Source organism: Mesorhizobium sp. M0514 (genome assembly GCF_040321145.1).
Lineage (GTDB): Bacteria > Pseudomonadota > Alphaproteobacteria > Rhizobiales > Rhizobiaceae > Mesorhizobium.
On record NZ_JAMYQZ010000053.1, the window covers coordinates 1 to 43,717 of the forward strand.

The following is a 43,717-nucleotide window of genomic DNA, read 5'->3' on the forward strand; positions in this document are numbered from 1 at the left end:
GCGCCGAGCCAGATGAGGGGTGCCCGCCGGTTGAGGCTGTCCGGCGCTCCGCTCAGGCGGTGCGGCGAAGGTCGTCGGACGTAGGCCCGGGTTCCAAAGCCCCGGCGGTGACCAGCCGGTTGCGGCCGCTCTTTTTGCCGATGTACATCAGTCGGTCGGCGAGCGTTATCAGCGCCTCCGAATCGGACGCTTCCGCCGGGTAGATGGCGACGCCATCGGTGCAACCAACATGGATGGCACCATTCGGCGTCGGCACCTTGATCCGCAGCTTTTCCAGGATACGTTCGGCGACGCCCACGGCCTTCTGTCGGGCCCGGCTAGCCTCTCCTGAAAACAGGAATGCGAACTCGTCTCCACCGAGCCGCGCCACGAAATCAGCGCTGCGCAGGATGGTGCGAAGCTGACCCGCCACCTCCTGCAGCAGCGCGTCGCCGGCCTCGTGGCCGAGCGTGTCGTTGACCTTCTTGAACCTATCGAGGTCGATGAACAGCAGGCCGGCCGCCTGGCCGGTGCTGTCGCAGCGGTCGATCACCGACCTCAGCTCGTTGTGAAAGGCGCGCCGGTTGGGCAGGCCGGTCAATGCATCGTGGTTGGCCGAGTGGTCGCTGTGCTGCTTGGCCAGCTCGATCTCGCGCTTTTGTACGGAGAGTTCCTCATTGGCGGCCTTGAGTTCGAGCAGCAGCTCGGCGTTGAGATCCTCGACGACCTTGCGGTCGCTGATGTCGACGACGAAACCTTCGAGGAATTCGAGTTCGCCTGCCTCGTCCCAGACGCCGCCGCCGATCTCGCGGACCCAGAGCGGCTCGCCGACCTGCGGCACGATGCGGTAGTCGACGTTCCAGTTGCAGCGCGCCTCGAGCGCGGTATCGACGGCGGCATAGACGGCAGCGAGATCATCCGGGTGGATGGCCGAGACATAGTCGCGCACGGCATTTTGAATGAAGTCGCTCGGCCGATAACCGCTGACGGTGAAAATGCCGTCGCTGATGTAGAGCATGGTGTAGGACGCATCGTTGCGGCAACGGTAGAGATAACCGTCCATGCGGCCGGTGATGCTGAGCAGCGCATCCAGGCGCTCGTCGTGATAGACCCCCTGGCCGACCACAGATGCCGTGTCATGCTTCATGGCCGCACCCCCGTTTTGGCGGTCTGAGCGCGCCGCCAATGCCATAAGGCCATAGGGGGCGAGAACGTTCCCTATAGCAGCCGAATATTATCAATCTCTTATGGGTTGGCTATTTTGCCGCCAATCAGGCTCCCGCGCTATAGGCCGCGATCGCAGCCATGTTGACGATGTCCGAATCCTTGGCGTTGAGCGAGACGATCTGGACCGGTTTGTTCAAGCCGACCAGCAGCGGGCCGATGACGGTGGAGCCGCCGAGTTCCTGCAGCATCTTGGTCGAGATCGAGGCCGAGTGGAACGCCGGCATGATCAGCACATTGGCAGGGCCGGTCAGCCGGATGAACGGATATTGCGCCATGGCGCGGGCATTGAGCGCGACGTCGGCGGCCATTTCGCCGTCATATTCGAAATCGACCCGGCGTTTGTCCAGGATACGCACCGCTTCCTGCACCCGCTCGGAACGTTCGCCCTGCGGGTGGCCGAAGGTCGAATAGGCAAGCATGGCGAGCCGCGGCTCGTAGCCCATGCGGCGGGCGAAGCCCGCGGCCTCCTCGGCGATATCGGCGATCTGCTCGGCATTGGGCATGTCGTGCACGGCGGTATCGGCGACGAGGACTGTTTTGCCCCGCGCGAGCACGATGGAGACGCCGATGACGCGGTGTCCGGGCTTGGCGTCGATGACGCGGCGGATATCGTCGAGCGCCGTGGAATAGTTGCGGGTGACGCCGGTGACGATGCCGTCGGCATCGCCCAGCGCCACCATGCAGGCGGCGAAATGGTTGCGGTCGTTGTTGATCAGCCGCTGGCAGTCGCGGAACAGGAAGCCTTTGCGCTGCATGCGCTCGTAGAGATAATCGGTATAGATGCCGTTGCGGCGCGACAGCCTGGCATTGATGATCTCGATGCCTTGCTTGTTGAGGTCGATGCCGGCGTGCCTGGCGTTTTCCTTGATGACATCGTCGCGGCCGAGCAGGATCGCGGTGCCGAGCTTCTGGTTCACATAGGAGACGGCGGCGCGCATCACCTGTTCTTCCTCGCCCTCGGCAAAGACGATGCGCTTGGGCTGGCGGCGGACGCGGTCGTAGATGCGCTGCAAGGTCGAGGCGATCGGGTCGCGGCGGGCCGACAGTTCCTGCGCGTAGCGGTCGAGGTCGAGGATCGGCTTGCGGGCGACGCCTGACTCCATCGCCGCCTTGGCCACAGCGAGCGGGATGGCCGAGATCAGGCGCGGATCGAACGGCACCGGGATGATGTAGTTCGGGCCGAATTTCGGCCGGTTGCCCTGATAGGCGGCGGCGACATCGTCGGGCACGTCCTTGCGCGCCAGGTCGGCCAGCGCTCTCGCTGCGGCGATCTTCATGTCGTCATTGATGGTGGTGGCCCTGACATCCAGCGCACCGCGGAAGATGTAGGGGAAGCCTAGCACATTGTTGACCTGGTTGGGGTAGTCGGAACGCCCGGTGGCCATGATGGCGTCGGTGCGGATTTCGGCCACTTCCTCCGGCGTGATCTCCGGGTCGGGATTGGCCATGGCGAAGATGATCGGGTTCTTGGTCATCGATTGCACCATCTTGGTGGTCAATGCGCCCTTGGCCGACAGGCCGAGGAAGACGTCGGCGCCATCCAGCGCCTCGGCCAGGCTGCGCGTGGCGGTCTTGACCGCATGCGCCGACTTCCACTGGTTCATGCCTTCGGTGCGGCCCTGGTAGACGACACCCTTGGTGTCGCACAAGATGATGTTTTCCGGGGCGAAACCCATGGCCTTCATCAGTTCGATGCAGGCAATGCCGGCGGCGCCGGCGCCGTTGCAGACCATTTTCGTGGTCTTCATGTCGCGGCCGGTGATCTCCAGCGCGTTGATCAGCCCGGCGGCCGAGATGATGGCGGTGCCGTGCTGGTCGTCATGGAAGACCGGGATGTCCATCAGTTCGCGCAGCCGCTGCTCGATGATGAAGCATTCCGGCGCCTTGATGTCTTCCAGGTTGATGCCGCCGAAGGACGGCCCGAGAAAGCGCACGCAGTTGATGAATTCGTCGGCATCCTCGGTGTCGACCTCGAGGTCGATGGAATCGACATCGGCGAAGCGCTTGAACAGCACCGCCTTGCCTTCCATCACCGGCTTGGAGGCCAACGCGCCGAGATTGCCGAGACCGAGAATGGCGGTGCCGTTGGAGATGACGGCGACCATGTTGCCGCGCGTCGTGTAGTCGAAAGCGCGGCTGGGGTCTTCGGCAATGGCCAGCACAGGAACCGCGACACCCGGCGAATAGGCGAGGCTCAGATCGCGCTGCGTCGCCATCGGCTTGGTGGCGACGATCTCCAGCTTGCCGGGGCGGCCCATGGCGTGGAATTCCAGCGCCTCCTCGGCGCTGACGGAGGGGCCGCTATTTTCGGTTTTCTTGGCCATGATGCTTTTGATTTCCTCGCCGGTGTCGCCCCCTTAAGACGGGTGCGTGTTTTTGAAACTTCTGGATCAAGGCTACACGCCACCGCTGTAAGTCGCCAAGCGATCTTCACGCCCGCAGCGAATCTCCCGAAGTCGAACGGCGTCACGTCGGCTCTGGCTCGCTGACGAAAGCAGCGATTTCGCGCACCGTTCCCCGCCGCATCATGCCGTCTGTGCCGGGGAAAGGCCACGTCTCGATGGGTGGCGCACGGCTTCCCTTGCGCTGCAGCAATGCAGTCAGGAACGCCATGAGTTCGATGCGCTGGGCGTGAACCTTCTCCAGCGTGCGGCGGCGGATGTGCTGACGCGGTATGGCACGATCTCGCAGCGTCTCGACGGCGCGGCGAATGGCAGCCGGTTCCGGATCGGCGACGATGCAATAATCCGGATCGAAATAGACGTCGCGACCGCCAAGGCTCGGCGTACTGACGATCGGCAGGCCGGCCATCAGATATTCCATCGAGGAGTACATCGCTCCTTCCACGGCCGACAGGCACAGCCCGACGGCGGCCTGGTTGTAGACGTGGTTGACCTGTTGCGCCGTCAGCTTGCCCGGCCAGCCGTCGACGAGCGGATTGGCGATCTGGTGGAGCGGCGAACGCGCCTGCAGTCGCCGAACAAAGGCGCGGGCGGCAACCGGCGGCAATTCGCCGATCGAATAGGTGATGTGGGCCAGCCGCTCTATGTCGAAGGCCAGGTGATGGCGTTTGATCGGCGAGATGCGGCCATTGTAGACCGCGTCGAATTCGACCGGCACGTCCGGCAGCTGCCGGAATATATCCTCCGACACCATCAGATTGTGGTTGGAGAAGATGGCATTGCCGCCCGCAGCCGCGACGAGACGGCGCTCTTCCTCGGTGTTGCACAGGAAGATGATTTCGTGCAGCGGAAACCGGCCGGCATACCAGGCGAGATCGCGACCCATCCGGGCGATGACAGCCGGCCGCTCCATGGTCCAGGTCTGCATCGTCAGGAAGGTGACGCGCCGTCCCGCCAGGCGCCGGCCAAGGGCCGCCAGCGGATAGAGCGGACGGGCTCCGCCAATCGGGACATAGAGCACCAGCGGGTCGCGGCTGAGCACATGCAGCGACATCTCGATGCCGCTATCGAGATCGGACAGCGGTCCCCGTGTCGGCAGGAGGAAGGGGACGCGCTTGCGCACTGTCCCCCTAAGCTTGCTTTTGGTGCGGTGGACGCGCCGCGCCGCCAACAGCAGCAGGCGCTCAAGCGCCGATCCAGCCGGACCGACCAGCTCTTCGAACGCCTCCTGTTTGTCCTGATCCATGCCGCTTATCCCCGCCATGGCGATCATAGGGTCTGGTTGGCGCCCGAAGCAACCAACGGCTTCACCCGGCGTAGAGGGAGCACAAGCCGCCGTCGAGGCCGGTCGTCCCCTGCTTTTCGGGCCGCCGGCATTAAACCCCGCACCCACATCTGCTAGCGTGCGGGCATGAACATGCACACTTCAGCAGAAACCGACGCCCCCGAGGTGACACCGCCTGCGCCCGTCGGCAGCGTCACGCCGATGATGGAGCAATATATCGAGATCAAGGCGGCGAACCCGGATTCTCTGCTGTTCTACCGCATGGGCGATTTCTACGAGCTGTTCTTCGACGACGCCGAAAAGGCGAGCAAGGCGCTGGGCATCGTCCTGACCAAGCGCGGCAAGCACCAGGGTAACGACATTCCGATGTGCGGCGTGCCGGTGCATGCGGCCGACGACTATCTGCAAAAGCTGATCGGCCAAGGTTTTCGCGTTGCCGTCTGCGAGCAGATCGAGGACCCGGCGGAAGCCAGGAAGCGCGGCGGCAAATCGGTCGTACGCCGTGACGTGGTGCGCCTGGTGACGCCAGGCACCATCACCGAGGATAAATTGCTGGCGCCGTCGGAATCGAGCTTCCTGATGGCGCTAGGGCGGGTGAAGGGCGGCAACAGCGGTGACGCCTTCGCCCTGGCCTGGATCGAGATCTCGACCGGCGTCTTCCGCGTCGCCGAAACCACGGCCGACCGCCTGCTGGCCGATGTCTTCCGCGTCGACCCGCGCGAGCTGATCGTCGCCGAGCCGGTGTTTTACGATCCCGAGCTGAAGCCGGCGTTCGACTTCATCGGCCGCGTCGCCAGCCCGCAGCCGCCGTCGCTTTTCGATTCGGCTTCGGCAGCGGGGCGGATCGCGCGCTTCTTCGAAGTGGCGACGCCGGACAGTTTCGGTGCCTTCTCGCGCGCCGAATTGTCGGCGATCTCGGGCGCCATCGCCTATGTCGAAAAGACGCAGAAGGCCGAGCGGCCGCCTTTGTCGCGTCCCGAACGCGAGGAGCAGGGCTCGACGCTGTTCATCGATCCTGCGACACGCGGCAATCTGGAACTGTTGCGCACGCTGTCGGGCAGCCGCGACGGCTCGCTGTTCAAGGCTATAGACCGCACGGTCACCGGCGGCGGCGCCAGGCTGCTCGCCGACCGGCTGATGGCGCCGCTAACCGATCCGGCGGCGATTGCTGCCCGGCTTGATTCGGTATCGTTCTTCCGCACCGAGACGCGGCTCTGCCAGGCTGTGCGGTCAGGCCTGAAGAGCGTCGCCGACATGCCGCGGGCGCTGTCGCGGCTGGCGCTCAACCGCGGCGGCCCGCGCGATCTCGGCGCGCTGCGTGCCGGCTTCGAAGCGGCGGCCACCATTGCCGAACTGTTCGGAACGGCCGTCCTGCCCGCGGAGCTGACAGCGGCACTTGCCGCGATAAAGGCGCTGCCGCGCGCGCTGGCCGGGCATCTGACCCAGGCTCTTGGCGAGGAACTGCCGCTGCTGAGGCGCGACGGCGGCTTCGTGCGCGGCGGCTACCATGCCGAGCTCGACGAGATGCGGGCGCTGCGCGATGAGTCTCGCAAGGTGATCGCCGGGCTGGAGCGCTCGCTGATCGAGGAGACTGGCATCCGCTCGCTGAAGATCCGCCACAACAATGTGCTGGGCTATTACATCGAGGTGACCGCCAACCATCATTCGATCATGACCGGCAGCGATGGCGCCAAGGCACGCTTCATCCACCGCCAGACCATGGCCAATGCCATGCGTTTCACCACGACGGAACTTGCCGAACTCGAGACCAAAATCGCCAATGCCGCTGACCGGGCGCTGAGCATCGAGCTTGCCGCTTTCGATACGCTGACGGCTGAGGCGGTCGGCGAGGCGCAGAAGATCCGCGCCGGCGCCGATGCGCTCGCCGTACTCGACGTGTCGGCGGCGCTCGCGCTGTTGTCGGAGAGCGAAGCCTGGTGCCGGCCGCTGGTCGATTCCAGCCTCGCCTTCGACATCTCGGGCGGACGCCATCCGGTGGTCGAACAGGCGCTTCGCCGTTCGGGCGAAGGGCCGTTCGTCGCCAATGATTGCGATCTGTCGCCGCAAGACGGTGCCAAGGCCGGCGCCATCTGGCTGCTCACCGGTCCGAATATGGGCGGTAAGTCGACCTTCCTGCGGCAAAACGCACTGATCGCCATCCTTGCCCAGACCGGCTCCTTCGTGCCGGCGACATCGGCCCATATCGGCGTCGTCGACAGGCTGTTCTCGCGCGTCGGCGCCTCGGACGATCTGGCGCGTGGCCGCTCCACCTTCATGGTCGAGATGGTAGAGACGGCCGCGATCCTCAACCAGGCCGGTGAGCGGGCGCTGGTGATCCTGGACGAAATCGGCCGCGGCACCGCCACCTTCGATGGCCTGTCGATCGCCTGGGCGGCGGTCGAGTATCTGCACGAGAAGAACCGCTGCCGGGCGATCTTCGCCACTCATTTCCACGAAATGACGGCACTCTCCGGCAAGCTGCCGCGACTGCACAATGTCACGATGCGGGTCAAGGAGTGGGAAGGCGACGTCGTCTTCCTGCACGAGGTCGGCAAGGGTGCCGCCGATCGCTCCTATGGCGTTCAGGTCGCTCGCCTTGCCGGTCTGCCGGAAGCGGTGGTCGGCCGCGCCAAAGAGGTGCTGCATCAGCTCGAGGAAGGCGATGTCTCCGGCAAGGCCAACCGACTGGTCGACGATCTGCCGCTGTTTTCGGTGGCAATGAAGCGGGAAGCGGCAAAGCCTGCGGAGAGCGACGCATTGGGCGCAGCGCTGGGTGAGATCAATCCAGACGAGATGACGCCGCGCGAGGCGCTGGAAGCGCTCTACCGGCTGAAGGGGCTGGCGGGAAAAACCTAGTCCGATTTCAGCCTTGACCAATTGTACCGATTGGTACAATGCTCGCCATCGCCTTTGCCGATGGGAGAATGACATGAGCCGTCCGCCGCTGCCGCCCTTCACCGCCGAGACCGCCGCGCAGAAGGCGCGCATGGCCGAAGACGCCTGGAACAGCCGCGATCCCGAACGGGTTTCGCTCGCCTATACGCAAGACAGCACCTGGCGCAACCGCGCCGAGTTCGTCTCGGGCAGAAATGAGATCGTCTCCTTCCTCACGCGCAAATGGGCGCGCGAGCTGGACTACCGGCTGATCAAGGAGGTCTGGACCTGGAACGACAACCGCATCGCGGTGCGCTTTGCCTATGAATGGCGCGACGACAGCGGCCACTGGTTCCGCTCCTACGGCAACGAGAATTGGGAATTTGACGCGGATGGACTGATGCGTAGGCGCGTCGCCAGCATCAACGACCTGCCGATCGCTGAGGGTGAGCGCAAATATCACTGGCCGCTCGGCCGCCGGCCGGACGACCATCCCGGCCTGTCCGAACTCGGACTTTAGAATATGATCCCTAGAGCTGTGTCGCGGTTTTCGGCAAAGATCATGCTCAAGCGGAAAAACTAGCGCATGCGCAGGGTCGCGCCCGATCGCGCCGATTTGCTCTCCATCATCGGCGAGGTTTTCCGCGAACACGGCTATGAAGGGGCGAGCCTGGCGCGGATCGGTGCGGCGACCGGCCTAGGCAAAGGCAGCCTTTACCACTTCTTCCCCGGCGGCAAGGAAGAGATGGCGGCGGCTGTCATTGCCCATATAGATGGCTGGTTCGAGGAGAATGTCTTCGTGCCGTTGCAGGACAGGGCCGACCCTCGCACGGGCATCGACCGGATGTTCGAAGCGACCGACAGCTATTTCCGCTCGGGACGCCGGGTATGCCTGATCGGCGCCTTCGCGCTGGACGAATCCCGCGACCTCTTCGCCATCGCGATCAAAAGCTACTTCGGCCGCTGGGTGGCGCATCTTGCCGAAGCGCTGACGCGCGCCGGACACGACCCGGCCAAGGCGGATGAACTCGCCGAAGAGACGGTCGGCGTCATCCAGGGCGCGCTCACGCTGGCGCGCGCCTTCGACGACACCGCAGTGTTTTCGCGCGCGTTGCGACGGGCGCGGGCGGCGCTCGGCTAGAGTGCTACAAGGGCTCGAAGCGGAAAGCCGTCTCGGTTCGAAAAACCCGGCCGACGCCGGGCGAATCAAGATGCGCGCCGGCGACGTAGCAGTCGTTGTTGGCCGCAAGCGCCAGCATTTGCAACCGGCTTGCCCTCGCCTGCTGCTGGTCTGCGTCGAATTCCCACGTGATCTCGGGTCGAGCGAATTGAAGCGACGGCACATGTACGATGTCGCCCCAGATCAACAGTGTTTCGCCTGCGCTCACAACGCGAAAGCAAGTGTGGCCGGCTTCATGGCCAGCGGAGCCGATCGTATCGATGTCAGCGCTGACGCGCTGTCCAGCATCGAGAGGCTGGGCGCGATCGTGGAAGCATTCCAGCCTCGCCACGTCGCGAAACATGCCGAGCTCAGCGCGCGGGACAAGCAGGCGAGAGAGCTGCGGGAAGCCGTCGCCACCATCGGCAAGGATGAGCCCGTGTATATGGTCGAGATGGGTGTGGGTGAAAGCAACAGTCCGAATCCGGTCGGTGGCGATCTTCGCCTCGCGCAGCGCCTCGGGCAGGTGCCCCATTGTCGGGTGCCAGGCGTTCGAAGCCCCTGTGTCGATCAGCGTGATGTCGTCGCCGTCATCGATGGCGAAGGCGTTGACCGACAGCCTGAGCGCACCGTCGACGAGCGGTACATGCGAGGGCAGGTTGTCACCGAATGTCCGGTCTCCGGGCTGGCGCAGCCGCCTGATTGGCATGTCGACGTAACCGTCGCGCAGCGACGTGACCGTCATGGCTCCGACTCTATACGCCGTATGATGATACCCGGTCGAAACCCGTTCCAATCTAGATCATCTCCAGCCCGCGCTTGCGCGTCGGCGGTGGAAAGGCGCGGTCGAGTTCGGCGAGGTCTTCGGCCGTCAGCTCGATGTCGAGCGCGGCAACATTCTGGCGGACATGCTCCTGGCTGCTCGCCTTCGGGATGGCGATGACACCGGGCTGCGCCATCACCCAGGCAAGCGCGATCTGTGCTGCCGTGGCGTTGTGGCGGGCGGCGATGGTTTCCAGCCTGGAATTGCGCGCCAGCGCGCCCTGCTCGACCGGCGAATAGGCCATCAGCGGGATGCCGCGCTGCCGGCTCCACGGTGCGAGATCGAATTCGGGGCCGCGCCGCGACAGATTGTAGAGCACCTGGTTGGTCTGGACATGATTGCCAGACGACAGGCCGGTCAGCTCCTCCATTTCGTCGGTGTCGAAATTGCTGACACCCCAGTGGCGTATCTTGCCGGCCTCCTTCAGCGCCTCGAAAGCCTCGACGGTTTCAGATAGAGGCACACTGCCCGGCCAGTGCAGGAGATAGAGATCGATGCGGTCGGTGCGCAGGCGCTTCAAGCTGTTTTCGCAGGCCCGCGCCACGCCGGCGCGCGAGGCATTGGACGGCAATACCTTGGAGACAAGAAAGAGTTCGTCGCGGCGCCCGGCAATGGCTTCCGCTACCACCTCCTCGGCGCCGCCGCTGGCATACATTTCAGCGGTGTCGATCAACGTGATGCCGAGGTCCAGCCCGAGCTTCAGGGCATTGACCTCGCCGGCGCGGCGGCGGGAATCCTCGCCCATCTTCCATGTGCCCTGTCCCAGCACCTGGACGGCCTCGCCCGAAGGCAGTGTGGTGGCTCTTATCGTCGATGGCATGTGGGCTCCTGGCGCCGTGTAATCGATGCGAATGGCATCACAAGCACGGAGAGAAATCCAGAATGAATCTCTCCGGCATGGCCGTTGCTGCCTTACTTCGCCGGATGGGCGGCGAGCCAGGCCTGCATCTTGGCGATCTCGGCTTCCTGCGCGGCGATGACATCTTCGGCCAGCTTGCGGATTTCGGGATCCTTGCCATTGGCGAGTTCCACCTTGGCCATGTCGATCGCGCCCCGATGATGCGGGATCATGCCGCGCACGAAATCGACATCGGCATTGCCGGAATATTCGATCATCATGTCGGTGTGCATCTTGTCCATCGCCGCCTTGTAGCCGTCGGTCGAAGGACCTTGCGCGCCCATCGCGCCCATGTCGTGTTTCATCTCTTCGGATTGCGCCGGGACGCTTTCGAGGAAAACGGCAAGCAGCATTCCCGCCGCCATCATCAAAAGCACGATCTTCTTAGCCAAGGTCATCCATGATCTCCTGTTGATTGATATTCGTATCTGGGGGCTTTGCTCAGAGTTTCAACGTCCGCAGCCGCAATGCGTTGGCGATGACCGAAACCGAAGACAGGCTCATGGCCGCCGCCGCCAGCATCGGCGACAAAAGCGTGCCGGTGAGCGGATAGAGCACGCCGGCGGCAACCGGCACGCCAAGCACATTGTAGAGGAAGGCGAAAAACAGATTCTGGCGGATGTTGCGGATCGTCCCCTGGGCGAGCGTTCGGGCCCTGACGATGCCGTTGAGATCGCCCTTGACCAGCGTAATGCCGGCGCTCTCGACAGCGACATCGGCGCCGGTGCCCATGGCGATGCCGACATCGGCGCTGGCCAGGGCCGGCGCATCGTTGACGCCGTCGCCGGCCATGGCTACGCCGGCACCTTTCGCACGCAACTCCTCGACAAGGGCTGCCTTTTGTTCCGGCAGCAGGCCGGCGCGCACCTCGTCAATGCCAAGGCTTTTGGCGATGGCGCGCGCCGTGCATTCATTGTCGCCGGTCGCCATGATGATCCGCAAGCCTCTGTCGTGCAGCGCCCTGATCGCCTCGGCTGTCGTTGCCTTGACCGGATCGGCGACCGCGACAATGCCGGCCAGTTTTTTGTCCACCGCAACGAACATCGCCGTCTTGCCTTCTGCCTGCAGCGCCTCGGCCCTGGCCGACAGGGAAGCGGTGTCGATGCCGACATCGGCCATCATGGCTGCGTTGCCGAGCGAAACCTTCCTGCCAGACACCGTGCCGGATACGCCCTTGCCGGTGACGGCGTCGAAGCCGCCGGCCTCAACGAGCGTCAGGCCGCGTTCGCCGGCGCCGCCGACAATGGCCTCGGCCAGCGGATGCTCCGAGCCTTTTTCCAGGCCGGCGGCGAGCGCCAGCAATTCATTCTCAGACAGGCCTTCGGCAGCGACGACATCGGTCAAGCGAGGCTTGCCTTCGGTCAAGGTGCCGGTCTTGTCGACGATCAACGTGTCGACCGAAGCGAAGCGCTCGAGCGCGGCCGCGTCCTTGATCAGCACGCCCGCGTGCGCCCCGCGCCCGGTGGCAGTCATGATCGACATCGGCGTCGCCAGGCCGAGCGCGCAGGGGCAGGCGATGATCAGCACCGAGACCGCCGAGACGATGGCAAAGATCAAGCTGGGTTCGGGACCGAAGATCGCCCAGGCGGCAAAGGCCATGAGCGCGACCAGCACGACGGCCGGCACGAAGTAGAAGGAGACGCGATCGGCTAAACCTTGAATCGGCGCGCGCGAACGCTGCGCCTTTGCGACCAGCTCGACGATGCGCGAAAGCGTCGTTTCGGAGCCGACCTTTTCGGCGCGCATGATCAGCGAACCGTTCTTGTTGAGCGTGCCGCCGGTCAAGGCATCGCCTTTCGTTTTTTCGACCGGCAGCGGCTCGCCCGAGATCATCGATTCGTCGATGGAGGAACGGCCTTCCGTTACAGTGCCGTCGACCGGCACGGCGTCGCCCGGACGGAGGCGTAGGTGGTCGCCGGTCTTGACCGCAACGAGCGGCACGTCGGTGTCGGAGCCGTCCTCCCCGATCAGCCGTGCCGTCTTCGGCGCCAGGTCGAGCAGCGCACGGATGGCCGAGCCGGTCTTTTCGCGCGCCCGCAATTCGAGCACCTGACCGAGGAATACCAGCGCGACGATGACGGCGGCTGCCTCGAAATAGACCGGCACTGTGCCGCCATGACCGCGGAACTGGTGTGGAAAAATGTCCGGGAACAGAGTGGCCGCCACGCTGTAGAGATAGGCAGCGCCGACACCGAGCGAAATCAGCGTCCACATATTGGGGCTGCGGTTGACCAGCGACTCCCAGCCTCGGTGGAAGAACGGGAAGGCCGCCCACAGCACGACGGGGCTGGCCAGCGCCAATTCCAGCCAGACCATCGTTCGCCCGTCGACAAACGCCTGGAACGTCAGGCCGAGCATCGGCGCCATGGCAACGATCAGCAGCGGCAGGGACAGCACCGCGCTGACCCAGAACCGTCTGGTGAAGTCTACCAGTTCGGGGTTCGGGCCCTCATCGCCAGTGGGAACGCCCATCGGCTCAAGCGCCATGCCGCAGATCGGGCAGGAGCCGGGCTTGTCTCTTATCACTTCGGGGTGCATCGGGCAGGTGTATTGCGTGCCTTTCGGCACTGGCGACGGCGTCGGCCTATCGCCGAGATAGTTTTGCGGCTCGGCCTCGAACTTCGCCCGGCAGCCGGCCGAGCAGAAATAGAAACCCTGGCCTTCGTGGCGGAAAAAATGCCTGGCGGTAGCGCGGTCGACACTCATGCCACAGACGGGGTCGGTGGCGGTCAGGTATTTTTCGGGCCCGGCGACGAATTTCGTACGGCAACCCTCGCTGCAGAAGTGAAAGAGACGGCCGCCATGCTCGGCCGTCGGCTTGCCCGCGGCCGGATCGACGCTCATGCCGCACACCGGATCGCGCACCACGGCTTCGGCGGCCGGCTCAGCAGCCTTTGCCGCACAACAGCTGCCATCGGCCGCGTGGTGGTGATGCTCGGAATGCGCCATCGAAAAATGCCTTATATCTGTCTGGGTGAGGAGGTAGTGCTTCCAGTAACTGGAAGGTCAAGGGGCGATTTCGACTTTTCGATCATGGCCGTCATCGCGCACATCAAAGGGAAAATCGCTTACGCGACTTTGTTCCCATGCTATGGACGCGCGTCCCACTGCATCGATCCCACCCAAATGAAATGCCTGATTATCAATCTCGATCGGTCCCGCGATCGCCTCGCCCATGTAACGGCGGAGTTCGCGCGCATCGGCACCGCCTTCGAGCGGGTCGCCGCCATCGATGCGCGAGATCGGCCGGATCTGGCCGAAATGCCGCAGGGCAAGAAGCATTTGCGTCTGGCCGACGCCGAGATTGCCTGCCTGCTCAGCCACCAACAGTGTTGGTCGATGATCGCGACAGGTGAGGATGCTTACGCGGCGATTTTCGAGGACGATGTCGTTTTCCCGGACAAAGCCGGTGCTTTGCTTGCCGATGCGGGCTGGATTCCCGCCGATGCGGACATCGTCAAGTTGGAAACGTTCTTCAACCGGACCGTAATTTCACGCAAGCAAGTCGCCTGCGGCCACGGTTTTTCTGCGAGCAGACTGCACGGGCTCCATATCGGTACGGCGGGATACATCCTGTCCAGACAGGCCGCGCAGGACCTTCTTGCGGCAACGAAGGAGATCAGCATTCCCGTCGATCACCTCATCTTCAATCCGCGTTTTGCGACCTCGTCCGACAAGGTCATTTACCAACTCGTCCCGGCATTGTGCCTGCAGGCACAATTCCTCGGCGACAGTCCGGTGAGATTGCCAAGCCTGCTGAAGCAGGAGCGAACAGAGGAATGGGTGGCAAGCGGGATAGGCAAACAGCGCCAGAAGCCAATCACCGCCAAGGTAAGGATCGAGGCCAGGCGGTTGACGCGGCAGATCGCCGATCTCTTCCGGCTCCGGCGCGAGATGATCATCCCTTTCTGGTATCGCGGCCGACGCGTCCGTCCGCCCCATACACAGCGCCGTGAAAACGCGCTATAGACGCCGCGCAAAGGCGAGGCCCACCGGCAATCCATGGCAAAAATGTCCCTCAAGCTCGACGCGCTGATCGACAGCGAGGCTTTGCGCCGCGACATGACGGCGCTGATCTCGGCGGCCAGCGGCGCCGAGCCCGGCGCGCGCGTCGGCGCGCTCCGGCTGCTGAAGGATCGGCTGACCGAGGGCCGCAAGGTTGCCGAGCGCATGCTGATGGACGATGGCAGCGGCACGGCATGCGCCGCCCGGCTGTCGCATCTGATGGACGAGATCATCCGCGCCCTCTACGAGTTCGCCGCGACCCACGTCTACCGGGTGAAAAGCCCCTCGACCGCAGAGCGCATGGCGGTCGTTGCCGTCGGCGGCTATGGCCGCGGCACGCTGGCGCCGGGCTCCGACATCGACCTGTTGTTCCTGCTGCCCTACAAGCAGACGCCGTGGGGCGAACAGATCGTCGAATGTATGCTCTATATGCTGTGGGACCTCGGGTTGAAGGTTGGCCACGCCACCCGCAACATCGACGAGTGTCTCAGGCTGTCGCGCAGCGATATCACCATCCGCACCACGATCCTGGAAGCGCGGTTCCTGTGGGGCGAACAGAAGCTCTTCGACGAATTGCTCGCTCGCTTCGACCATGAAGTGGTGCGCACCACCGGACCGGAATATGTGCAGGCCAAGCTCGCCGAACGCGACGATCGCCATGCCAAGGCCGGCGAAAGCCGCTATCTGGTCGAGCCCAACGTCAAGGACGGCAAGGGAGGCCTGCGCGATTTGCAGACGCTGTTCTGGATCGCCAAATACTTCTATCGCGTGCGCACAGGCGAGGAACTGGTCGACAAGGCTGTGTTCACCGAGGCCGAATACCGGGAATTCCTCAAGGCCGAGGATTTCCTGTGGGCGGTGCGCTGCCACATGCATTTCCTCACCGGCAAGCCAGAGGAACGGCTGCATTTCGATATCCAGCGCGAGATCGCCGAACGGCTGGGCTACACCACGCATCCCGGTCTGTCGGCGGTCGAGCGCTTCATGAAGCACTACTTCCTCGTCGCCAAGGATGTCGGCGACCTCACCCGCATCTTCTGCGCCGCGCTCGAGGAAGAGCAGGCCAAGCATGTGCCCGGCTTCAACCGCATCTTCCTCACCTTCCAGCGCCGCAAGCGCAAGCTGGCAGGCACGTCGGACTTCATTGTCGACAATCACCGCATCAACGTCGCCGACGACAGCGTGTTCGAGCGCGACCCGGTCAATCTGCTCAGGCTGTTCTGGTTCGCCGACAAGCACGGGCTGGAGTTCCATCCCGATGCGCTGAAGCTGCTCACCCGCTCGCTCGGTCTGGTCAACAAGTCGCTGCGGCGCGACGAGGAGGCCAACCGGCTGTTCCTCGACATCCTGACCTCGGACCGCAATGCCGAGCTTAATTTGCGGCGCATGAACGAGGCCGGCCTGCTCGGCAGGCTGATCCCCGATTTCGGCAGAATAGTCGCCATGATGCAGTTCTCGATGTACCACCACTATACGGTGGACGAGCACCTGATCCGCTGCATCGGCGTCTTGGCCGAGATCGAGCGCGGCGACGGCGAAAAGGTGCATCCGCTCTCGCACACGCTGATGCCGGGGCTAGAGAAGAGCCGCGAGGCACTCTATGTCGCGGTGCTGCTGCACGACATCGCCAAGGGCCGGCCGGAGGATCACTCAGAGGCCGGCGCCCGGATCGCACGCCGCATCTGCCCGCATATGGGGCTGTCGGCGGCCGACACCGAGACCGTCGCCTGGCTGGTCGAGAACCATCTGGTGATGTCGATGACGGCGCAGACGCGCGACCTCAACGACCGCAAGACGATCGAGGATTTCGCCTCGATCGTGCAATCGGTCGAGCGGCTGAAAATGCTGTTGATCCTGACCGTCTGCGACATCAGGGGTGTCGGGCCGGGCGTGTGGAACGGCTGGAAGGGCCAGCTCCTGCGCACGCTCTACTACGAGACCGAACTGCTTTTGACCGGCGGCTTCTCGGAAGTGTCGCGCGCCAAGCGGACGGCGGCGGCGCGCGAGCGGCTGGCCGAGGCGCTGGCCGATTGGCCGGACAAGGCCCGCAAGCGCTATGTCGGCCTGCATTACGAGAACTATCTGCTGACGGTCGACCTCCCCGATCAGCTGCGCCATGCCGAATTCATTCGCGAAGCCGACGCGGCAGGCAAGAAGCTCGCCACCGTGGTCAGGACCCACCAATTCGAGGCGGTGACCGAGATCACCGTGCTGGCGCAGGATCATCCGCGCCTGCTTTCGGTCATTGCCGGCGCCTGTGCCGGCGCCGGCGGCAACATCGTCGACGCGCAGATCTTCACCACGTCCGACGGCCGCGCGCTGGACATCATCCTGATCTCACGGGAATTCGACCGCGACGAGGATGAGCGCCGTCGCGCCGAGCGCGTCGGCCGGCTGATCGAGGACGTGCTGTCGGGCAAGAGCTGGTTGCCGGAGATGATCGAGAAGCGCACCCGGCCGCGGCGCGGCGCCAAGGTGTTCAAGATTCCGCCGCGCGCCGAAATCCGCAACACGCTGTCGAACCGGTTTTCGGTGATCGAGGTCGAGGGACTGGACCGGCCTGGGCTGTTGTCGGAAATCACCAGTGCGTTGTCCGATCTCTCGCTCGACATCGCCTCGGCCCACATCACCACCTTCGGCGAGAAGGTGATCGACACTTTCTATGTCACCGACCTGACGGGGCAGAAGATCGACAATCCGGCGCGCACCGCCGCCATCCACACAAGGCTGATCGCGGCACTTGAAGGCGTTGTCCCGGAGCGCGGCGGCAAGGCCAAGGCGGCGGCCGAGTGACCATCACTTTGTCCCAATCACCCCCTTTGTCCCAATCATCCCCTTTGTCCCAACCATCCAGGCAATCTCCCCGCGCATGAGCCTCGTCAAGAAATTCGCCACGGTTGCGTCCGGCACGCTGATGAGCCGCGCCCTTGGCTTTGGCCGCGAAATGCTGATGGCTGCCGCACTCGGCACCGGGCCGGTGGCGGACGCCTTCAACGCCGCCTTTCAGTTTCCCAACACGTTTCGCCGGCTGTTTGCAGAAGGCGCCTTCAACGCCGCTTTCGTGCCGCTGTTTGCCAAGGAGATCGAGACCCACGGCACCGACGGCGCCAAGCGCTTTTCGGAGGAAGTGTTCGGCGTCCTGTTCACCGCACTTCTGGCGCTGACCATCGTCATGGAATTGGCGATGCCGCTGATCGTGCGCTATCTCGTGGCGCCGGGCTTTGCCGACACGCCGGGCAAATTCGAGACGACCGTCCTGCTGGCGACGATCATGTTCCCGTATCTCATCTGCATGTCGCTCGCAGCCATGATGGCCGGCATGCTGAATTCGCTGCGCCGCTATTTCGCGGCTGCCGTGGCGCCCGCATTCCTCAACATCATCCTGATCAGCGTGCTCGGCTACGCCTGGTACCACGGCATGGATGCCCGTGAGGTTGGTTTCAGCCTGTCCTGGGGCGTGCTGGCGGCGGGGCTGGTACAGCTTGCCATTGTCTGGGTGGCGGTGCGCAATGCCGGCATCGCCATCGGTTTTCGCCGGCCGAAGATGACGCCCAACGTCAAGCGCCTGCTGATCCTGGCGCTGCCGGCGGCGATCACCGGCGGCATCACCCAGATCAACCAGCTGATCGGCACGGCGATCGCGTCGGCGCAGGACAGCGCCGTGTCGTCGCTTGCTTACGCCGACCGCATCTACCAGCTGCCGCTCGGCGTCGTCGGCGTCGCGGTGGCCATCGTGCTGTTGCCGGAGCTGTCGCGGGCGCTGAAATCGGGCAATCTGGTCGAGGCAGCCAATCTGCAGAACCGCTCGGTCGAGTTCACCCTGTTCATGACCTTGCCGGCGGCGGCGGCCCTTTGGGTAATGGCGGAGCCGATCGTGCGGCTGGTCTATGAGCGCGGCGCCTTCGCCGCCAACGGCTCGACGCCGACCGTGGCCGCGATCCTGGCGATCTTTGGCCTCGGCCTGCCGGCCTTCGTGCTGATCAAGGCCTTCACTCCCGGCTATTTCGCCCGCGAGGATACGCGCACGCCGATGATGTTCGCCGCCATTTCGGTCGGCGTGAACGTGATCACGGCACTGACGCTGTTCCCGAGCATGGGCGCGCCCGGCATTGCGGTGGCCTCGGCCGTGGCCGGCTGGGTCAACGCTGTGATGCTGCTTGCCGTGCTGATCCGACGTGGCCATTGGGGCCGCGACGCGCCGCTGCTGAAGCGCATTCCGCGCCTGGTGCTGTCGGCTGCGGTGATGGCGACAGCACTCTATTTCGCCGAGCACTGGCTGGCCGTCAGGCTCGGCCCCGGCTCCCCACTGGTGATCAAGGCCGTGACGCTTCTCTCATTGGTGGCCGGCGGGGCGCTGCTCTACTTCGTCACGGCTTTCGCCACCGGCGGCGCCGATTTCGGAATGATCCGGCGCAATGTGAAACGCGGCTCGGGCAAGGCAGCGGCGCCAGCGCCAAACGCCGATCTGGACGAATAGTCCGGGCGAGCTAACAGCAACACCGGTCTTGATCCTCTCCGCCCCTTCGTCCATAAGCGCGCCGTCGCAAGACTTTCGCCGCGCGTGGTTTCCAGCCGCGTGATTGGCTCCGAAAGGTCTGCAACTTTTCGGAAACACGCTTAATACGGCCCTCCACAAGCCATGAGGAACCCATGACCGCCTTCAAACAGCTCGTCTTTTCCGGGGTACAGCCGACCGGCAATCTGCATCTCGGCAACTATCTCGGCGCCATCAAGAAATTCGTTGCGCTTCAGGACACGTCAGACTGCATCTATTGCGTCGTCGACCTGCATTCGCTGACGGCACAACTCGTCCATGATGACCTCGCAGACCAGACCCGCTCGATCACCGCCGCCTTCCTCGCCTCGGGCATCGACCCGAAGAAGCACATCGTCTTCAACCAGTCGCGGGTGATGCAGCATGCCGAGCTTGCCTGGATCTTCAATTGCGTGGCGCGCATCGGCTGGATGAACAAGATGACGCAGTTCAAGGACAAGGCCGGCAAGGACCGCGAGAACGCCTCGCTGGGCCTGCTTGCCTATCCCTCGCTGATGGCCGCCGACATCCTGCTCTACCGCGCCACCCATGTGCCGGTGGGCGAGGACCAAAAGCAGCATCTGGAGCTGACCCGCGACATCGCGCAAAAGTTCAATAATGATTTTTCGAGCCGCATCGCCAGTCTTGGCGTCGGCGTCGAGATGCAGGTTGGCGAAGAGACGGTAAACGGGTTCTTCCCGATAACCGAACCGGTGATCGGCGGGCCGGCGGCGCGCATCATGAGCCTGCGCGACGGTTCGAAGAAAATGTCGAAGTCGGACCCGTCCGACCTGTCGCGCATCAATTTGACCGACGATGCCGACACCATCTCGAAGAAGATCCGCAAGGCCAAGACCGACCCGGAAGCGTTGCCAAGCGAAGCCGACGGCCTGGAAAGCCGCCCGGAAGCGGAAAACCTGGTCGGCATCTATGCCGGGCTGGCCGAGATGTCGAAGGCGGACGTGCTGAAGGAATTCGGCGGCCAGCAGTTTTCCGTGTTCAAGCCGGCGCTCGCCGACCTTGCCGTGGAAAAACTGGCGCCGATCGCCGGCGAGATGCGCCGTATCGAGGGAGACCGCGCCTATGTCGACGCGGTGCTGAGAGACGGCGGCGAACGCGCCGGCGCGCTGGCTGGGACCACCATGAAGACGGTACGCGACATTATCGGCCTGTTGCAGGGCTGATCCTACCGTCAGTGCACCGCACCATTCTGGCCCAAGGCCGGCGGCTTGCCGCCGGTCTGTCGCGGTGGCAGATTGCGGCCGAAACATCGAGTAGATAGACATGGTCTCCAAACGCCTCAGTCGCGAAGCCGGCCATCGCAGGAAATTCCTGACGATCATCGACGACACGCCCGAGTGCGAGCGCGCCGTCGCCTACGCCTCCAAGCGGGCGCAGAGCACCAGCGGCACGCTGGTGCTGCTCTACATCATCACACCGGACGACTTTCAGCACTGGCTGGGCGTCGAGAAGATCATGCGCGAGGAAGCCAACGCCACGGCGCGCGCGGCACTCGACGGCTACGCCAACAAGGTGCGCCAGAAGCTCGGCATCGAGCCCGAGATGGTGGTGCGCGAAGGCAAGCCGACCGAAGAGATCCACAAGCTGATCGAGGAAGACCAGGACATCGCCATCCTGGTGCTGGCGGCAGGTGCCGGCAAGGAAGGACCCGGGCCGCTGGTCGGGGCTGTTGCCGGCAAGGGCGCCGCCTTCCCTATTCCCGTCACAGTGGTGCCGCAGAACCTGTCTGACGAGGAGATTGACAGCCTCGCGTAGAGAGTGATGCGGGAAAGTGTGAAGCGGTTCGGATAACATCACGATCCTAGATTTATAGCCCGCGCGGGATTCATTCCCAGCCAGCAAAAACATTCCGCCAGCCAGCCATTTTGAGCGATGCGTTTCGCTTGAATGTACAGCCGATTGAGCCTATTTAGAACTATTCCAAACTAGCTGCCCGACTGGGGCACGGAGACGGCCATGTTCATCCAGACCGAATCGACGCCGAACCCGGCAACGCTGAAGTTCCTGCCCGGCAAGGAAGTGCTTGTCGAAGGCACCGCCGATTTCCGCGACGCCGACAGTGCAGCCAGCGCCTCGCCGCTGGCCGGCCGCCTGTTCGAGATCCCCGGCGTGAGCGGCGTCTTCTTCGGCTATGACTTCATCACCGTGACCAAGGACGGCCCGGACTGGCAGCACCTGAAGCCGGCGATCCTGGGCGCCATCATGGAGCATTTCATGTCGGGCGCGCCCGTCATGGTCAACGCCGGCCCCGCCGCCGAGACCAGCCAGACCGGCGAATTCTACGACAAGGCCGATGAGCAACTGGTCATCACCATCAAGGAATTGCTCGACACCAGGGTGCGCCCGGCGGTTGCCCAGGATGGCGGCGACATCACCTTCCGCGGCTTCGAGAACGGCACCGTGTTCCTGCACATGAAGGGCGCCTGCGCCGGCTGCCCGTCCTCGACGGCGACGCTGAAGCACGGCATCCAGAACCTGCTCCGCCACTTCGTGCCGGAAGTACAGCAGGTCGAGCAGGTCTCCTAAGACCCCTTCACGCATTCGAGCGAGCAACAAAAAACCGGGCCAGATTGCCCGGTTTTTTGTTTTGGACGTCCGTTGTTGCCTAGACGGTCCGCGTACGAAGGGTAACGCCTATCTTGACCATGATCTTCCCGAAAACCGGTTCCACTTTTCGCTTTCGTGGACCTCGGTTCCGGATCAAGGTCCTACATCACGATGACCTTGGCGCCGACCGACGTGCGGTCGTAGAGGTCGATGATGTCCTGGTTCATCAGCCGGATGCAGCCTGACGACATCGCCTTGCCGATCGAATTCCATTCCGGACTGCCGTGCAGGCGGTAGCCCATGTCGCCGCCCTTGTTGAACAGATACATGGCGCGCGCGCCGAGCGGGTTCTTCAAGCCCGGCTCCATGCCGCTCGCGAACTTCGCGAGCTCCGGCTGGCGCTGGATCATCTGCCGCGGCGGCGTCCAGGTAGGCCATTCGCGCTTCAGCGCGATATGGGCGGTCCCGTGCCATTCGAAGCCTTCGCGGCCGACGCCGATGCCGTAGCGGATCGCCCGGCCGTCGCCTTCGACGAAGTAGAGAAACTTGTTCTGAGTATCGACGACGATGGTGCCCGGCTTTTCCGAGGTGTCGTAGTTTACCTCTTGCCGGTGGTACTTCAGCGGCACCCTCTCGATCGGGATGCGCGGCAGTTGGTAGCCTGCATCGTTCACCGAACCGTAGTTGTTGGTGAACAGCTGCGAGCCGATCGTGCTGCAACCCGAGATCGCGGCCGACAACGCAAGTGCGGCGACGATTGCAAATGACTTCATGCGCATGAAATGGTCCGATGCCCCACCAAGATGTCGCGACACGTTACGGCCGCTTTTCCTGAAATCATTCATGCTGGCATTTGCTTTGCTTGCCAAGCGCGCGATGCCTATATGCAGGAGCTTACGTGCCGGTAAGCCGGCAACTATGGCATTTCGGCAACAGGACTCACGGGATTGTGAAGGAAAAACAATGGTCGGTCCTGTCGGATAGCCTAGAATCAGGGAACCACATCGAGGAATAACAATGAATGTAGGCGATGCCGCGGCGCGGTCCGGCCTGCCGGCCAAGACCATCCGCTACTATGAAGAGATCGGCCTGATCGCCCCGGGGCGCGCCGGCAATGGCTACCGCGATTATTCCAGCGACGACATCCATCGGCTAGCCTTCCTGCGCCGCGCTCGCAACCTCGGCTTTTCAATCGACGATTGCCGGCAGCTGATGGCGCTCTACCGGGACCGCAGCCGCGCCAGCCACGATGTGCGCGAGATTGCCGCCGCCCATGTGAGCGCCATCGAGGAAAAGGTGCGCGAGCTGCAGTCGATGCGCACGACCTTGCAGACGCTGATCCAGGCCTGCCATGGTGACGACCGGCCGGATTGCCCGATTTTGGATGACATTGCGGGGGCTGCGCTACTCGAGAACAGGCCGGCTTCGGCCATATAGGTAGTATCTCGACTGACTAAAATACGGGAACGTCCAAGGGACAAGAACGGAACCAAAGCGGTTACATCAGACCTTTGCGTTCACGGCGCAAGACTTTAGTCCGGCCGCCTTATAGCTAAGAACGGAAGTTGATCGGCGGACGCAGGGGCGTTCCGGAGCAATACCAGACCGCGCCGATACAGATATGGTGCGATCGCGGAAGGCGCTCGGATCAAGTCGCAGCCTCAGTTCTGTCAACCGTATAATCGCCGCCATTCCCCTACGGCTGGGTAGCGCTCGTGAGCAGTGGGTCATCTAGCTCTGCCTTTGTCTTCAGGACGGCATCAACGAGGGAACCGAACTCCTCGACGCTGAATGTGCAACTATCCTGGACCGCTCCCATATGGCTGAGGCGGAAGCGTACGAATTTCCGGTTTTCGGCTGGGATGCGCTTCACCAGAAACATGAATGAATAGGGACCCGCGATCGCTGAGTACCGGCGCAACTCTTCGGTCGCGGGGAAAAGCCGGTTGATGAATCCCAAAAACCCCATGGTGTCTCCCCTCGTGCCAAGGACCGTGCTTCTTATCATTGCGAGAGAAAATTCGCCTATGGGTTTGTCAACCATACGATCGCCATGGTCACACAGGGTTCAAACCGTGAACAAAATCTGGCATGGTTGCTGCCATGCCGATCATTTCACCGATTCCCCTCAATCCGCTGATCGATGGCCGCCAGTCGGAACGCGCCATGCTGGTGCGGCGTGGCGTGCAGAGGCTGTTGATGCAAATGGGCATGCATGTGCTGCCCGAACTGTCGCTGGCCACCGGGCGGCGCGCCGACCTTGTGGCGCTGACCAGGCAGGGCGACATCTGGATCATCGAGATCAAATCCTCGATCGAGGATTTTCGCGTCGACCGCAAATGGCCTGATTACCGGTTGCACTCCGACCGCTTCTTCTTCGCCACGCATCCCGGCGTGCCCTCGGATATTTTTCCGGAGGAATGCGGCTTCATCCTCTCCGACGGCTACGGCGCCGAGATTCTGCGCGATGCGCCCGAGCACCGGATGGCGGCGGCAACGCGCAAGGCGCTGATGCTGCGCATCGCACGGGCGGGTGCGGCGCGGCTGCTGGCGGCGGAACTGGCGGGTGTGGCGGTGCCGGCGCTGGCGGGAGAGAGCGAGTAACGAAGCTCAAGTTCCTCGCCCCGCTTTGCGGGGGCGAGGAACCCAAGAACACCTACTCCACCACCTCCTCCACCCCTGCCGCCGGCGCCATCAGCAGCACGGCGGCACCCAGCAGCGCTGCAACGAAGGACCCCGCCAGGATGCCGACCTTGACGGCGTCCTGCAGCGCCATGTCGTTGGCGAAGGCGAGCAGGCCGATGAACAGGCTCATGGTGAAGCCGATGCCGCAGAGCAGCGAAATGCCGATCATGTGCAGCCAGCCGGCATTGACCGGAAGGTCGGCGAAGCCGAGACGGATGGCAAGCGCCGACGAGCCGAAGACGCCGACCAGTTTGCCCAGCACCAGGCCTGCGGCGACTCCGAGCGTCAGCGGTTCGACCAAAGCGGCGGCGCTCAGGCCAGCCAGCGACACGCCGGCATTGGCAAAGCCGAAGATCGGGATGATGACGAAGGGCACGATCTTGTGCAGGCCGTGTTCAAGCCGGTGCAGCGGCGAATGGTCGAGATCGTGGCCGCTGCCGGGAGACACCTGGTGCGGGATGGTCAGCGCCAGCGCGACGCCGGCCAGCGTGGCATGCACGCCCGATTTCAGAACCAGCACCCACAGCATGACGCCGAGCACGAGGTAGGGCGTCAGCCTCGTCACCCGCATGCGGTTGAGCACGATGAGCACCGCGATGACGGCGAAGGCCGCACCGAGATAGGCCAGCGACAGGCCGCTTGTGTAGAAGATGGCGATGATGATGACGGCGCCGAGATCGTCGATGATGGCGAGCGCGGTGAGAAAGATCTTGAGCGACGCCGGCACGCGGTTGCCGAGCAGCGACAGTACGCCGAGCGCAAAGGCGATGTCGGTGGCGGTCGGGATCGCCCAGCCGGAGAGCGCGGCGGCGTTGTTGCGGTTGATGGCGACATAGACCAGCGCGGGAACCAGCATGCCGCCGGCGGCAGCGACGCCCGGCAGCACGCGGCGCGGCCAGGTCGAGAGCTGACCGTCGAGCATCTCGCGCTTGATCTCGAGGCCGACCAGCAGGAAGAACACCGCCATCAGCCCGTCATTGATCCAGTGCGAGAGGCTGAGCGGGCCGAGATAGGTGTGGAGAGCGGCGAAATAGGTTTCGGCCAGCGGTGAATTGGCGACGATCAGCGCAAGGGCTGCCGCAACCATCAGGATGATGCCGCCCGCCGCCTCGCCGTCGAGGAATTCGCGAAGGATGGATTTCGGCTGCTTGTCGCGCATGTGTGCTCCGTTGCCGGGTTTTCCGGCGGCGTTATTGCCGATGATGGGCAAAGCTCGATGGCACGGCAAGCGCAACTGTTTCCAGCGTTGGCGCCGCCCCAACCAATCCGCTTGGCGCTGCGGCGGACGCATAGGGGGAGAGAAGTGTCACCTATGTATCCGGTTCAAAGTGTTACCCATCTATCGGCTGGACAGCAGCTTCAGCCTCGCCGTCGTCTCCTGCAACGCCGGCGATTGGCGAAACCGGCGATGAGAGCGCCCCTCTCCCCCGTCTCTATACGGGGAGAGGATGCCGGCAGGCAGGTGGGGCAGCGCTGAGGTCGGCAATTGGCGGCCGGCGCCGCCGGCGCGTGAACCTCAGCGTGGTGCGCGCTTGGCGAGTATCCGCTGCAGCGTGCGGCGATGCATGTTGAGCCGGCGCGCGGTTTCCGACACGTTGCGGTCGCACATTTCGTAGACGCGCTGGATGTGTTCCCAGCGCACCCGGTCGGCCGACATCGGGTTTTCCGGGGGGGCGGCGCGCTCGCCGGCGGTGCGGGTGAGCGCTGCAAACACGTCGTCGGCGTCAGCCGGCTTCGACAGATAGTCGATGGCGCCGAGCTTCACCGCGGTCACCGCGGTGGCGATGTTGCCGTAGCCGGTGAGGATGACGGTGCGGGCATCGTCGCGCTTCTCGCGGATGGCGGCGACGACGTCGAGGCCGTTGCCGTCGCCAAGCCGCATGTCGACCACCGCATAGGCCGGCGGGTGGGCGCGCGCCTTGGCCACCGCCTCCTCGACGCTCTCGGCCGTCTCGACCACGAAACCCCTGGTTTCCATGGCGCGGGCCAGCCGCGTCAGGAACGGCTTGTCGTCGTCGACGATGAGCAGCGAGGTGTCCTCGCCTTCAACCATTGCGCCAATTGCTTCTTCGCCAGTCATTATCTTAAAAAATCCTGCTGCCTTAATTTTACGCAGATATAGTTCCTGAACGCCATTGTCCAATTTTGCCGCCTCCGCCAAGGCTTTTACGCGGTGTCGAACATCGAGATCCCCACCGATTCCGGGTTGAGGAAGACCGTGCGCGGCCACGATATCTGCACGATCGCGCCTTCGCCCAGTCCGCTCGAATTGCGGAAATCGAGCGTGGCGCCGGAGCGTTCGAGCAAGGTCTTGGCGATGAACAGCCCGAGACCCAGGCCACCGCCGGCCTCGTTGCCCTGGCGCGTCGACATATAGGGCTCGCCGATGCGGTCGATGATTTCGGGCGGAAAGCCCGGCCCGTCGTCGATGATCGAGAAGGTGACGTCGAGCTCGTCCCAGCTCCAGCGCACCGTCACACTGTTGCGGGCGAAGTCGACCGCGTTCTCGACGAGATTGCCGAGGCCGTAGATGACGCCGGGGTTGCGCCGTCCCACCGGTTCGGGGCCGACGCGCTCGCCCGGCCGAAGCTTGATCGAGATGCCGAAATCGCGGTGCGGCGCCGTCACCTCCTCGACCAGCGAGGTCAGCGGCAGACGCGACAGATGCGCCTCGCCCTCGGAGGACAGGCTGGTCAGCCGCTTCAGGATCTCGCGGCAGCGCTCGCTCTGCGAGCGCAACAGCTTCACATCCTCACCATATTTCGGATCGTTACCCAGCGCCTTCTCCATTTCCTTGGAGACAAGCGCGATGGTGGCGAGCGGCGTGCCGAGTTCGTGCGCGGCGGCGGCGGCGAGGCCATCGAGCGCCGACAGATGCTGCTCGCGCTGCAACACCAGTTCGGTGGCGGCAAGCGCATTGGCGAGCAGGCGGGCTTCCTCGGCAACGCGGAAGGCATAGATGGCAGTGAAGGCGATCGAGGAAAACACCGCCATCCATATGCCGGCGACATAGATGAATGGCATGGGCAGCGGCGCGCCCTCGTACCATGGCAGCGGCTGGTGGAAGAAGACCAGCAACGTGGCCGCCGCCATGACCAGCGCGCCGAGCACCGCAGTTAACCGCAGCGGCAGCGACGCCGCCGAGATGACGACGGGCACGGTCATCAGCACCGAGAACGGGTTGGTGAGACCGCCAGTCAAAAAGAGCAGGCCGGCAAGCTGCAGGCTGTCGAAGGTCAGGATGAAAAAGGCTGAGAACGGGGTCAGCCGGTGCGCTGCCGGATAGCGGAAGGTCAGCACCAGGTTAAGCCAGGCCGAGCAGGCGACCAGCGCGAAGCAGAAGCTGACCGGCAGCGGGAATTTGAGCCCATAGGCGACGACCAGCACCGCCAGGCTCTGGCCCACGATGGCCAGCCAGCGCAGCCGGATCAGCGTGTTGAGGCGCAGCCGCTGGCTTTGCTGGAAGTCTGGCGCGTGCACGATGTTGATCATGGCCAAGGATTATAGCCGGGAAAGGACGAGCGCTAGGTCCCTCGCGGTTTGGCGCGGGCGGTGGCCGCAGCGAGCAGCGGATTTTCCGGCCAGACATGGCGGGGATAGCGGCCGCGCATGTCGGTGCGCACATCGGCCCAGGAGCCGCGCCAGAAGCCGGGCAGGTCGCGCGTCGTCTGGATCGGCCGGTGCGCCGGCGACAACAGCTCGAGCGTCAGCGGCACGGTGCCGTTGGCGATTGCCGGATGGCGGTCAAGGCCGAACAGTTCCTGCACGCGGATGGCCAGCACCGGCCATTCGCCGTCATAGCGGATCGGCACATGGCTGCCGGAGGGCGCGTCGAAATAGGTCGGCGCCAGTGTGCCGACCTTGCGCTGCAAATCATGCGGCACCAGCGCCATCAGGCCTGACGACAGCACGCCGGGATCGATCGCGGCGAAGGATGCCTTGCCCGAAAGGAACGGCAGCAGCCAGTCGTCGAGGCCTTCGAGCAGGGCGGGTTCCGAAACATCGGGCCAAGGCGCGCCGAGGCCGCGATGCAGCCAGCCGAGCCGTTGGCGCAGCGTCTCGCCGTCCTTGCCCCATTCCAGCAGCGACAGGCCGTGCTCGCGCAAGGCATCTGTTATGGCGCGGTCGGCGTCTGTTCCAGTTGGTGCGGGCAGCATGCGCTCCGACAAAGTGATGGCGCCGAGCCTGGCGGTCTCGCGCACGCGCGCCGCGCGCCGCTCGCGGTCGAAGCTTGTCTCGCGGCGCGTCTCGATCCTGTCGGAGAGTGCGGCGCGGATGTCGGCCTCGTCGACGGCTGCCGCCGCCGTGATGCGGGCATTTTGCGCCTTGCCTTGCAGATCGGCGACGACCAGCCAGCTCTCGCCGGCCAGCGGATCGGCGGCGTCGAGCATGGCGCCGGAGCCGTTGGCGAGCACAAACCGCCCGCGCTCGCCGCGCGCTTTTGCGACACGGTCCGGCCAGGCGTGGATGAGGAGAAGACCGGCAGAAGCGGTTTCGGTGCTCTTGGCGCCGCCCGCCTCCTTCGCCAATCGCCCGGCAAGCTGCCTTGCCGCAACGGCGCGCGGTGACTTTTCGGTGCGGAAGCGCATCAAGCGCCGTTCGAGGTCGGCGCCGTCGCCGCCGAGACCACGCTCGGTGAGCAGGACGGCTAGCATCGCAGCCTCGAGCGCGTGGCCGCCGCCAGCGGCTTCAGCGACCATGTGTGCGAGCCGCACGGGCAGGGCCAGCTTGCGCATCGCGCCGCCCGCCTCCGTCAGCCGGCCGGCCGCATCGATGGCGTGCAGCGCCAGGAGCAGCGCCCGCGCCTCGTTGAGCGCGGGAATGGGCGGCGGATCGAGCAAGGACAGGCTTGCGGGATCGGCGACGCCGAAGGCGGCGCAATCGAGCAGTAGGCCGGACAGGTCGGCTTCGAGAATCTCGGGTGGGGTGAAGGCGGGAAGGGCCGCCGTCTGCTCGGCCCGCCACAGGCGGATGGCGACGCCTGGCTGTGTACGCCCGGCGCGGCCGGCGCGCTGGTCGGCGGACGCCCTGGAAACGCGCACCGTCTCCAGCCGGGTCAGGCCGCTCGCCGGTTCGTAGCGCGGCAGCCGCGACAGGCCGGAATCGATGACGACGCGCACGCCGTCGATGGTGATCGAGGTCTCGGCGATCGACGTCGCCAGCACCACCTTGCGGCGGCCGGGCGGCGCCGGTTTGATGGCGGCATCCTGCGCCCTGTTGTCGAGCTGGCCGTAGAGCGGCACGATGTCGGTGTCGGCGCCGAGCCGGCCCTGCAGCCGCTCGGCGGTGCGCTCGATCTCGCGCTGTCCCGGCAGGAAGGCGAGCACGCTGCCGCTCTCGCCGGCAAGAGCGGAGCGGATCGCCTTGGCCATGGCGTCTTCGATGGGAACGCCGGCTGGCCGCTCGTCGTATCTGACATCTACGGGGAACGCACGGCCTTGGCTTTCGATCACCGGGGCGCCGGACAGGAGTTTCGCGACGCGCGCGCCATCGAGCGTTGCCGACATCACCAGCAGCCGCAAATCCGGCCGCAGCGCGCCCTGCACGTCGAGCGCCAGCGCCAGGCCGAAATCGCCGTCGAGCGAGCGCTCGTGGAATTCGTCGAAAATCACCGCCGAGACGCCGGGCAGCTCGGGATCGTCTAGGATCATGCGCGCCAGGACGCCTTCGGTGACGACCAGGATTTTTGTCCGGGCCGATGTGCGGTTTTCCATGCGCATGGCATAGCCGACAGTGGCGCCGGGCTCTTCATCAAGCAATTCGGCCATGCGGCGGGCGGCGGCGCGGGCGGCGAGCCGGCGCGGTTCGAGCAGGACGATCTTGCCGGCGACCAGCCAGGGCGCATCGAGCAGCGCCAGCGGCACCAGCGTCGTCTTGCCGGCGCCGGGCGGCGCCACCAGAACGGCGCTGTTGCCGGAGCCGAGCGCCTCGCGCAGGGCCGGCAGCACGGCGGATACCGGAAGCTCCGGCAAGGATCTCGTCGTCATTGCGTCCGCATATCAGCGGTCACTATGGCCATGCAACCGGATCAAAGCCTCGTGCGCGCAAACGGGTTCCAGCGCACCGTGCCCAGCCGCACCTCCTCGCGCACCATGGTGAGCAGGCCGGACGCGCCGACGACGGCCAAGCCGACCAGCGATATCCAGTCCGGATACTCCTGGAAGAACAACGCGCCGAGGATCACCGCCCAGACGATCTGCGAATAATGCGTCGGCGCGATGCGGTTGGCCGGTGCGTATTTGGCGGCCAGCAGCTGAAGCAATTGGCCGCCGGCGGTAAAGGCGCCGCCCAGCACCAGCCACAGCAGCTGCATGGCGTTGGGGAGGGTGAACGATGTGGCGATGGTGCCGGCCCCGTTGAACAGCAGCCCGTAACCGATGAGCACGCCGAGCATGGTGGTGCGCTTTTCCTGCTGGGCGAGCGACCGCATCAGGATGACGCTGGCCGCGGCAAGGAAGGCCACCGTGAAGGCGGCAAGGTGTCCGAGATGCAACTCGCGAAAACCTGGCCTTACCACCAGCATGACACCTGCAAAGCCGGCAACCACCGCTAGCCAGCGCCATGGACCGACCTTTTCTTTCAGGATGACGGTCGAGAGAATGGTAACGCAAAGCGGCGCCAGGAAGATCAGTGCATAGGTCTCGGCCAGCGGAATGGTGGTGAAGGCGTAGACGCTGAGCACGCCCGAGGCGATGCCGGCCCAGGCGCGCGCCTGCACCGCCCATGGCCGCCCGGTGCGCCAGAAGTCGCGCCAGCGCTCATCGACTGGGCGGCTGAAAAACAGGAAGCAGCCGGCAAACAGCGTGATGAAGAAGCCGATCTCGAAGACGGTGAACTGTCCGCCAAGGCTCTTGATAACGGCATCGCTGCACGAATAGCTTGCATAGGCGATGAGGGCGAGCAGGATTCCGTTCGTCACGTTTTTCCATTTCCGGGGAGAGTGCAGTGAAGGTATTGGCGCTCGGCGCGCATCCCGACGACATCGAGATATTCATGTTCGGTACGCTGGCTGCCTATGCCACGCAAGGCGCAGAACTGACTTTTGCCGTGGCCACGGATGGCGCCAGGGGCGGCATGGGCGACCCGAGCGTTCTGGCTCGTGTCCGCCGCGACGAGGCGGCGACCGCTGCGGCGCTGCTCGGCGCAACCCTTCGCTTTCTCGACTTTCCCGACGGCGAACTGGTGGCCGATGCGGCACTGACCGCTTCGCTGAAAGCGCTGATACGCGAGACAGCGGCGAATCTGGTGATCACGCATGCCCCCAACGACTATCACGCCGACCATCGCGCTTTGTCGGACGGCGTGCGCATCGCGGCATCCTTCACCGCTCCGGTGCTGCATGCCGACACGATGGGCGGCACTGGATTCTCACCGACGCATTATGTCGACATTTCCGCCTACGCCGATATCAAGACGCGGGCGATCCGCGCGCACCAGTCGCAGTGGCCGGAGCAATATGTCGACAGAGCGCGCGTCCAGAATGAGTTTCGCGCCGGGCAATGCAACAGCGTTCCCGGCTCTCTGGCCGAGGCCTTCCGATTCGAGCCGACATTTCCCTTCGCCGACATCCGCGCACTGCTGCCGCCCGCGCCCCCTGTCCGGCCGGTGACGCCGCAGACGAAAATTATAGGCGACCCCGGCTAAGCAACTTCCGGGCGAGCCGTCCGGCAATCATTTCCCAACGATTTCAATCGCCGTTTCGCCATGTTGCGGCGCAGCGACGAATTCGCTTGCCTTGTTTAGTAAAAATTGCATCACTAAACAAATTACTAAACATCTGCGGCGCACCGCGCCGCCCTGGCGACGCATAGCGCGCCGTGTTTAGCCCCTCGGAGGAGCGAGGGTTAAGGGGTTCTTGAAACGGCCATCCGGGCGCGTTTCGCAAATGGGAGGAAGACATGAAATCGAGCTTGAAACTGGCGTTGGGGCTGGCCTCGGCGATTACCGCGTCGACAGCCGTCTCGAACGCGGCGCACGCTGAAGACCTGACGCTTTGCTGGGCCGCCTGGGATCCGGCAAACGCGCTGGTCGAACTGTCCAAGGATTTTACCAAGGAAACCGGCATCGGCATGAAATTCGAATTCGTGCCGTGGACCAACTATGCCGACCGCTTCCTCAACGAGCTCAACTCGCACGGCAAACTTTGCGACCTGATCATCGGCGACAGCCAGTGGATCGGCGGCTCGGCCGAGAACGGCCACTACGTCAAGCTGAACGACTTCTTCGACAAGGAGAAGATCAGCATGGACGACTTCGTGCCGGCAACCGTCGTCGGCTATTCCGAATGGCCGAAGAACACGCCGAACTACTGGGCGCTGCCGGCCATGGGCGACGTCGTCGGCTGGACCTACCGCAAGGACTGGTTCTCCAAGCCGGAACTGCAGAAGGAATTCAAGGAAAAGTATGGCTGGGATCTCGGCCCGCCGACCACCTTCGACCAACTGAAGCAGGTCGCCGAGTTCTTCCAGAAGCGCGAGATCGACGGCAAGACCGTCTATGGCGCTTCGATCTACACCGAGCGTGGCTCGGAAGGCATCACCATGGGCGCCATGGACGTGCTCTACAGCTACGGCTTCCAGTATGAAAACCCCAAGAAGCCCTACGAGATGGAAGGCTTCGTCAATTCGCCAGACGCGGTCAAAGGCCTGGAGTTCTACAAGTCGCTCTACGATTGCTGCACGCCTCCGGGTGCCTCGAACAGCTATATGGGCGAAGGCGTCGACGCCTTCAAATCCGGTCAGGTGGCCATGCACATGAACTTCGCCTTCACCTGGCCCGGCCTGCAGAAGGACGAGAATGTCGGCGGTGACAAGATCGGCTACTTCGTCAATCCGAAGGGTCCCGGCGGCGCCCAGTTTGCGCAGCTTGGCGGCCAGGGCATTTCGGTGGTGTCCTATTCAGACAAGCAGGAATCGGCGCTGAAATACATCAAGTGGTTCGCCAACAAGGATGTGCAGGCCAAATGGTGGTCGCTCGGCGGCTATTCCTGCCTGAACGCGGTGGTCAAGGACCCGGCCTTCCCGTCCAGCCAGCCTTATGCGCAGACCTTCCTCGACTCGATGGCGATCGTGAAGGACTTCTGGGCCGAGCCGAGCTACGCACCGCTGCTGCAGGCGTCGCAGAAGCGCTTCCACGACTATGTCGTTGCCGGCCAGGGTTCGGCCAAGGACGCGCTTGACGGCCTGGTCAAGGACTGGACGCAAGTGTTCCAGGACGACGGCAAGATGTAACCGGACCAACGGCTCCTCCCGAGCCTGACCCCAGAGGCGGATGATTTTCAGGCGGAATCGACCAGAAATCATCCGCCTCAGGGCTAGAAAGAGAGAGAGCATGATGTCGTCCGAAAGCCGCTTCACACTTTTCGGCATCATGCTCTTGGTCCCGTGCTGCCCTTGGCACGGGACGCAGTTCAGATAAATTCCAGTGTCGAGACTTGACGTGACCGAAGCAGGACTCACCATGCTCAATCGGACTGCGGAGAACGTTGCCCGGGCGACCCCGGAGCCGTTGGCCCGCAAGGTCCGGGGCATCAGCGACAAGGGCCTCGCCTGGCTGTTCATCTCGCCGACGATCCTGTTGCTCTTGGCCATCAACATCTTCCCGCTGTTCTGGGCGATCTACCTGTCCTTCACCAACTTCCGGGCGAACCGCCCGAACGAGGTGGTGAAGAACCTCGGCTTCGCCAATTACCAGCGCATCCTCGGCGACCAGGACATCTGGATCGCCATGCAGACGACGGCGCATTTCGTGTTCTGGACGATCCTGCTGCAGACGCTGATCGGCTTCACGCTGGCCTGGCTGATCGACCGCAAATTCCGCGGCCACGCCTTCTGGACGACAATCATCCTGGTGCCGATGATGCTGTCGCCGGCGGTGGTCGGCAATTTCTGGCGCTTCCTCTACGAGCCGCAGATCGGCCTGTTCGCCTATGCCATCTCGTTCGTCACCCGGATACCACCGACCGACATCCAGATGCTGTCCAACGTGTCGCTGGCGCCGTGGTCGATCATCATCGTCGACACCTGGATGTGGACGCCCTATGTGATGCTGATCTGTCTCGCCGGCCTGCGCTCCATCCCCGAATACATCTATGAAGCCGCCGAGGTCGACCGCGCATCCAACTGGCGGCAGTTCTGGTCGATCACGCTGCCGATGGCGCTGCCCTTCATCATGCTGGCGGTGCTGTTTCGCGGCATCGAGAACTTCAAGATGTTCGACATGGTCAACCTGCTGACCGGTGGCGGGCCGGGCTCGACCACCGAGGTCGCTTCCATCACGCTGAAACGGCAGGCGTTCGAGAGCTGGCGCACCGGATATTCCTCGGCCTTCGCCATCATCCTGTTCGTCGCGGTGTTTGGGCTGGCCAACATCTACGTCAAGGCGCTGAACAAGGTGAAGCAGAGATGAGCTTGACCACTGCCCACTCCGTCGTCGCCCCCTCGGCCAATTCGAAGCGGATCGCCGGCACCATCATCGTGCTCTACGCGCTGATCTCGATCGTGCCGCTGCTGTGGATCTTTGCCACCAGCTTCAAGACGCCGCCGGATTCGATCGCCTATCCGCCCAAGATTCTGTTCCAGCCGAGCATCGAGGGCTATTGCAACCTGTTCACGACGCGCACCAGGCAAACGCCCGAGTACATCAACTCGCTGGGACCCGCGACGGGTTTCTGCGACGAGACCTCGCGCAAGCGCAACATGGTGATTGCCGGCCCGTCCAATTTCCTGCCGCGCTTCGTCAATTCGCTGATAATCGCCTTCGGCTCGACCTTCTGCGCGGTCTTCCTCGGCACGCTGTCTGCCTATGGTTTCTCGCGCTTCAAGGTGCCGCTGGCCGATGACCTTCTGTTCTTCATCCTGTCGACGCGCTTCATGCCGCCGATCGCGGTCGCGATTCCCATCTACCTGATGTACCGCGAGCTCGGCCTGTCCGACACCGCGCTGGGCATGATCCTGCTCTACACGGCGGTAAACGTGTCGCTGGCGGTGTGGCTGCTGAAAGGCTTCATCGACGAGATCCCGCGCGAGTATGAGGAAGCGGCGATGATCGACGGCTACACCAGGCTGCAGGCCTTCTGGCGCACCGTGCTGCCGCAAGCCACCACCGGCATCGCCGCGACCGCCATCTTCTGCCTGATCTTCGCCTGGAACGAATATGCGTTCGCCGCACTCCTGACCTCCGGCACCGCGCAGACCGCGCCGCCCTTCATCCCGACTATCATCGGCGAAGGCGGCCAGGACTGGCCGGCGGTTGCGGCCGGCACGACCATCTTCCTGGTGCCGATCCTGGTCTTCACCATCCTGCTTCGCAAACAATTGCTGCGCGGCATCACCTTCGGCGCGGTACGCAAATGATTGGTGTGTCAAGTCGACCCCCACTCCGTCGAGCTTCTCTCGACACCTCTCCCCCGATCGACGGGGTAGAGGAAGGACGCGAACTTCATTCAGCCAGGCTCCCTTCCTCTCCCTCCGGAGGGGGGAGAGGTGGCGCTGCGAAGCAGCGACGGAGTGGCGGAACCACCTGGCAACCGTCTCGCCCCGTTACCGGGCAGAAGGAAGGGAGCTACGCATGACGCGCCCAGCCATCTCCAAAAAGTCATCCTGGCCTCGCTGGGCCCGGCGCGGCCTCATGGAAAACATTGCGACGGCGCTCATCGCCGTCGGCTTCCTGATGCTGTTCCAGCCTTTCGCGCTCGCGCTCTACACCTACTCCTTCATCACCATGCTCGCCGGCACAGTGATGTTCATCATCGTCTCGAAATTCCCGGAATAATCATGGCCGAAATCCGCGTCCAACATTTGAGAAAGGCCTTCGGCGATTTCGTCGCCGTGCAGGATTCCAGCTTCATCGTCGAGGATGGCGAGTTCTTCGTCATGCTTGGCCCGTCGGGCTGCGGCAAGACCACGACGCTGCGCATGGTCGCCGGGCTGGAACTGCCTACGGGCGGCCAGATCCTGCTCGGCGGCGAGGATGTCACCATGCGCCGGGCGCGGGAGCGCGACATTGCCTTCGTGTTCCAGCTGTTCGCGCTCTATCCGCATATGAATGTGCGCAAGAACATCGGCTTCCCGCTGCTGGCGCAAGGCATGCCGTCCGCCGAGATCCGCCAGCGGGTCGAAGAGACGGCCAAGCTTTTGCGCATCGACCACCTGCTCAACAAATCGGTCTCAGGGCTTGCCGGCGGCGACCGCCAGCGGGTGGCGCTCGGCCGTGCCATCGTGCGGCGGCCAAAGTGTTTTCTGATGGACGAGCCGCTCGGCACGCTCGACACCGAATTCCGCGATCTGATGGTGCATGAGCTGCGCGAGCTGCACAACCGCATCCACGCCACCACGGTCTATGTCACGCACGACCAGATGGAAGCGATGTCGATGGCCGACAAGATCGCCGTCATGAACCATGGGGTCATCGAACAGTTCGGCAGCCCGCGCGAAATCTACGACCGCCCGGCAACCATGTTCGTCGCCGACTTCATTGGCTCGCCGCCAATGAACTTTCTCGGCTTTGGCGGCGGATTGGCGAAGGGGGCGAAGGAGATCGTAGTGCAAGGCGCCAAGGTGGCGGTGCCGGAAGTGCGCGAGGATATCGCGCCGGCCGACATGGCGCTCGGCATCCGCCCCGAGCACATTCGCTTCGACGACGCCTCAAAGCTGCGCGGCGCCATCTATGGCACCGAATATCTCGGCACGACGCAGATCGTGGCGGTGGAGACGGCGGACGGCATCATCAAGGCGCGGGTGCCGGCTGAAATCCGGCTGTCCACAGGCGATCATGTCGGCCTGATGTTGAACAGCGCGCGGCTGTCACTCTTCGACAAGGGATCGGGCCGCGCGGTGCGCACCGCGATCCACGACACCGCCTCTCAAGGGAGAGCGCAGCATGGCTGACGTGCACATCAAGGGCGTGACCAAAAGCTTCGGCGACCATGTCGCCGTCGATGGCCTCGACCTTAACATCGCCGATGGCGAATTCGTCGTGCTGCTCGGCCCGACCGGCGCCGGCAAGACGACGACGCTGAGATTGATCGCCGGACTGGAGCGGCCGGATGGCGGCACGATCCATATTGGCGGCCACGATGCGACGACGCTGTCGCCGGCCGAGCGCGACACCGCCTTCGTGTTCCAGCAATATTCGCTCTACCCGCATCTGTCGGTCTACGACAACCTCGCCTTCCCGCTGCGTTCGCCAGCGCGGAAAGTACCGGAGGACCAGATTCGCCGCCGCATCGAAGAGGTGGCGAAGATGGTGCGCATCCACCACAAGCTGAACAACCGCTCGACCAAGCTTTCGGGTGGCGAAATGCAGCGCGTCGCCATTGGGCGCGCGCTGGTGCGCAAGCCGTCGATCTATTTGATGGACGAGCCGCTGTCGTCGCTCGACGCCAAATTGCGCGCCGATCTCAGGCTCGAACTCAAGCGCATCCAAGCCGAGCTCGGCGCCACCATGCTCTATGTCACGCACGACCAGATCGAGGCGATGACCATGGCGGACCGCATCGGCATCCTCAACAATGGCGTGCTGGTGCAGATCGGCACGCCGCGCACCATCTATTCCGAGCCGGCAAACCTTCATGTCGCCGCACGGCTCGGCCAGCCGGCGATCAATCTGCTGCCAGCGGGACTGCTGCCTGATGGTGGGGCGCCGACCGGAACCAAGACCATCGGCGCGCGCACCGAGCATCTGTCGATCGAGAAGACCGCAAACGGCCATGCCGACGGCGTCGTCGACTGGGTCGAACATCTCGGGGACCAGAACCATCTGCATGTTACGGTCGGCCCGAAGAAACTGGTGACGCTCACCGACCCCGATACGGATCTGGCCGAGGGCGACAAAGTGGTGATCCGCTACCGCTCGCCACTTTATTTCGGCGCCGACGGACAAAGACTGATGTGAGGTTTTCGGTGTCTCGCCAAGGGCACGGCACCGGCTTCTGATTGACGAATACAGGACGAATTCGATGAAGCACTTTTTCAACCGCAGGGAAACGATCGTCACCGAGGCGCTGGACGGGCTGTTGCGGACTATCGGTTCCGGCGATCTCGCGCGCCTCGACGGTTACCCCGAGATCAAGGTCGTGCTGCGCGCCGACTGGGACAAGGCGAAAGTTGCCGTCGTCTCCGGTGGCGGCGCCGGACACGAACCGTCCCATGCCGGCTTTGTCGGCAAGGGCATGCTGACGGCGGCGGTTTCGGGCGAGATCTTCGCCTCGCCCAGCGTCGAGGCGGTGCTGGCCGCGATCCGCGCGGTGACCGGCCCCGCCGGCTGCCTGCTGGTCGTCAAGAACTACACCGGCGACCGGCTCAATTTCGGCCTGGCGGCCGAGAAGGCGCGCGCCGAGGGGTTTCGCGTCGAGATGGCGATCGTTGCCGACGACATCGCCCTGCCGGGTATCAACCAGCCGCGCGGCGTCGCCGGCACCTTGTTCGTGCACAAGATCGCCGGCCATTTGTCGGAGACCGGTCAGGACTTGGCAGCCGTTGCTATAGCCGCTCGCGCGGCGACGAAGGACATCATCTCGCTCGGCATGTCGCTGTCGTCCTGCTCGATCCCCGGCCAGCCACATGAAGAGCGGTTCGGCGAAAATGACGGCGAACTCGGCCTCGGCATCCATGGCGAGCCGGGCGTCGAGCGCATCGCCGTGCAGAGCGCCGACAGACTTGTGGCGATCATGGCGGAGCGGCTGGCGGTGCGGCTCGACCCGAACGCCAGCCACGCGTTGCTCATCAACAATCTCGGCTCGGTGCCGCCGCTCGAAATGTCGCTGGTCGCCAATGCCGTGCTGGCCTCGCCGCTGGCCAAGACCGTGAAGCTTGCGATCGGCCCCGGACCGCTGATGACGGCGCTCAACATGAACGGTTTTTCGCTGTCGGTAATCAAGCTCGATGCGGCGCGCGAGGCAGCCTTGCTGGCACCTGTCGGCCCACATGCCTGGATGCCTGCCAAAACCGTCGTCGCGCCGGCTATCGTGCCTATGGCGAAAGCGGCTGGAAACAGCGCAGCCCAAAGGGCCAGCCAGGATTCCGGCACCAGGCGTTTGATCATCACGGTCTGCGAACGGCTGATCGCGCTCGAAGAGACACTGAACGGGCTCGACGCCAAGGCGGGCGATGGCGATACCGGTTCGACGGTTGCGACCGGCGCGCGCAGCGTGCTGGAGAAGCTCGATGCGCTGCCGCTGGCCGACCCTGCCGCCACGCTTGCGGCTATAGGCGATAGTCTGGGCGTCGCAATGGGCGGCTCCTCAGGCGCTTTGCTGTCGATCTTCTTCACGGCGGCGGCTCAGGCTTCGAACGGCGGAGCAACCCTGTCCAAGGCGCTGCTTGCCGGGCTTGACCGCATGACTTTTTACGGTGGGGCCAAGGTCGGCGACCGCACCATGGTCGATGCCTTGGAGCCGGCGCTGAAGGCGCTCGACGCCAAGGGGCTGGATGCCGCGGCGACCGCGGCGAGGCACGGCGCCGAGGCGACCGCGGCCATGGAGAAGGCGAAAGCCGGACGCTCCGCCTATGTCGGCACCAAATTGCAGGGCGTGACCGACCCTGGCGCCCATGCCGTGGCCGAAGTGTTCGCGGCCGCCGCGGCGCTGCATGCAACGGCCTGATGGCATGCTTCAGTTGTCGAATGAGAATTCTTTCGATACTGCCGGCAGGACCGAAACCGGGAATCTGGACATGGCAGCGTTCGACCTTGCCAGGCTGATCACCGCCGCCGCGGACACGATTGCCGCTCACTCGGAAGAGTTGACCGCGCTCGACCAGGCCATCGGCGACGGCGACCACGGGCTGAACATGAAGCGGGGATTTGAGGCCTTGCGTGCCGATGCCGAGGCGTTTTCGGCCAAGCCGCTGCCCGAGGCGCTGAAGGCGATCGGCACCAAGCTGGTGATGACAGTTGGCGGTGCATCCGGGCCGCTCTTCGGTACATTGTTCCTGGCGCTCGGCAACGAGATTTCGGGAGAGCCGGATCGTGCCAATCTGGCGGCTGCTTTCGGCAAGGCAATCGAAGCTGTGGCCGCCAGAGGCAAATCCCAGGTCGGTCAAAAGACCATGCTCGATGTGCTGCAACCTGTGCATGACGCGTTGGTCGAAGGAAAGACGGCCATGGAAATTGCAGATATCGCCGACGTGGCTGCCGAGGCGACCGTGCCGATGAAGGCAACACGCGGTCGCGCCTCATTCCTCGGCGACCGCTCAATCGGTCATATGGATGCCGGCGGACGCTCTGTGGCGCTGCTGGTGCGGACCGTCGCCGAAACCGTCGAGGGCCAAGCATGAGCAATGTCGGCATCGTCATCGTCTCGCATTCCCCGCTGGTTGCCGAAGGCACGGCCGACATGGTGCGGCAGATGGTGGGCGACGAAGTGCCGCTTGCGTGGTGCGGCGGAAACGGCCATGGCGGGCTCGGCACCAGCGTCGAAGCGATCATAGGCGCCATCGACAAGGCGTGGTCGGAGGCGGGCGTCGCCATACTGGTCGATCTCGGCGGCGCCGAGACCAATTCGGAAATGGCGGTGGAAATGATCGGCGAGCCGCGGGCGCTCAGGATTATCGTCTGCAACGCGCCGATCGTCGAAGGCGCGGTGATGGCCGCGACAGAGGCGTCCGGCGGCGCCTCGCTCAAGGAAGTGGTGGCGACGGCGCATGAATTGTCGCCGTCGTGAGTGAACGGGAATTTTGACCTGATGTCCGCCTTTGCCGAAGCGACCGTCCTGATCACCCACGAGGTGGGTCTGCATGCGCGCCCATCGGTGAAGTTCACCAAGCTTGCCAAGAGCTTCGCCGCCGAGGTGGAGATTGCGCTTGCTGCCAACGGCCCATGGTTCGACGCCAAGAGCATCGTCAAGGTGATGGCGGCCAGGGCGCCGAAAGGCACCATGCTGCACATCCGGGCCACAGGCGAGGGCGCCGGCGAGGCGGTCGGCGCGCTGGCCGAGCTGGTGCGACGCGGTTTCGACGAGGATGCGGGCCATGCCCGAACCGCTTAGGCTGCAGGGTATTTCGGCCTCGGCCGGCTATGCCGAGGGGCCGTTGTTCAACCTCGACAACGGCACCGCGCACTACACGGGCAAGGCGAGCGCCGCGGACGAGAAGGCCGCATTGGAAGCAGCTATCGCCAGTTCGGCTGACCGGCTCGCGACCCTGATTGAAACCGCCGATGAGGAGGCCGCCGGCATTCTCGAATTCCAGCTCGCCATGCTTGAGGACGATGCCCTGGCCGGCCCGGCTTTTGCCGCGATTTCGTCGGGCATGCCGGCTGACATGGCCTGGCGGCAGGCGCTGGACGCCGAGATCTCCGGCTACGAAACGTCAGACCAGGACTATTTCCGGGCTCGCGCCGCCGATATCAGCGATATCCGCGACCGCGTGCTGCGCGCCCTTACCGAGGAGCAGGAGAGCGCTCCACCAGCGGGCGCCATTCTCTATGGCGAGGACATCGCGCCGACGCGCTTTCTCGAGACCGACTGGAGCACCGGCGGCGGCATCGCGCTGAGGGCCGGCAGCGCCGCCAGCCACGTCGCCATGCTGGCGCGCTCGCGCGGCGTGCCGATGGTGGTGGGGCTTGGCGCTTCGCCGGCTAATCCCGTCGGTCTGGCTCTGCTCGATGCGGAGCATGGCGGTATCGTGCTTTCGCCGACCACGACCGAGATCGAAGCGTTCCACCGGTCCTCGTCCTCGTTTGTGGCACATCGAGATAAGGCCGGAGTCTATCTCGCGAAACCGGCGGTAACCCGGGCCGGGACGACAGTGCGCGTGCAGGTCAACATCGCCGATCCGTCCGAGGTCGACGGCATCGACATTTCGACCTGCGACGGGGTCGGGCTGATGCGCACCGAATTCCTGTTCGGCAAGGCGCCGCCGGACGAGGAGACGCAATACCAGGCCTATCGCAAGGTGCTGGAATGGGCAGGCGACAAGCCGGTAACCATCCGTACCGTCGACGCCGGCGGCGACAAGCCGGTGCCGGGCTTCACCGTCGAGGAGAGCAACCCGTTCCTCGGGCTGCGTGGCATCAGGCTGTCGCTGGCAAGGCCGGAGGTGTTTCGCGTACAGATCCGGGCGCTGCTGCGCGCGGCGGTGCACGGCAATCTGAAGGTGATGTTTCCGATGATCGCCGTCCCGGAGGAATACCAACGCGCCGCCGCTCTGTTCGTGGAGGAGCAGGCCGGGCTTGCCGCGCGCGGCATCGCGCAAAAAATGCCGCCGCTCGGCATCATGGTCGAGGTGCCTTCGGTGGCGATCGCGCCGGAGGCGTTCGCCGATGTCGCCTTCTTCTCGATCGGTTCGAACGATCTGACCCAATATGTAATGGCGGCTGCCCGCGATAACGCAGCCGTGGCGCATCTTAATTCTGTCCGCCATCCCGCCGTGTTGCGGCTGATCGGCTCGGTTGCCGCTTTTGGCCTGCGCGCGAAAATCCCAGTCAGCCTGTGCGGCGATGCCGGCGGCGATCCGGCATCGATCCCGGCACTGCTCGAGGCCGGCCTGCGGGATCTCTCGGTGGCTCCCGCCCAACTCGCCATGGCCAAGGCGGCCATCTCGGATGCATCGGTCTAGGATGACTGAGATGGCCGACAAGACACCAGAAGCCGGCTCCGAAGAGGCGATCCGCGCCTACAAGACGATCCTGTCGCAGGTCATCGACCAGCGACCGTCGGGTATGCGACAACGCCTTGCCGACGCGCTTGGCAAGCACCGCAGCTTCGTCACCCAGATTTCCAGCGCGGCCTATTCGACCCCGATCCCGTCAAAACATCTGCCGGCTATTTTTTCGGTCTGCCATTTCAGTCCGGCCGAGCGCGATCAGTTTCTGGCTGCCTATCATCTGGCGCATCCCGGCAAGATGTCGGTTGCGGCAGGCATGCGCAAGACCCGGCATGTCTCGCTGATCGTGCCCGATTTCGGCGACGACAAGCAGAATGCAGCGCTCGACAAGGCGATCAACGAATTCATCCAGAAGATCACCAGCATCACCGGCAGGAGTGGCGGCTGATCGACGTGTCGGGAGGACACATGAAGAAATTCATCAATTCCGTCGACACGGTGCTGACCGAAAGCCTCGACGGCTTCGTGTCCGCCCACGGCGACATTCTGGTGCTGGGCGACGAGCACAAATTCATCCGCCGCAGGGCACTGAAGCCGGGGAAGGTGGCGCTGATCTCGGGCGGCGGTTCCGGCCACGAGCCGTTGCATGCCGGCTTTGTCGGTCACGGCATGCTGGACGCCGCCTGCCCCGGCCAGGTCTTCACCTCGCCAACGCCGGACCAGATACTGGCGGCGG

At 64.2% G+C, this 43,717-nt stretch carries 39 protein-coding genes; 25 read left to right on the plus strand and 14 right to left on the minus strand.

Features of this window, described 5'->3' with window-relative positions:
• Window positions 1–52 precede the first annotated feature (52 nt).
• The 3 genes from NKI61_RS20805 to NKI61_RS20815 form a co-directional block, all read right to left on the minus strand.
• A complete protein-coding gene (locus NKI61_RS20805; protein ID WP_352840603.1) occupies window positions 53–1,126 on the minus strand; it encodes a GGDEF domain-containing protein in 1,074 nt (357 codons plus the stop codon).
• Window positions 1,127–1,250: 124 nt separating this feature from the next.
• A complete protein-coding gene (locus tag NKI61_RS20810; RefSeq protein WP_352840605.1) occupies window positions 1,251–3,530 on the minus strand; it encodes an NADP-dependent malic enzyme in 2,280 nt (759 codons plus the stop codon).
• A gap of 142 nt (window positions 3,531–3,672) precedes the next feature.
• A complete protein-coding gene (locus NKI61_RS20815) occupies window positions 3,673–4,854 on the minus strand; it encodes a glycosyltransferase family protein (protein WP_352840606.1) in 1,182 nt (393 codons plus the stop codon).
• 165 nt (window positions 4,855–5,019) lie between these two features.
• Here NKI61_RS20815 and mutS point away from each other — a divergent pair, with 165 nt between their 5' ends.
• From mutS to NKI61_RS20830, 3 genes are all read left to right on the plus strand, one after another.
• The gene (gene mutS, locus NKI61_RS20820; protein ID WP_352840608.1) at window positions 5,020–7,749 is read left to right on the plus strand and encodes a DNA mismatch repair protein MutS; all 2,730 of its coding nucleotides are present in this window, start codon (window positions 5,020–5,022) and stop codon (window positions 7,747–7,749) included.
• A gap of 73 nt (window positions 7,750–7,822) precedes the next feature.
• Window positions 7,823–8,287: a nuclear transport factor 2 family protein gene (locus tag NKI61_RS20825; protein ID WP_023703547.1), complete on the plus strand. Its 465-nt coding sequence runs from the start codon at window positions 7,823–7,825 to the stop codon at window positions 8,285–8,287.
• Between the two features lie 66 nt (window positions 8,288–8,353).
• The gene (locus tag NKI61_RS20830) at window positions 8,354–8,908 is read left to right on the plus strand and encodes a TetR/AcrR family transcriptional regulator (protein WP_352840609.1); all 555 of its coding nucleotides are present in this window, start codon (window positions 8,354–8,356) and stop codon (window positions 8,906–8,908) included.
• A gap of 4 nt (window positions 8,909–8,912) precedes the next feature.
• Here the strand turns inward: NKI61_RS20830 and NKI61_RS20835 are convergent, their stop codons facing one another.
• The 4 genes from NKI61_RS20835 to NKI61_RS20850 form a co-directional block, all read right to left on the minus strand.
• Window positions 8,913–9,671 (minus strand): MBL fold metallo-hydrolase, encoded by a 759-nt coding sequence (locus tag NKI61_RS20835; protein ID WP_023685132.1) that lies wholly within the window; start codon window positions 9,669–9,671, stop codon window positions 8,913–8,915.
• Between the two features lie 52 nt (window positions 9,672–9,723).
• On the minus strand, window positions 9,724–10,569 hold the full coding sequence (locus tag NKI61_RS20840) for an aldo/keto reductase (RefSeq protein WP_023685133.1): 846 nt from the start codon (window positions 10,567–10,569) through the stop codon (window positions 9,724–9,726).
• Between the two features lie 92 nt (window positions 10,570–10,661).
• A complete protein-coding gene (gene copM / locus NKI61_RS20845; RefSeq protein ID WP_023685134.1) occupies window positions 10,662–11,045 on the minus strand; it encodes a CopM family metallochaperone in 384 nt (127 codons plus the stop codon).
• A 43-nt stretch (window positions 11,046–11,088) separates the two neighbouring features.
• Window positions 11,089–13,596 carry a heavy metal translocating P-type ATPase gene (locus NKI61_RS20850; RefSeq protein WP_352840611.1) on the minus strand — a complete coding sequence of 836 codons (2,508 nt, stop codon included), beginning with the start codon at window positions 13,594–13,596 and terminating at the stop codon, window positions 11,089–11,091.
• 177 nt (window positions 13,597–13,773) lie between these two features.
• Between NKI61_RS20850 and NKI61_RS20855 the strand changes: the two genes are divergently transcribed.
• The 6 genes from NKI61_RS20855 (at window position 13,774) to NKI61_RS20880 (ending at window position 21,733) form a co-directional block, all read left to right on the plus strand.
• Entirely contained in the window at window positions 13,774–14,616 is an 843-nt protein-coding gene (locus NKI61_RS20855) for a glycosyltransferase family 25 protein (protein WP_031209934.1), read from the plus strand.
• A 33-nt stretch (window positions 14,617–14,649) separates the two neighbouring features.
• Window positions 14,650–17,445, plus strand: a complete 2,796-nt coding sequence (locus tag NKI61_RS20860) for a [protein-PII] uridylyltransferase (protein WP_352840613.1) — start codon at window positions 14,650–14,652, stop codon at window positions 17,443–17,445.
• Window positions 17,446–17,521: 76 nt separating this feature from the next.
• Window positions 17,522–19,129 (plus strand): murein biosynthesis integral membrane protein MurJ, encoded by a 1,608-nt coding sequence (gene murJ, locus NKI61_RS20865; protein WP_023703110.1) that lies wholly within the window; start codon window positions 17,522–17,524, stop codon window positions 19,127–19,129.
• Between the two features lie 173 nt (window positions 19,130–19,302).
• The gene (gene trpS / locus NKI61_RS20870; protein WP_023738118.1) at window positions 19,303–20,370 is read left to right on the plus strand and encodes a tryptophan--tRNA ligase; all 1,068 of its coding nucleotides are present in this window, start codon (window positions 19,303–19,305) and stop codon (window positions 20,368–20,370) included.
• Between the two features lie 100 nt (window positions 20,371–20,470).
• Window positions 20,471–20,962: a universal stress protein gene (locus NKI61_RS20875; RefSeq protein ID WP_023672856.1), complete on the plus strand. Its 492-nt coding sequence runs from the start codon at window positions 20,471–20,473 to the stop codon at window positions 20,960–20,962.
• Window positions 20,963–21,163: 201 nt separating this feature from the next.
• On the plus strand, window positions 21,164–21,733 hold the full coding sequence (locus NKI61_RS20880; protein WP_352840614.1) for a NifU family protein: 570 nt from the start codon (window positions 21,164–21,166) through the stop codon (window positions 21,731–21,733).
• 182 nt (window positions 21,734–21,915) lie between these two features.
• On the opposite strand, the gene NKI61_RS20885 is transcribed toward NKI61_RS20880, so the two are convergent.
• Window positions 21,916–22,533, minus strand: a complete 618-nt coding sequence (locus tag NKI61_RS20885) for a L,D-transpeptidase (protein WP_023692663.1) — start codon at window positions 22,531–22,533, stop codon at window positions 21,916–21,918.
• Window positions 22,534–22,771: 238 nt separating this feature from the next.
• Between NKI61_RS20885 and cueR the strand changes: the two genes are divergently transcribed.
• Window positions 22,772–23,191, plus strand: a complete 420-nt coding sequence (gene cueR / locus NKI61_RS20890) for a Cu(I)-responsive transcriptional regulator (RefSeq protein ID WP_352840616.1) — start codon at window positions 22,772–22,774, stop codon at window positions 23,189–23,191.
• A gap of 259 nt (window positions 23,192–23,450) precedes the next feature.
• On the opposite strand, the gene NKI61_RS20895 is transcribed toward cueR, so the two are convergent.
• Window positions 23,451–23,798, minus strand: coding sequence for a hypothetical protein (locus NKI61_RS20895; RefSeq protein ID WP_023826506.1), 348 nt, complete (start codon window positions 23,796–23,798; stop codon window positions 23,451–23,453).
• A gap of 59 nt (window positions 23,799–23,857) precedes the next feature.
• Between NKI61_RS20895 and NKI61_RS20900 the strand changes: the two genes are divergently transcribed.
• A complete protein-coding gene (locus NKI61_RS20900) occupies window positions 23,858–24,358 on the plus strand; it encodes an MmcB family DNA repair protein (RefSeq protein WP_050594163.1) in 501 nt (166 codons plus the stop codon).
• 52 nt (window positions 24,359–24,410) lie between these two features.
• Here NKI61_RS20900 and nhaA read toward each other — a convergent pair whose 3' ends face one another.
• From nhaA to NKI61_RS20925, 5 genes are all read right to left on the minus strand, one after another.
• On the minus strand, window positions 24,411–25,598 hold the full coding sequence (nhaA, locus tag NKI61_RS20905) for a Na+/H+ antiporter NhaA (RefSeq protein WP_023703558.1): 1,188 nt from the start codon (window positions 25,596–25,598) through the stop codon (window positions 24,411–24,413).
• Between the two features lie 357 nt (window positions 25,599–25,955).
• Complete coding sequence (locus NKI61_RS20910) at window positions 25,956–26,519, minus strand: ActR/PrrA/RegA family redox response regulator transcription factor (protein WP_023672848.1); 564 nt, start codon at window positions 26,517–26,519, stop codon at window positions 25,956–25,958.
• 86 nt (window positions 26,520–26,605) lie between these two features.
• Window positions 26,606–27,931 (minus strand): ActS/PrrB/RegB family redox-sensitive histidine kinase, encoded by a 1,326-nt coding sequence (locus tag NKI61_RS20915; RefSeq protein WP_352840628.1) that lies wholly within the window; start codon window positions 27,929–27,931, stop codon window positions 26,606–26,608.
• 32 nt (window positions 27,932–27,963) lie between these two features.
• On the minus strand, window positions 27,964–30,426 hold the full coding sequence (gene hrpB / locus NKI61_RS20920) for an ATP-dependent helicase HrpB (protein ID WP_352840619.1): 2,463 nt from the start codon (window positions 30,424–30,426) through the stop codon (window positions 27,964–27,966).
• Window positions 30,427–30,467: 41 nt separating this feature from the next.
• Window positions 30,468–31,358: a DMT family transporter gene (locus NKI61_RS20925; RefSeq protein WP_023694178.1), complete on the minus strand. Its 891-nt coding sequence runs from the start codon at window positions 31,356–31,358 to the stop codon at window positions 30,468–30,470.
• Window positions 31,359–31,384: 26 nt separating this feature from the next.
• Here NKI61_RS20925 and NKI61_RS20930 point away from each other — a divergent pair, with 26 nt between their 5' ends.
• The 14 genes from NKI61_RS20930 to NKI61_RS20995 all read left to right on the plus strand — a co-directional run.
• Window positions 31,385–32,083, plus strand: coding sequence for a PIG-L deacetylase family protein (locus tag NKI61_RS20930; protein WP_352840620.1), 699 nt, complete (start codon window positions 31,385–31,387; stop codon window positions 32,081–32,083).
• A 254-nt stretch (window positions 32,084–32,337) separates the two neighbouring features.
• A complete protein-coding gene (locus tag NKI61_RS20935) occupies window positions 32,338–33,669 on the plus strand; it encodes an ABC transporter substrate-binding protein (RefSeq protein WP_023684201.1) in 1,332 nt (443 codons plus the stop codon).
• A gap of 229 nt (window positions 33,670–33,898) precedes the next feature.
• Window positions 33,899–34,846, plus strand: coding sequence for a carbohydrate ABC transporter permease (locus NKI61_RS20940; RefSeq protein ID WP_031198535.1), 948 nt, complete (start codon window positions 33,899–33,901; stop codon window positions 34,844–34,846).
• Complete coding sequence (locus tag NKI61_RS20945) at window positions 34,843–35,793, plus strand: carbohydrate ABC transporter permease (RefSeq protein ID WP_023711245.1); 951 nt, start codon at window positions 34,843–34,845, stop codon at window positions 35,791–35,793. The genes NKI61_RS20940 and NKI61_RS20945 overlap by 4 nt, the downstream gene beginning before the upstream one ends.
• Window positions 35,794–36,007: 214 nt before the next feature.
• Entirely contained in the window at window positions 36,008–36,211 is a 204-nt protein-coding gene (locus tag NKI61_RS20950) for a hypothetical protein (protein ID WP_023694181.1), read from the plus strand.
• Window positions 36,212–36,213: 2 nt separating this feature from the next.
• Window positions 36,214–37,326: an ABC transporter ATP-binding protein gene (locus tag NKI61_RS20955; protein ID WP_352840622.1), complete on the plus strand. Its 1,113-nt coding sequence runs from the start codon at window positions 36,214–36,216 to the stop codon at window positions 37,324–37,326.
• On the plus strand, window positions 37,319–38,332 hold the full coding sequence (locus tag NKI61_RS20960) for an ABC transporter ATP-binding protein (RefSeq protein ID WP_023694183.1): 1,014 nt from the start codon (window positions 37,319–37,321) through the stop codon (window positions 38,330–38,332). The genes NKI61_RS20955 and NKI61_RS20960 overlap by 8 nt, the downstream gene beginning before the upstream one ends.
• Before the next feature lie 64 nt (window positions 38,333–38,396).
• Window positions 38,397–40,040 (plus strand): dihydroxyacetone kinase subunit DhaK, encoded by a 1,644-nt coding sequence (locus NKI61_RS20965; protein ID WP_352624028.1) that lies wholly within the window; start codon window positions 38,397–38,399, stop codon window positions 40,038–40,040.
• Window positions 40,041–40,110: 70 nt separating this feature from the next.
• Window positions 40,111–40,713 (plus strand): dihydroxyacetone kinase subunit DhaL, encoded by a 603-nt coding sequence (gene dhaL / locus NKI61_RS20970; RefSeq protein WP_352511049.1) that lies wholly within the window; start codon window positions 40,111–40,113, stop codon window positions 40,711–40,713.
• Entirely contained in the window at window positions 40,710–41,099 is a 390-nt protein-coding gene (gene dhaM / locus NKI61_RS20975; RefSeq protein ID WP_352511052.1) for a dihydroxyacetone kinase phosphoryl donor subunit DhaM, read from the plus strand. The genes dhaL and dhaM overlap by 4 nt, the downstream gene beginning before the upstream one ends.
• Before the next feature lie 21 nt (window positions 41,100–41,120).
• The gene (locus tag NKI61_RS20980) at window positions 41,121–41,423 is read left to right on the plus strand and encodes an HPr family phosphocarrier protein (RefSeq protein ID WP_352511054.1); all 303 of its coding nucleotides are present in this window, start codon (window positions 41,121–41,123) and stop codon (window positions 41,421–41,423) included.
• Complete coding sequence (ptsP, locus tag NKI61_RS20985; protein WP_352511056.1) at window positions 41,407–42,993, plus strand: phosphoenolpyruvate--protein phosphotransferase; 1,587 nt, start codon at window positions 41,407–41,409, stop codon at window positions 42,991–42,993. Before NKI61_RS20980 ends, ptsP begins: the two co-directional genes overlap by 17 nt.
• Window positions 42,994–43,003: 10 nt before the next feature.
• Window positions 43,004–43,429, plus strand: a complete 426-nt coding sequence (locus NKI61_RS20990; RefSeq protein WP_023668784.1) for a hypothetical protein — start codon at window positions 43,004–43,006, stop codon at window positions 43,427–43,429.
• A gap of 20 nt (window positions 43,430–43,449) precedes the next feature.
• Window positions 43,450–43,717, plus strand: a 268-nt coding sequence (locus tag NKI61_RS20995) for a dihydroxyacetone kinase subunit DhaK (protein ID WP_352840626.1), incomplete at its 3' end; no start/stop codon positions are given.

Coding starts and splice junctions, on each gene's coding strand:
- NKI61_RS20805 (WP_352840603.1), bottom strand. CDS start 1,126: ATGAAGCATGACACGGCATCTGTGGTCGGCCAGGGGGTCTATCACGAC.
- NKI61_RS20810 (WP_352840605.1), bottom strand. CDS start 3,530: ATGGCCAAGAAAACCGAAAATAGCGGCCCCTCCGTCAGCGCCGAGGAG.
- NKI61_RS20815 (WP_352840606.1), bottom strand. CDS start 4,854: ATGGATCAGGACAAACAGGAGGCGTTCGAAGAGCTGGTCGGTCCGGCT.
- mutS (WP_352840608.1), top strand. CDS start 5,020: ATGAACATGCACACTTCAGCAGAAACCGACGCCCCCGAGGTGACACCG.
- NKI61_RS20825 (WP_023703547.1), top strand. CDS start 7,823: ATGAGCCGTCCGCCGCTGCCGCCCTTCACCGCCGAGACCGCCGCGCAG.
- NKI61_RS20830 (WP_352840609.1), top strand. CDS start 8,354: ATGCGCAGGGTCGCGCCCGATCGCGCCGATTTGCTCTCCATCATCGGC.
- NKI61_RS20835 (WP_023685132.1), bottom strand. CDS start 9,671: ATGACGGTCACGTCGCTGCGCGACGGTTACGTCGACATGCCAATCAGG.
- NKI61_RS20840 (WP_023685133.1), bottom strand. CDS start 10,569: ATGCCATCGACGATAAGAGCCACCACACTGCCTTCGGGCGAGGCCGTC.
- copM (WP_023685134.1), bottom strand. CDS start 11,045: ATGACCTTGGCTAAGAAGATCGTGCTTTTGATGATGGCGGCGGGAATG.
- NKI61_RS20850 (WP_352840611.1), bottom strand. CDS start 13,596: ATGGCGCATTCCGAGCATCACCACCACGCGGCCGATGGCAGCTGTTGT.
- NKI61_RS20855 (WP_031209934.1), top strand. CDS start 13,774: ATGAAATGCCTGATTATCAATCTCGATCGGTCCCGCGATCGCCTCGCC.
- NKI61_RS20860 (WP_352840613.1), top strand. CDS start 14,650: ATGGCAAAAATGTCCCTCAAGCTCGACGCGCTGATCGACAGCGAGGCT.
- murJ (WP_023703110.1), top strand. CDS start 17,522: ATGAGCCTCGTCAAGAAATTCGCCACGGTTGCGTCCGGCACGCTGATG.
- trpS (WP_023738118.1), top strand. CDS start 19,303: ATGACCGCCTTCAAACAGCTCGTCTTTTCCGGGGTACAGCCGACCGGC.
- NKI61_RS20875 (WP_023672856.1), top strand. CDS start 20,471: ATGGTCTCCAAACGCCTCAGTCGCGAAGCCGGCCATCGCAGGAAATTC.
- NKI61_RS20880 (WP_352840614.1), top strand. CDS start 21,164: ATGTTCATCCAGACCGAATCGACGCCGAACCCGGCAACGCTGAAGTTC.
- NKI61_RS20885 (WP_023692663.1), bottom strand. CDS start 22,533: ATGCGCATGAAGTCATTTGCAATCGTCGCCGCACTTGCGTTGTCGGCC.
- cueR (WP_352840616.1), top strand. CDS start 22,772: ATGAATGTAGGCGATGCCGCGGCGCGGTCCGGCCTGCCGGCCAAGACC.
- NKI61_RS20895 (WP_023826506.1), bottom strand. CDS start 23,798: ATGGTTGACAAACCCATAGGCGAATTTTCTCTCGCAATGATAAGAAGC.
- NKI61_RS20900 (WP_050594163.1), top strand. CDS start 23,858: ATGCCGATCATTTCACCGATTCCCCTCAATCCGCTGATCGATGGCCGC.
- nhaA (WP_023703558.1), bottom strand. CDS start 25,598: ATGCGCGACAAGCAGCCGAAATCCATCCTTCGCGAATTCCTCGACGGC.
- NKI61_RS20910 (WP_023672848.1), bottom strand. CDS start 26,519: ATGACTGGCGAAGAAGCAATTGGCGCAATGGTTGAAGGCGAGGACACC.
- NKI61_RS20915 (WP_352840628.1), bottom strand. CDS start 27,931: ATGATCAACATCGTGCACGCGCCAGACTTCCAGCAAAGCCAGCGGCTG.
- hrpB (WP_352840619.1), bottom strand. CDS start 30,426: ATGACGACGAGATCCTTGCCGGAGCTTCCGGTATCCGCCGTGCTGCCG.
- NKI61_RS20935 (WP_023684201.1), top strand. CDS start 32,338: ATGAAATCGAGCTTGAAACTGGCGTTGGGGCTGGCCTCGGCGATTACC.
- NKI61_RS20940 (WP_031198535.1), top strand. CDS start 33,899: ATGCTCAATCGGACTGCGGAGAACGTTGCCCGGGCGACCCCGGAGCCG.
- NKI61_RS20945 (WP_023711245.1), top strand. CDS start 34,843: ATGAGCTTGACCACTGCCCACTCCGTCGTCGCCCCCTCGGCCAATTCG.
- NKI61_RS20950 (WP_023694181.1), top strand. CDS start 36,008: ATGACGCGCCCAGCCATCTCCAAAAAGTCATCCTGGCCTCGCTGGGCC.
- NKI61_RS20955 (WP_352840622.1), top strand. CDS start 36,214: ATGGCCGAAATCCGCGTCCAACATTTGAGAAAGGCCTTCGGCGATTTC.
- NKI61_RS20960 (WP_023694183.1), top strand. CDS start 37,319: ATGGCTGACGTGCACATCAAGGGCGTGACCAAAAGCTTCGGCGACCAT.
- NKI61_RS20965 (WP_352624028.1), top strand. CDS start 38,397: ATGAAGCACTTTTTCAACCGCAGGGAAACGATCGTCACCGAGGCGCTG.
- dhaL (WP_352511049.1), top strand. CDS start 40,111: ATGGCAGCGTTCGACCTTGCCAGGCTGATCACCGCCGCCGCGGACACG.
- dhaM (WP_352511052.1), top strand. CDS start 40,710: ATGAGCAATGTCGGCATCGTCATCGTCTCGCATTCCCCGCTGGTTGCC.
- NKI61_RS20980 (WP_352511054.1), top strand. CDS start 41,121: ATGTCCGCCTTTGCCGAAGCGACCGTCCTGATCACCCACGAGGTGGGT.
- ptsP (WP_352511056.1), top strand. CDS start 41,407: ATGCCCGAACCGCTTAGGCTGCAGGGTATTTCGGCCTCGGCCGGCTAT.
- NKI61_RS20990 (WP_023668784.1), top strand. CDS start 43,004: ATGGCCGACAAGACACCAGAAGCCGGCTCCGAAGAGGCGATCCGCGCC.